This window comes from Salinivibrio sp. MA351, assembly GCF_001996065.1.
Taxonomy (GTDB): Bacteria; Pseudomonadota; Gammaproteobacteria; order Enterobacterales; family Vibrionaceae; genus Salinivibrio; species Salinivibrio costicola.
The window spans coordinates 1-56,750 of record NZ_MUFG01000021.1 but is presented as its reverse complement, the minus strand read 5'-3'; the positions used below and the strand labels follow the sequence as shown (position 1 = coordinate 56,750).

Sequence of the window (56,750 nt, the reverse complement as noted above, 5' to 3'; positions counted from 1 at the left end):
TAACATAAATTATAAAATACTATCTTAGGCTTAAGTTTTTCAATTTCATCAACCCATAATAAAAAGTCGGATTCAAAAAATTTGTATGCAACTCCTCTTATAGATTCATTCATTTCATACGATATATTTTTCTCTTTTAAAAATGCATACGGTGAGGCTATTTCTGTAACTCTTTCAAAAGCCCTGAGCCAACTGTAAGGACTAGCAGAATCTAGCCATCTAGCAGCATAATTAGCATGGTCGTGAATTCCAACCCAAACATCTCTTGACATCGAAGTATTCCTTTAAACCTATTTTGTATTGCTTACTAATTTTTTCATTAAGGCTAGCGTAAAAACGGCAGCGATAACTCGTATGTTAACTATGTTCGACCATATTTTTGAAAATTGCATTTTTTTCATAGAGTTCAGCATACGTACCACGATCAATGACTTTGCCTTGTTCGAGCATATAGATGCAATCACATTGCTGAACAGTACTCAACCGATGAGCAATCATGATAATGGTTTTATTTCCCGCAAAGTCATGGATGGCATCCATCACCAGCTTTTCGGTAATACCGTCTAGCGCGCTGGTTGCTTCATCAAGCACTAACACATCTGCATCATCATAAAGCGCGCGCGCAATGCCAATCCGTTGCCGTTGACCGCCTGACAGCTGCACACCTCGCTCGCCAACTCGGGTATCTAAACCGTTTGGCAACTGTTCGAGTAATTCCTCTAGGTGTGCCATTTTGGCGGCTTTACGCACTTTCTGCTCGTCAATTTGATTCAGCGGCAAACCAAAAGCGATATTCTCTCGGATAGTCGCATCAGAAAGGAAAATACTCTGAGGAACAAAGCCAATATTGTTCTGCCATGCACGCACGTTCTCGGCTGTAATTGGCTTTCCATCGACCTTTAAGCTACCTTGGCTGGGCTCAATAAGGCCGAGTAAAATGTCAATCGCCGTTGATTTACCTGATCCTGACGCCCCCACTAAACCAATAACCTGGTTAACGGGTAGGTCGAGAGACAAGCTGCGTAGAGCGGGCTCTTCTTTACCTGGGTATTGAAATGTCACATTGCCAAGCCGAACCTGATGTGTGGGTTTAAGTTTGTCACGCGTTGGGCTAGTTTCAGCCACGTGCTGGCTGGCGATGAGATCAGCTTCGATATTATCAAACGCCGATAAGTTACCGCGAATTTGTGCCACCCCAGTGTAAATTTGCTGAAATGCGGGGAGCAGTTTGAAACCGGCTAAGGCATACACTGATAAAATAGGCAAGATTTGACCTAAGTCACCGTCGTGTGTTTTTACTAAATACAGCACCAAAAAAATCACCAAACCAAATGCGACAAGCTCCATGGCATAACGTGGTGCCTGAGATAGGCCTATAGTAACCCCCTGAGCATAGCCAAAGCGTTCACTGGCATACTGGTAACGCCGGTTAAAGTCAGTTTGTCGACCTAGTAGTAACGTATCTTTTATCCCGCCAAACCCTTCATTCATCAGTGTGAAACGCTGGCGATTCGCATTGGTAATATTAATGCCGTTTTGCGACAGTTTTTTGCGCACAGTTCGATAAAGAATGATATACGCTAAAGCAAAAACAGCTAGGCCAGCCAAAGCAACTAGTGGATTATAAATGAAGATTGCGGTTGCCATCACTACCGCAAGTACAGACTTAGCGACCAACTGCATAGTTGGTTGAATGATTCCCTGGGTGATCCGATTAATCTCTTGCGCAACTTTATTGGTTAACTGACTACTGCTGCCTCCTGCATGAAATAACCAAGACTGATTCATGTAATAGCGATAAAGACGCGCTGATAACTCCGCCCCTACTTGCTGTGCATACAAGGACAGACGCCAAGTGGTATACATTGAAATCATAGCCGCAATGGCAAGGGCAAATAATACCACGACGCCCGACCAGAAGATAAAGTCACTTGGATTGGTTAGTCCACTGTACTGATAAATCTGCGCGAACTTTCCATCACCTTGTGTTTGGCTGATATCACCGACTAAAGCCATAAATGGACCAATAGCGACAACGCTCGTTAACTCAGCGAAAGCCATGCACACGACTAATAGTTGTAGCCGAATGAGCCTTTTACGTTGTTCTGCCGTTAATAAATTAAACAGCGTTTTTAAACGGTTATACATCTTCTTTCCTAAACGCAAATCTTACCAGCACAATCGCGACCCCAAGCATGCCCCCAAGAAGCGTTGCCAGCACACAAATCAATGCTCGTTTAGGGCCGGCTTTTTCTTCGGGGACAATGGCCGGGTCGACGGTTTTAAACACAAATTCGTCTTGCACTTCGGCCAGCATCAAGCTTTTGGTTTGCTCTTCAATTAGCTGGTAAAACACATTCTGCATTTGGGTGAGGTTGGTGTTTTCTAGCTGTTGGCGCAAGTAGCCGATGTTGGTTTTGGTTTCGGCCAGTTTCTCTTTTTTTACATGGGCGTTGATGTCATTCACCAACAACTCTACTACTTGTTGCGCGAACACCGGTGACTGTGACTCAAAGCTAATGGTGATTAAACCGTTGTCTTTCTGGGTAGCGGTTTCTAGCTTGGATGAAAACGCTTTATACAACTGCCAATCTGTAGGCATGGCAGGTTGGTCTGCTGGCGCATCGTCAGACTTTAACCAGGTTTGCGTCTCTGGGTTATAACGCTCTAGGTTAATCAGCCATTGGTTGGTCTCGGCATCCCAGCCTTCCGTTGCTGCCAACGGCACCGCTAACTGATGTTTATGCACAAACTCGCTAATAAACTGGCGTGATTTTAGGGTGGCAAGCGCAATTTGGGTTTCACTGCCGCCACCGCTGCCAAGGTTGACCCCAGCTAGTGATGCTAATCCACCCAGTTGCCCCGCCATACCGGCCAAACTCCCACCGCCAGATTCATTCGCAGGCGCCAGTAAAGCCTCGGACTTGTAGGTATTGGGAAGCGATAATGAATACCCCACCCCACCGACTGCAAACACAAAGGTGATCGCAATGATCAACCATTTGCCTTGCCATAAAGCGGCAAAGAGCTCGCGGAGGTCGATTTCATCGTCATTCACCGGCTGCGAAAGCGGCGGGTAAGGGTAGTGTTCGATATTTTGCTTAGTCATAAACCATGAGGCAACAGAGACTAGAGACTAGAGACTAGAGACTAGAAACTAGAGACTAGAGACTAGAGACTATGAGTCAGATGCCATACCTTCCTTTGATTATTCAAGTTGCTACTTTGAGTGCGCGTTTGTGTCGTGTTATCAAGCTAGCAAGGATTTTTGCAATTTCTCTTGCTTCACGGACCATTACCAAACCAGCTTCTCGTTCTATTTGTCCGGTTTTAATCGCGATTTGAAGCTGAGTCACCAATTCACCACATGAGCCTTTGGCGTAGTAGTAAAAGCGAACTTTTTCTTTTGATGTTTCACGTTCTTCCCCTTCTGCAATATTTGAGGGTATTGATAGGGATGACCGAAAAACTTGATCTTTAAGTGCAAAATTCTTGTTGTGCTCAAATGTACTAAATACCGAACACGCTAATTTTGATGAGCGTTGCCAAACACTCAGTTTTTCAAACAGCATAACTTGAGCCCTCTCGCTTTTGGGGCAAAGAGTACAACTCATCTACTGTTTGTGTTTTTTGTCTTTACATTTCTGCGAGACACCGCTAGAGACTAGAGACTAGAGACTAGAGACTAGAGACTAGAGACTAGAGACTAGAGACTAGAGACTAGAGACTAGAGACTAGAGACTAGAGACTATTTTATGAGCCGCTTTAAGCTTTTCCTAGTCTCTAGTTTCTAGAAGCGAAGCGTCTAGTCTCTCCCTCGTTTCTAGTTTCTAGAAGCGAAGCGTCTAAGCTCCGCTTTAGACTGCTCTTACCCGCTTTAATCCTTAACCGCTTGCCAAGCAACACCGATTTGATAAAGGATTTGGGTGGCGGTGGAGGCGGTGCTTAGGCCGTCTAGGTAGTCGGTGTCGATTGGGACGATGATGGTGTCGCCGGGTTCGAGTTGTTTTTGACTACGGCTGAACCAGAAGCTGTTGTTGGGCATCATTACTGAGCCGTCAGCGCGGACGACGTAGATGCGGTCGGTGTCGGCTTGTTGTTTGGTGCCGCCGGCGGATTCGATGTAGTCGCTGACGGTCATGCCCGGTTCAAACAGTTGGTTTGAGGTAAATTGCACTTCGCCCATAATGCTGACCACCGGGTTTTTCGGTGGTACGTAGAGCTTATCGCCGTTTTCGATCATGATGTTGGCAACGTCGTCACCTTCAAGTGCGCGAGGCAGTGAAATCACCATGCGGCCCACGGCTTCGGCGTTTTGTAGCTCTTCCGCCAATGATAGGGCTTCTGACGGGCTGGTTGTATATTGGGCGCTGCTGGTTTGACGGCGTAGTGCCAGGCTGCTGATTTCTTGTTGCAGCTGACGGTTGAGCATTTTTAAGCGCTCTTCTTCTTGGCGTTTGAGTCGTTCGCGACTAAACACCGACCCTTTGGGGTAAGCGAATTTGGTTAAGCCGCCGGCGCGTTCAATCACGTCTTGAATGGTTTCGCCACGCTCAAAGGCATACACCCCAGGGAAGCGCACTTCGCCTTGTAGTTCAATGGTGTTGTTCTTATGCCAGTTGGGCTTGGTTTTGATGTTAATCCGGTCTTGGCGATGAATGGCAAACTGCGGGCCCTCGCCTTTGATGGCTTTATTTAAATCCACCGGATAATGACGCACGGTTAAACGGCCCTCCACCACTTGGCGGCGGGTGATTTCGGCTTGGCGCAAGTACGCGGCTTCGGTCAATCCGCCTGCGGCATCCAGCAGTTGCTCAAACGAGGCATTGGTCGGTAATGGGTACACGCCCGGGTATTTTACCGCGCCACCCAGCTCCACAATCGCGGCATTGTACTGGTTGTTGGCTTGGTCTTTTAAGCGCTCGATAATTGGTTCAAGCTCTTGCTCGCGCAGTGAACGCTCGCCTTCGTCATCACGCTCTGCCAGTTTTTTCGCTAACTTTGATTCGTTTTGCTTGGTTTGGCTTTGTACCTCTGCGCCGGTTTCTGCATCAATGTAACTACCGCCATTGCCCTTTCGGTTAAGGCGTGATTTATCCACTTTTGCCGATTGACGTTGATCCCAGTATTGGCTGTCGATGCCGTTATTAAACACAAACACCTGGTCGCCTTGTTGCAAGCGCAAGTTATCTGACGAGCTGGGGTGGTCAATGGCTTGGCCCAGTTTAAATTGCAACACTTCAATATTGCGCTCAGCGTCGATTTCGCGTACCACCAGCGCATAATTAAGATCGGCGGTGGGTTTTAGATCACGTTGGGCATTGCTGACCAGATCGGCAATGGTCATCCCCGGCTCAAAGTTGTAGGCCCCTTGGCGAACGACCTCGCCACGAAGCACCACGGCGTTGTCGAGCGCGTCGTTGCTTTGGGCGATTTTAATGTCATCACCGTTTTTTACCGTAAAGGCTTGGCCTTTGCTGGTGCTCATATCGAGGCTAAATTGCTGAATACCCGACTCGGTCACGCGTTTAACGCTAACGCTCGACAAATATCCTTCTGGTAGTGCACCGCCTGCCATATTGATGGCGCTTGCAAGGGTGGTTGGGCCATTTAGCTCATATAATGCTGGGCGTAATACTTCTCCCTCAATGGCGACTTGGGCGCCACGCGCAGGCACAAACAAGGTGTCGCCTTTGAGTAAGCGCACATCGTTGCTGCTATCGCCGGCGAGGAGCAAGTCGTATAAATCTAAGGTTTCAATCACCTTGCCATTGCGCTTTAACTGAATATCACGCAATGAACCACTGGTTTTGATCCCGCCACTGGCCAACAAGGCTTGGGTTACCGTGGTTAAGCCATTAACAGTGTAAGCGCCGGGCTGTTTCACATCGCCCGCAAGATATACCTGCATGGTACGCATGGCGCCAATATCAACGGTAACATCCACGCCAATTACGCGCTGCTCGAACATGGCTTTGATTTGTTCGCGCACTTTACCGAAGGTCTCGCCAGCGACTTGCATCGGGCCATATTTAGGGAAATGGATGTTGCCATCACGCTTGACGGTGAGATCGTATTGCTGGTTTTCTTTACCAAACACTTGTATATCGAGGGTATCACCTGGACCGATTTGATAATCGCTTGGCAGTGGTAAATCATCAACCGACGCCATAGAGGCGGGTTTGCCATCAAAAAAGGCATAACCGAAGGGTTTGAGTGTGTCGTCGTCTTGGCTTGAGGCCTTGCCGGGGTGGCGTATGTTATCCGATTGGCTTTGCTCACCGCCGATGCGCTCGGGTGTTTCGGGGGTGGTATTCGCATTTTGCTGTTCGTTATCACTGCTGCTTGTCGATAAGCTATCAAGATCCACACCGTACTGGCGTGCAAGCTGCTCTTGTTGTGCGCGCGGTAATTGCTTTAACTGTTGCAGCTGGCTGGCAGTTGGTGTGGCCGCCTCGGCGTGCGGCGCTGTTGTGAGCATCGCCGCGCCCAGTAACAGAGCAGGTGCACAGGACAATAGCGCGGGGGCACAACGGGTCAGGCCGCGCATAATAGTGGCGCCTAATGGCCGACCGGTTGAAGATGAAAGCGTTAACATAGTGAGCGTGTTCCGTACTTATTATTCGCAGTGATAGTTGATATCAGCCGTCGTTGTTATCAGTCATTGCAGGTTAAGCGGCGATTAAAACCGCATCTGATATTTGAGCCAAACTCGTGTATTGGCGTCTGCCACATTGGGCGCGTCGTCATCGGTTTGGCTGGCGCCTAGGGTGACCATGACCGTTGCCACCGGCAGACGATAGCTGGCTTCAATTTCGTGCCAGTTGTGAGTGGCTTGTTCCCGATCTGCCAGCATTAATTTAATCGCATGATCGTTATTGAACTGGGTATACACTGCCACCGAACGACTGTTATCTAATCCATATGTGGTGCTGTTGCCACCGAGTTGATCGGAGGATAGCTGTTGGTCCACCGCTGGGGTATTCGCCAACGACGACTCAAAGCCATCGTGGGTGGTTTGCTGCTCAAGCACTAGACGCACGCTTTGTCGCGCGATCTCGGTTTGACCACTCCAGCCAATTAAGCTGGTTGCCAACTCTTGGCCTTGGTAGTTGCTGGCCAGTTCGGTATAGAGTGCGTGAGCAACCGGCCAATCAAAGGCGGGCAAGGCGAGTTTGGCATCCCATGCCCATTGTTCGCTGATTTGGCGCTCGCCGTTTGGATCTTGCCATTTTTGATAGCTGACCCCGTGTTGAAACTGGCGAATCGGCTGGCTAACCAAACGTGCTGCCCAGTGGGTGTCGTAACCGGTTTTGTCTGGTAATTGGTAGACGGTGTCGAGCGACCAGTATCCTAATACGGGAAGGTAATCACCTAGATAGCTGAGTGAGGCGCTGGGCGCGGGGGACGACTGATTGCCCCATATGAGATTGTGTTGCCAGCCTTGTCCCCACCAGCGGTCGATTTGGCCAAGCGTAAATAACCAACGGCCGTCGTTTAATGCTAAATAAGACCCCTGCCAGGTGTATTCTTTATCGCCATTTGCGTCTCGGCGGTATTGGTTAGCGACTTTAAAGGCAAAGCGGTTGCTCATGTATTGATACGCCGAGCCGATTAGCCATTCATGCCGCGGGGTATCACCGTAGTCCAGAGCGGTGGCGGGGTCATTGGCCCAATACAGGTCAAACTCAATCGGCGCACGATTAAATTTCGCGGCATGCGCGCGGTAGCGAACGTGATTGCGGGCGGTATCAAGCATATCATCACGCGCCGTCATCCGTGCCGATTGGCCCGTGTTGGCGTGTTGACGTGGCGCGGTGTCATCGTAAAAGCTTGACCAGCGTAACGGGTAGTGGTTAATCGGCCCGTTGAGCTCACCGGCATCGGACAAGGCGGTAAGATCAGCGCGCAGAAAAGGGTCGTTGGCCTCAAGCCATGGCGACGCCGCCACCGGGGTGCTCATCAGCAGCACCAGCATCGCCAGGGTTTGACCGTAGCCAAACTGAAGCGATGTAAAGTTCATCCGTTTTGAACATGTCATAAGTGATTTAACAACGCTGCAAATGTGAGAAGAAATGACTGTACGCTCACGGGCTAGCCGTGCCATTTGGATACGCTACCGCCCGGAGGTGTCGCTCCCCTGTGCGCGGTGATTGGTTTGTTTTGTCCTATTTTTGACAATTTGAGTGACGCCTTTATGACACAAAACCGCTATCCGTCTCGTGTACTTACACTCTGTGCAACGCGCTGCTATTGGCATCCAGTGTCGATTGGATACGCTACCGCCATGAGGTGTCGTTCCCCCTGTACGCATTTGCGGTTTGTGGCTGTCACTTTATTTATTCAGCACTGCCCGACACGGTGACACGCGTTTGCTTACTCGCTGCCCAGTACAGTGCGTCAAATGTCTGACGTATTCTACATAGCTCAGCGGTCATTTAAAGTGAAAACCGATGAGAAATCACTTGATAAGATCAGTTTGACTGTTTTGTCGTCAACTCTGTTGGAAAAAGAAGGGATAGATCACGGAATGGGGGAAACTAGGGACTAGAGGCTAGGGAAAGCAGCCTCGTGCTCGCATCCGGGTTTTTGCTCTTTCTGTACTCTGTATTCCATCATCGGTATTCGGGATCTTGAATACGGAGCGCTGCGCTTACGGACTACGGAATACGGACTACGGAATACGGACTACGGAATACGGAATACGGAATACGGAATACGGAATACGGAATACGGAATACGGAATACGGAAAGAGCGTATCGTGCCAGCTCTGGTAGATAAAGTTCCTAGGGCCTAGGATCCTAGGTCCTAGGAACTGCTTTACGCTCTTTTCGGTATTCTGTAAGCGAAGCGTTCTGTATTCAAAAATCTTGAATATCGCGTAGGTCGGTATAAGCGCCAACTCGATCGCGCAAGCTTGGTGTGATTTGCGCCGCGCGCCCGTTGCACGGCGCCATCCGACATCAAAGCCAAAGATTAACCTCGATGTTAAATTTGGCGCCAAACGTGACAGGCGCCCAGGCGGCATAGTGCATTATTGTTGACATGGTGCCGGGGCTTGTGTCACCTACGCCAATGGGATCATTTGACGGAATACGGAGAGGGCTGGTCTTGTGCTCGCATCCGGGCCTTTGCTCTTTCTGTACTCTGTATTCCGTCATCGGTATTCGGGAATGGGAATACGGAGCGCTTCGCTTACGGACTACGGATTACGGATAAGAGTGCCTAGCGCTTGCTGACTATCCGGTTCGCCATGAATCAGGTGGATTTGTTTTGGCGGCGGTTGGATGCCTTGCACGAATTTGACCAAGTCGTTTTGGTCGGCGTGGGCGGAGTAACCGGAGATTGTGTGGATTTGGGCGTTGACCGTGACTGGAGTGTTGTCTATCCACACTTGTTGGTTGCCTTGCTGGATATCGCGGCCAAGGGTGTGTTGGGCTTGGTAGCCGGCAAAAATCACATCGGTGCGTTTGTCTTCCAGCAAGGCGGCAAGATAATTCATAATCCGTCCACCTTGGCACATGCCGGAGGCGGCGACCACAATGGCCGGCTCGCCGCTTTGTTTTAGGCGATTCACCAGCGCCATGTGTTGGCTGTGTTCATCAATGGTGATGTATTGCTCAAAGGCTAGCGGGTGGCGATGCTGGTCTAGCTTGGTTTTGGCCTCTTTGCTCCATAGCTTTTTAAACTGGCGATAGTGACGCGTCACCTTTTGCGCCATGGGCGAGTCGAGAATGACAGGAAGCGCCTTATCAAGCTGCTTTTGGTAGATAAGCTGCTCGATATCAAACAACAGCTCTTGGGTGCGGCCGACACTGAATGCGGGGATCAAAATCGCGCCGCCGTCATCTAGTGAGCGTTGAATAATCGCCTCGAGCCGTTGGGCGCGGGTGGCGACGGACTCATGGGTTTTGTCGCCGTAAGTGGATTCTAAAAACAAAATATCGGCACGGGTTGGCGGTGTTGGGTCCGGCAGCAGTGGCGTGTTGCTGGGCCCTAAATCGCCGGAGAACACTACGCGCTGCTCGTCGGGCAGTTTTAATTCAACATAAGCTGACCCCAAAATATGCCCGGCCGGTTGCAAGCGCAAATAGGTTGCTGGCTGCCCTTTTTGCTTGGGCTTTAGCCGATGCCAGCTGTTGTAAGGCAAGGTCACGGTTAACTGGCGGATACGTTCGAGCACCTGCTGGCGATTGCCGTCGTTCATATTCAGTTGCAGCTTTAAGGTGTCGTCAATCAATAGCGGCACCAAGGCAGCGGTGGCCTCGGTGCAATAAATAGGGCCGCTAAAGCCCGCCGCCAATAGCCAGGGCAGTAAGCCTCAGTGATCGATATGGGCGTGAGTAAGAATCAGCGCATCAATGCGTTTGCCATTTAAGCTCACCCTCGCCTCCCGCGCTTCATCGCCTTGGTATTGACCGCAGTCAACCAGCATGCGTAAACCACTCGGTTTTATATCGACTTGGTGGCAAGAGCCCGTCACGGTTTGATAGCCACCGTGGTGAGTGACGGTGAGAGTTTCATTGTTTAGTGAGGTGTTGGGCATAGTTACGTCCTTGTTGGGAAAAGAGCAGACCGTGCGCGCATCAGGTTTTTGCTCTTTCTGTACTCTGTATTCCGTCATCGGTATTCGGGAATTGGAATCTAGAGCGCTTCGCTTACGGAATACGGAGAAGAGCGAACCGTCTCGTATCGGGCTGCTCTTCCCGCCTTCAATCTTTTATCATCTTATCCATCATCTGTTCTATCAATGGGCTTGGGTGGCCGTTGTCGTCGGTGAGGAAATAGGTATGGCCCCAGTGGGGGTCGAATTGGTCGTTAAAGGCGTCGCAGTCGGTTACCGTCACTTTGTTGGCGGGGAGTGCGTCGAGGTTTTCGGGGCCGGTCATGCCGAGGCGGCGGGTGACGGTGCGGTGGCGTACGTTGACCACTTTTGAGGCGGCCATGGCTAAATCGTCGGCGGCATAGTAAATATGCACTTGTTTGGCGGCATCCAGCACTGCCCTCCCTGGCTGGTGAAGCTCTAGGGCTTGGTTATCGACATCGGCGGCCATCATAAAGATATGCCGAAACCACTGCGGCATGGTGTCGAGCCCGGCGTGTTGGTGCCAATGCCAGAAGGTGCTGATTAAGGTGCGATTGCCCATGGAGTGGGCAAGCACGTTCATGCGTCGTTTGCACGGGGTGGTTTGTTGCTCGGGGGCGCGGCGCCAGTCATCAAACATCGCCAGTAAGCGGCTAAAGGCCAACCCTGATGCGGTGGCGGCGAGTTGGTCGTCCCAATAGTCATCGATAGCATCGAGCCGGCCATCGTCGTCACAGGGCCAGATAATCGGCACCACCAGCATGGCGTTGGGGGCGAGGCGATCAAACTGGTGTTGTAAGGTCTGCGCCATCGGGAAGATGTTGCGCTCCATTTGGTTGTTATAACCATGGAGCAAAAAGAGGATTTGAGTATGCGCGGGTAAGGCTTTCAGTTTGGCCATAAACGGCGCCGCGGTGATCTCTTGGTATTCGCCCTGCCCGGCGCGCTGGCAAAAATACACCCACTTTGAGATATCGGTATTTTGGTTATCAAAGCTTAGCCAACGGCCGGCCTCACTGGTCGGCCCTTGTTCAGGAATACGGCTGGTAATAAATAACATGGCATCATCCACCGGTTATAAATGTGCGGGGAAGGATAAGCGAGGTAGGTAATTGAGTTGTATGGTGTTTGGGGAGTTTTGCGAGGGAGTGGGCGGAAAGAGAGGAAGATCCTAGGTTCTAGGTCCTAGGTCCTAGGTCCTAGGTCCTAGGTCCTAGGAAAAGATTACAGAACACGGAATACGGAATACGGAATACGGAATACGGAATACGGAATACGGAAAAAGCATATCGTGCCAGCTCTGGTAGATAAAGTTCCTAGGGCCTAGGAACTGCTTTACGCTCTTTTCGGTATTCTGTAAGCGAAGCGTTCTGTATTCAAAAATCTTGAATATCGCGTAGGTCGGTATAAGCGCCAGTGCGATGCCAATCATGAATACCTAAGCCGGCCGCGCGCCATCCGACATTAAGGTCAAAGTTGGCGCCGGTGTTAAAATTGGCGCTGATCGTGACAGGCGCCCAGGTGGCATAGTGCATCAAAGTTGACATCTTACAGGGGCTTGTGTCACCTACGCCAATGGGATCATTTGACGGAATACGGAATACGGAGAAGACCGGACCGCGCGCGCATTGGGGCTCTTGCTCTTTCCGTACTCTGTATTCCGTCATCGGTATTCGGGAATTGGAATACAGAGCGCTTCGCTTACGGAATACGGAAAAGAGCAGACCGAGCCCGTATTGTGGTTTTCCCTCAATCCGCCCCAAACAAATCGCGGGTGTAGACTTTGCTTTCTACATCGCGGATCTCGTCGACCATACGGTTGGCGACAATCACGTCGGCGCGTTGTTTGAAGGTGTCCAAGTCTTTGATAACTTCAGAGTTAAAGAAAGTGTCTTCTTCAAGCACGGGCTCGTATACCACCACGTCAATGCCTTTGGCTTTAATCCGTTTCATGATCCCTTGGATGGCCGAAGCCCGGAAGTTGTCTGAGCCGGATTTCATCACCAGGCGATAGACGCCGACGACTTTAGGTTCACGCTTTATGATCGCATTAGCAATAAAGTCTTTGCGGGTAGTGTTGGCGTCAACGATGGCTTGAATGATGTTATTGGGCACGTCTTGGTAATTGGCCAATAGTTGACGGGTGTCTTTTGGCAGGCAGTAACCGCCGTAGCCAAACGAGGGGTTGTTGTAGTGATCGCCAATGCGTGGGTCTAGCCCTACCCCTTCGATGATCTGGCGCGCGTCTAAACCGTGGGATTCGGCGTAGCTGTCCAGCTCGTTAAAATACGCGACCCGCATCGCCAAGTAGGTGTTGGAGAAGAGTTTCACCGCTTCGGCTTCGGTGGAGTGGGTAAACAAGACCGAGATACCCGATTTGACTGCGCCTTGTTGCAACAGCGTGGCGAACTGACGGGCGCGCTCGGATTGCTCACCAACAATGATTCGTGATGGATATAAATTATCGTAAAGTGCTTTGCCTTCACGTAAGAACTCAGGGGAGAAGAGGATCTTTTCGCACCCCATTTGTTGCTTAATATGCTCGGTATAGCCCACTGGTACCGTTGATTTGATCACCATCACCGCATCGGGGTTAATCGCCATCACATCTTTAATCACCGCCTCGACCGAGCTGGTATTAAAGTAGTTGGTTTCGGGATCGTAGTCGGTGGGGGTGGCAATCACCACAAAGTCCGCGCCTTGGTAGGCCTGCTCTTTATCGAGGGTAGCGATAAAGCTCAGTGGTTTTTCGGCGAGAAATTGCTCTATTTCGGCATCGACAATCGGTGATTGTTGGTTGTTAAGCAGGTTGACCTTTTCTTCCACTATGTCGAGTGCGACCACTTCGTTATGTTGAGCCAATAACATGGCGTTCGACAGGCCGACGTAACCTGTTCCAGCAACTGCAATTTTCATTGGTTTTCCTTAAGTAATGTCTGGAAAAATGGTATCACGTGGGGGCTCTAGTGGAAAGATTACGGAATACGGAATACGGAATACGGAATACGGAATACGGAATACGGAAAAAGCATATCGTGCCAACTCCGGTAGATAAAGGTCCTAGGTCCTAGGGAATAGATTATGGATGACGGGAAAGAGACGAGACGCTTCGCTTACGGATGACGGAAAAGAGCAGACCGTGCGCGCATTGGGGTTCTTGCTCTTTCTGTATTCCGTATTCAGTACTCCGTATTCGGGAAATTGAATACGGAGCGCTTCGCTTACAGATGACGGGAAAGAGCAAGAAAGGCTCTAGGCCCTAAGGATTACTCGTCGATATTTGATAATGATCGATGATTTTCTTTTGTCGTGCCAGTTGCTCTCGCTCGTAAGTGGTGAAGAGAACAGGTAGGTTATCAAGGCTGAGATCGGTGATGTCGCTTTGGCCTGGATCCGTATGTTCTGCCATGAGCGCCGCGAGAGCTTGGCGTTGATCGGTGTTATCGCTGGTGTACATCACGCTGATGTCATAGTTAGATAATGTATCTGCACCACTTATTACAGCATTAATACCGTTGTCATCAAACATCGGAATAGTTTGCTCTGCATTTGCTTCGGCATAGATAACATGTGTGACTGTTGTCGAGCTCTCTGTGGCTTGATAGGCAATACGTTGAATTCCCGCTTGGCCGTCAGCACCATTGCCATAGGCTGTTAACGTTCCACTTCCATCGATATTCGCGTTTTCCTGTTGTGGAACTGTGACACTATCTGCCAAATCCGTACGACCTAATCCCGCGCTTAGTTGTGTATCAGACAATTGTTGCGCGGTCGATAGTTGCCATTGATCACCTGAAGCGTCCACGCTTCCTTCTGCGGTTAAAAAGTAATCCAGATTGTTAATGTCTGGATCATAGCGGTAGGTGATGGTATCGCTCGCGCTGTGAGGCAAGTTTTGCCAAATATAGGGCGTTTGCTGGTAGTCAGCATAGAGGGCGGCGGAGGTTAGGTTGTAGGTGTTTGCGGGAGCTGTCCAGCTGTTGCTTTCGATTAACTTGTCTAGTTCCTCTGTGGCATTATCGGACAGATTAAAGAATTTATAATCGGTTATTTCACGGGGGTTGTCCAAATCACTATCAGGAATTTCAACCTCACCGTCACCACTAGCAGCTTGATGTGCAACACCCAAACCGACAGAAAAAGAGGATTCAATATCGATTGATTGTGTTGGGTTAGCTGTTAATTTCCGACTATCAGGCGTTGCCACGCCTATAATACCCGGGGCTGTATCCGTACTTATACTTATCGCATTATATGATGTAGTTGCAGGCGCATTATTCCCCGTTACACAACGAGGGTTATTTGGCGCATCCACTTTCTCATACCCTAACCAATTTATATCATTCGATTTTAAGTATTTTTTTTGGATGGATGTYGCAAAATATTTATCCAACAATTCAATATAAAAAGTAACGTAACCACCTTCTGGCACATCTGTTTGGTTTATTTGTTGGCGACTACCATCTAATGGTACTTCTTCTTTTACTACTCCATCAGCATATTGAATAAGCAGTTTGTCACGATCTAAACTCAAGCTAACATCCGTGTTCGCCAGTACACTTAACTCTTTTCCTCCTGCTATTCTTTTCCCAAAAATTGAGCAATTACCAGCACTTAACTGGGTATAAAATTGTGCGAAATCAAAGGTATACTTAGGGGTTGGCTTGGGTTGGCTTGGGTTGGCTGCCGCCGCTGTCGTCACTGCCGCCGCCGCAACCGGATAAGGTTAGAGGGATAAGGATCGCTAAAAGTTGCTTGTTAAACATAGTTGATACTCTTTGAGTCTTGGTGCCAATCTGACGGCAAGTGTTTGCCTTTGAATGCATGATGGCGTGGGTGATGCAAAAAGTGAGCCGGATTGGCTACAAGTGACTGACGTGCATGAATAAGATACGGCTGTCATTGGCATGATTTACAATATTATGTTGGTGTCGCCTCAGCAACCATTTCTGGCACTAACGTGGCTAAGTGAGTCTGACACTCGTGTTTGAGTTGGCCAGAGTAATATAGGGACGTTTCTATATTGCTATATCTGCCTTGTCTGGCAGCACTGAGCCAGTTATATGAGCCCACTGCCATATGTGTATCATCAGCCATCACTATTTTGCTGTGCACGCCATCAACGACATAAACATCAATACCACTGGCACTCAATTCTGCAATGCAGTTTTCGAGCTGTTGCTGCTTTTGAGGGTTGTAACGGTTGTTTTGTGTCGTATTAAAATGTCTATCAGTATAAATGCGAACCTTTACACCGCGTTTCACCGCTTTTTTCATCGCTTGGTCGAGAGTGGTCTTTTTTAACGTGTGTGCTTGTATCCACGGTGAGACGATGTCGATATTTAATTTAGAGTATTCTAATATATAATGTAGAAATTGATCATGCTCGAGCGCATTCACCAAGGACTGAGGCTTTTTGTTGTTGCTTAATAAGTCAGACCTTTCTACTGGATCCACTCTTAGCGCATTGTTGTCACGCCACAGCAGCATATCGGCCAATATTTTCCGTGGTGATCCCTCCCGCGCATGAGCGAGTGTTTGCATATCGGCGAAAATTATAAAACTATCTTTCGCACGGGATACGGCAACATTAAGCATGGTTGTGTCTATATCGATAAACTGTCCATCTTGATGGCGACTGTACACATGAGAGAATATCACCAGTTTCCTTGCTGCGCCTTGCAACGAATGCACCGTACCAACTGTCATGCTTTTTTTATTGTCATTGTTTTTGTCATTGTCACAGTGGATGTCATTATCTTGGCAGGCTTCTTTTATCGCGTTCACTTGCGCTCTAAAAGGCGTGACAACACCAACCGCCTGTTCCAATGGCTCGCCAAATTGCGCTTCTATTCGCTTGCGATTGTCTCGCAACCAGTTGGCAATGGCGATTGCTTCGACGCGGTTCGAGGTACTTCCCGCTTGCCTAATCGCCGCCCCATCGACATGGGCATAACCCAATGCTGGGAAACATTCGCTGTCTATTTCAGTCTTATGTTCAGCTGCACCACGTTTTGGGATCAGCAGCCCGTTGTAACAGAGTCGATTACAGTATTCGATAATATCGTCGTAACAGCGTCGGTGCTCTCGCAGTAGTATACCTGGTTCAGCATCGGGGTGATGATGTACGCGGCTTGCCTGTTGCGCGATCTGCATGACACTCCCTCGCGTGACCAGGCGTGCCATATCTTTGGTTTTTTCATAATCAGACGCAACTTCGGTGAGCCCAGCTTTTGTTAGATTACCTTGGTCAACCATTGAGGTTAAGGATCTTATCGGTTGAATTTGCTGGGTATCACCAATCACGATCGCCCGTTTAGCAAAACTCATACTCGCGCCTGCCACCTCTGGAGACACCTGACCCGCTTCATCGACAATGAGCCAATCAATATGATTAAACAGATAATCTGTATGAAATTTACTCTCATGGTATCTAGTGATCGACATGTGATCCGGCAATGCGTGGCAAGTTGATACAATACAAGGAGTAATCATCATTCTTCGATGCCAGCGAGCAAGGCTAGCCTTCTCTCCTGTTTTCTTTGCTTGCGTATCAATGTCTTTTCCGAGGGAGAAACACGCTAACAACCAGCGGGCTTCCCAATAATGGACTGAAAGCCGAAAAACCAAAAAACGAACATGCGTATCTAGCCACTTATCTATTTTATCAAGCTCTGGCGTAGGTTTATCGTTTGGATCAGAACCATATTTATCAAACACAGCCTCACAGCTATTCTTCCAGCTCCGCTGGCAATCAAAAAATTCCTCTTGGCATTGATATAGATTTCTTAGCCGTCGATTTTGCGCTGCAAGTGTATGTTTTTGTTCGATCAACGCTTGCTCAAGCTCTTTTTCAAATGATTGTTCTCTATCATTTTGATAGACGAGTTGCGCCGTTTTACACAGTTGAGTGTGAACAAAATGCTTAATTCTAGCTTGACGCTTTTTTTTGACTATGGGTAAGAACAAAAAAAACGATTCAATTATTGACTGTTTAGATAAGAGATATCGCCACTGGTTTAGGCTTTTATCTAGTGTTTTGCATTTAATTTTCGCTCGCGCGAGTGCTCTTTCGTTATCTTCGAGTGTTTTTTTAGGATCATTGCCAAGGTTTTCATAATAAAGCTTGCGCTTTTTTTCGTAGCACTGCCAATTGTGTTGGATCTTCTCTAATTCTTTTGTCGCATTTTTTAAATATGTATGTAGCTGTATCTTTATCGCTTCGATAGCAAGTTTTGGGTCTGAATTTAGATCCAAATGAGGCATAGCTAACGCTGCTTTTTCGATAAAGGAATGCGCCGCTTTGTCGAGATAATCACGGTTCTCAAGGCCATTATAAAATCCATTCGTTTGATATTTTTTGGCAGCATCTTTCTCTCGGGATCTCGCAGGTAAATAGCCACCATAACTTGTTACATCCGGTAGCCAACGACCTGCAAACTCTTCTTTTCCTTCACCGAAGTCATTACCAAATGCCTCGATAATATTAGTGACCGCTTGGTTGTTGGTGGAGGCTGCCACGATGATCGGCGGCTCACCCTCTTTGAGTGCGGCTCTCGCCCATAGCGACGCAACCGCTGAAAGTACAAACGTTGTTTTCCCCGTTCCTGGTGGACCATTGATGGCTATCATCTTTCCTGGTTCGATATCCAAAGTGCTGGTCAATGCATCACGCTGAGCATCTGCTGAGGGAAACGCCTCACCGGAATGCGCAATTCTCTTGCTTATCGACGTGATGTAGTCTTCGCATGGCTGCCTGTTCTGGCATGTGCAGGTCGCGTAGGTATTGAGTAACGGCAATGTCGGCTTATTTTCACGAATCAAATCATACGCATTGATGATATGAAATGCGCTACCTGACGCTTCAATTTTTTCTAGATAAGCACCGTCGGGGGACACTTCATACAAGTCTTTAAAGCCCCTTTCGTCTAGGTAGGTTTGGCAGGCTGAGGCGTATAGATCCCGCGCTGTGTTATACGCTTGATCCCATATCAACGAGTGCTGTTCTGGGTTATCACGTTCCAGTTCCTCGACAGCGGACTCTGTTAAGCTCTGTACCGACGCGTTAGATAAAAAGCGATCGACCTGTTCAACGGTTGATACGGTAATCACGTCTTGATGTTGAGGCGCAAGGGTGTCACGGGAGACGAAAGGCGCAGAGGCGGGATAAAGCCGGCCTGATCGCGTTATCCACACGGGGCAAATAATCGGGGCGATAGAGTCCGGTAAAGCGCTATTTTTCTGTTTCCCGTGCTCGATGATATTCCGTTTAACAAACGAGAACGTCCATATATGCGCTTTAACCGCAATGGCGTCCGCCTGCTCATCGTTGAATAATTCGCCGTCATTTTCTTCTGCATTAAGGCAGCCTGACCGTAATGAGAAGGAGGATATGTTACGCTTTTGTGCCAACTCCTTTCGGTTAAAAACACCCTTGGTGCTGTCAGCATCCGCTAAACAGTTACGCCAATACGCGGCCCACTTCATCCATTCCATGCTTTATTGCTTATATCTCAAATTTAACTGCGACTAGGTTAGCGTTTTTGGATAAGGGATAAAAGCAACTTGGGCAATTGCTGTGAGGATGGGAATGATTTTTTGAAGGTAATCGTTTGGTGAGCGACATCTTCACACACCGCACACTTTATGAGTAAATTAGTACTCATAAAATACTCTAACTTCTTTTTAATGAGTAATATTTTACTCTCAAGTTGCAAAAAATGTTCTTTACGAGTAGTATTTTACACATGAGTAAGTGGAGGGATGGACGATGGAAGCGCTCAACGTGCAAGCGTTTATCAAAGGGGAGTGGGTAGATGTGGGTACAATATCTTTCCCTAAAAGTCATCAACATAACTTCAGAGTGACGGAGCTCCATTACCTCAGTGACTATGCATTGGCGCATCATGATCAAGATGATTATCATGCCGTTTCAATCAATCACCCTGTTTCATTCTTTTTTGATGACTTGGGCAAGCCCGGATGGTTACGATTTCTCGACGATATTATGCCAAGCGGTGCTAGCCGACGGTATTGGGTTAAGCACTTGGATATTGAAGACCTTAGCGTCGATGAACAAAATTATATTTTGCTCAAATTTGGTACCATGTCGCCAATTGGCAATCTAAGGATCAAAGACTCGCTGCCTGAGCGCTACGACGTGGCAGACAACCTCTACTTCTCTGTTGATGATGTCAAAAATAGAGCGGGTGATTTCCTCGACTATGCGCAGCAAAGAGGCGCAGCCGCAGGTGGGGCAACGGGCGCTGGCGGTGAAGCCCCCAAACTTGTCCTACGTTGTGGTTTCGATCATCACGCGGGACGCGAAAAAATATGGATCGATCCATACCAAGATGACAACCATAACCACGACGCCCATTATTTGGTCAAGTACCCTAGAGGTTCGCGAAGCCCTATCGACTGCAACATTCTAAGGGCGGAGTTCCACTATTATCATGAGCTAACTGAAATGGGTGTCGAAACGATCTCCATCGACGGTATGCGCTTGGAAGAAGGTTTAAGTTACCCCTCGTTATGGCTCCCTCGATTTGATGTTCAAGTCAGTCACCAACAAATAGAAAGGTTGGGTATGGAATCTGTGTATTCTATGTTGAACAAAGGTGCTGGCGTTACCCTTGATCACGAAACCACTATCCGAACGCTCATCGAGAAAATCACTAACAGCCATACGGTTCAAGGCCAAGGGTATATATTTAACTCTCAAGAATTTGTGATTGAGTGGGTGAAAAGAGACCTTCTCAACATTTTATTTGGCAATAGTGACAACCACGGCAGAAACACGTCATTCTTAAAAGCTGATGGCGTCATCAAGCTCGCGCCTGTTTATGACTTCGCACCAATGAAAGCGGATCCTGAAGGCATTCCAAGAACCACAAAATGGAAAGCGCCGCTCGAAGTTGGCGGAACGTATGATTTTGTCGCTATCGCGGACACTCTCTCTGATCTGGTGCCGAAGGACGTCTTATTAAAAGAGTTAAAGGTGACGGCAAGTAAATGCATGGATCTTAAACAGCGGCTAGCGTTGCGAGGCGTTCCCGAACAAATCTTGGAGATGCCAGCGATTGGATTTAATCATCTGTCACAAAAGCTCGCCAACTGGGGGCTTTTATGAATAAGCCGAGCAGCAAAGAGTCTGTACAAGATGTGGTCGCTCGCCTGAGGGCAAACCGCAGCCAAAAAGAGAGCACAAAAGAGGGAGAGACCGCTCATTCGATCAACGACCAACCGCAATGTAACCCGCCGACGCGATCGAAAGCCTCAAAAAACACCATGGCTGTCAGTGCCGCAGAGCGTAAAACCGAAGCGAACAAAATCATCAAACGCCTATTGTTTGGTGAGTTAACCCAAGGCAAAGCGTTGAAAGGCTTGCGTGTTAACATACTGGGACTTAAGCAGGATGTGTTCGCAAAACTTGTCGGTGTTTCAAGAAAAACACTCTCCGATATCGAGAATGATCGAGGCAGCTACAATACGGAGGTTCTCAATAAGGTATTCAAACCATTTGGCTTACAGGTCGGGCTGCTCCCCTCTTCTCCTGATACGTTAAGAGCGCTACTTACGGAGCGTGATAGGGATTGAAAGGTGCCGTACCAAAACGCATTAGATGCTGCGCAAAAAAACAAATAGCAAAAAACCAAATAGCAAAAAACCGCCACGAGGGCGGTTTTTTTAATGATGGCGGTGAGAGAGGGATTCGAACCCTCGATACGTTGCCGTATACACGCTTTCCAGGCGTGCTCCTTCAGCCACTCGGACACCTCACCATATTGTGTGTTAAACGACATTTACGCTGGGTGGCTTATAACCCCGCTGTCGCGTTAACGGGGCGTACTATAGAGAGTTGCTGCTTTGCGGTCAAGTTGTTGGTGATAGGTTTGCGTTTAAATGGCTATTCCATCACCAGTCGCATCCATATGGATAACATCAGCTGGAAGCAAGTGAGCATGAAAGCTGTTAAACTCAGCACACAAATCGAATACGAATGAGAGCCTGATGACTTTATCCGAATTCCTTATCCAACATGCTGATAGCGCGCAACTGCTTAACGAAATGCAAACCCGTGGTGTGGTGACTGCCATGGCTGCCGCGCCCCATGTCATTAGCCCCAGTGAGTGGCTCCCGGTAATGTGGGGAGGTGACGAGCAAGCGCCATTTGAAAGCCATGAGCAGTTTGAGCAGTACGCGAACCTGATTGTCGATATTTGGAATGCGCAGCGCCAACAGCTGTTGGAAAAAAATTGGCAGTGGCCGGAAGGGTGTTTGTTGGATGACGCCGAAATTGTCAACCAAGCCACGCGCGATTTTGCCGAAGGCTTGTTGCAAGGCTGGAGCCTCACCCGTGATGATTGGGAAACATTGATGCCGGAAAACACCGATGGCAATGCCCTACTCGGCGGCGTGGTGCTTTCCATCAGCTTGCTTTACGATCCAGAAACCGCCCTTTCTACCATGGAAGCACAAGGCGCAGAAGAGTTGGCACAGTTTGAGGAAATCTTCAACGCCATGCCAACTATGTTGTGTGGCCTCACCCACCACGGCGCAGCATTGGCGGAAGATGCGGAGTAAACAGCCAGAAGTATCATTGGCGACGATGATACAAGCCCCAGCACTGTGTTAGATACGAGCACATTGTAAACGGGCGCTTGTCACGTTCGGCGCCAAATTTAACCGCCGATGTCGGATGGCGCGCGGCCCACATTGTGATACTTATTGGCACTGTGCTGGCGCTTATGCCGACCTACGCCTGATTTATATATCGATGATTCCATTGGCGTAGATGACACAAGACTCGGCACGGTGTTGGGTATGTGCACATTGCCAACGGGCGCCTGTCACGATCAATGCCAATATTTGACCGCCAATGTCGGAGGCGCCGTGCAACGGGCGCGCTGCGGAAATCACACCAAGCTTGCGCGATCGAGAAGGCGCTTATGCCGACCTACGCCTGGTTTATATATCGGTGGTTCCATTGGCGTAGGTGACACAAGCCCCGGCACATTGTTGGATATGTGCACATTGCCAACTGGGCGCCTGTCACGATCGGTGCCAATTTTAACCACGATGTCGGATGGCGCGCGACCCACATTGTGATACTTATTGGCACTGTGCTGGCGCTTATGCCGACCTACGCCTGATTTATATATCGATGGTTCCATTGGCGTAGGTGACACAAGCCCCGGCAAGTTGTTGGGTATGTGCACATTGTCAACGGGCGCCTGTCACGATCAATGCCAATATTTGACCGCCAATGTCGGAGGCGCCGTGTAACGGGCGCGCGGCAGAAATCACACCAAGCTTGTGCGATCGAGAAGGCGCTTATGCCGACCTACGCCTGGTTTATATATCGGTGGTTCCATCCGACCTTGTATTTTTTTAGGTAATATAAACAACTTACTGCCACTAATGAGCTTCTAATGCTTTATAAAACTCAGGGTTATCTTTAATAGTGTGAAGCACCTTCGCCGCTAAGCCTGAGGGGTTACGACGCTTATTTTCCCAGCTTTTTACTGTCTCTACGCTCACGCTCATTGCTTTGGCAAACTCAGAGCGAGATACATTCAGAATATCTTCACGAATAGCCTTAACGTCTTCAATGGCATAAGAAGTAACACGAGAGGGCTCCATGTTTTCTTTCTTGATTTCGACCGCCTCTTCAAGGGACGTCTTTAGATCTGCAAAAATACTCATTCCCCATTACCTCGAAGTTGTTTAACTAGTTCTTTCAATTCATCATCAGATGCGAGTACAGTAATTAATCTGGTAAATGTTGGGGTCTCAATAAAATGGAGTGCGTGGCTCACGTTTGGAGCTCCTTATACCTTATAGTATGTGTACTAAGTACCCAATGTCAATATAGCCTAACGAAACAATGGGTACACAGTACACTAAGAATGTGTTCGTTGATGCACTGCGCCTGTTACGTTCGGCGCCAAATTTGACCACGATGTCGGATGGCGCGCGGCCCACATTGTGATACTTATTGGCACTGTGCTGGCGCTTATGCCGACCTACGCCTGATTTATATATCGGTGGTTCCATTGGCGTAGGTGACACAAGCCCCGGCAAGATGTCAACTATGATGCACTATGCCAACGGGCGCCTGTCACGATCGGTGCCAATTTTAACCACGATGTCGATGGCGCCGTGCAACGGGCGCGCGGCGGAAATCACACCAAGCTTGTGCGATCGAGAAGGCGCTTATGCCGACCTACGCCTAGTTTATATATCGATGATTCCATTGGCGACGATGACACAAGCTACGGCACAACAAACACCTTCGATCTTGTTTCGCGGCTGAATTCTAATTTATTGTAATGAAACTTGATTCCTGCCTTGGGTTCGCGTCACTTGATCGTATGTGAAGGTGGCAAAAGAGAGCCTGGAATGCGGTATCGGAGAAATTATGCACATGGTGGCACGTATTTTTTTACGGTAAATCTACACGACAGAGAGATGCAATTGCTCACGGAGCATATAAGGTTACTGCGTTCAGCGGTGGCAACCGTCAAAGCGTCTCGTCCTTTTCAAATCGATGCTTGGGTCGTTTTACCTGATCATTTACATGCTATTTGGACGCTTCCCAACAATGACTCAGATTATTCAACCAGGTGGCGCGAGATAAAGAAGCTATTTACTAAAAGTGTGTCGCGAATAGACAAGCGATTTATCATGGGAAAAGGGATGGTATGGCAAGATCGGTTTTGGGAGCATACAATCAGGGATGAGCGAGATTTTAAGCATCATTTTGATTATGTGCATTTCAATCCGGTTAAACATGGTTGGGTTGAGCGCGTCGTTGATTGGCCGTATTCCTCATTTCATCGTGAAGTTAAAAGAGGGATTTATCATCCCTCGTGGAATTTGTGTTGAGCAATTATCGATGCAGAACGATAATTTAAACGTCGATGATACCATTGGCGTCGGTGACACAAGCCCCAGCAAGATGTTGGATAAGTGCACCTTGTCAACGGGCGCTTGTCACGATCGGTGCTAAATTTACCACCAATGTCGGATGGCGCGCGGCCCTCATTGTGATACTTATTGGCACTGTGCTGGCGCTTATGCCGACCTACGCGTACTTTAACGGCAATGATACCATTCAAGATTGGCGCTAAACTTGGCTTTAATGTCGGATGGCGCCGTGCAACGGGCGCGCGGCGGAAATCACGCCAAGCTTGTGCGATCGAGAAGGCGCTTATGCCGACCTACGCCTGGTTTATATATCGGTAGCTGTATAGGCGTATGGCACAATTCGGGGATCGACTCCCTAACCCTGCAACGAGGTGAAAATGACGGATACACACCTAGAGCGCTGGCAACTTCGACTTCAAAACCTGATTAAAGCACAACGTCGGCTTGAAAACGCTTGCGGGCAAGAAAGCTATAATGAACTTGAGCTGGCAGGCCTCGTACAAACGTTTGAGTTTACTTTTGAGCTCATGTGGAAAACCTTAAAAGACTTATTAAGCTATGAAGGGTTTGATGTTGCATCGCCGCGCAGTGTTATTCGCACAGCGTTAGAAGCCAACCATCTGTCGTCAGATCAGTGTGAAACCTTGCTTGACGCGCTAGTAAAGCGAAACTTGCTTTCGCATACCTACGATGAAAAAAATGCCCTTGAGGCACAAAGACTGATCGTCAAACATTACGCACCTGTTATTGCCGAGATAATGCGTTATTTGGAGAATAAAAGTGGGCAATAATGCCACGTTGATGATGGATATGGGGTTAAAACCGCATCAATTTCAACTGCTCCAGGATATGGTATTCAGCCACCCTGGCGTCCAACACGCCTGGATCTTTGGCTCTCGCGCAACCGGCACATTTAGAGATAATTCCGATATCGACATCATGCTTGAGGGCAACGCATTAACATTCGATGATCTTGCAATAATACAAGATAAACTCGAGCAATCGACGCTTCCTTTCACCGTTGATATCGTACTCAAACATCAAACCCAATCGTCCGAGATCATCACACGTATTCGAGAAGAATCCAAGCAAGTAAAGTAATCCAAAGGCGCCAATTTTACCACCAATGTCCGATGGCGCCGTGCAACGGGCGCGCGGCGGAAATCACGCCAAGCTTGCGCGATCGAGAAGGCGCTTATGCCGACCTACGCCTGGTTTGTATATCGGTGATTCCATTGGCGACGATGATACAAGGCGTTAATATTTAACGTCGGTGATTCCATTGGCGTAGGTGACACAAGCCCCGGCCAGGTATTGGGTATGTGCACATTGCCAACGGGCGCTTGTTGCACTGCGCCATGCAATGGGCGCCTGTCACGATCGTTGCCAAATTTAACCATGATGTCGGAGGCGCGCGGCACACATCGTGATAATGGTTGGCATTGTGCTGGCGCTTGTCCGACCTACGCCTCGTTTATATATCGGTGGTGCCATTGGCGCTTATGCCGACCTACGCCTCGTTTATATATCGGTGGTGCCATTGGCGCTTGTCCTAGGAACGATGTTACCCCTTCATCTCCGCGGCGAAGTTGAGCATGCGGTTGAGTGGGATTAACGCTTTTTCGCGCACGTTATCATCAACATGAATTTCATGCTCTTCGCCACCGTTTTCTAGTGCGTTTTCAATCGCTTTAAGGCCGTTCATTGCCATCCATGGGCAGTGGGCGCAGCTGCGACAGGTGGCACCTGCGCCGGCGGTGGGGGCTTCGACTAATTCTTTGTCTGGCACCATTTGTTGCATTTTGTAGAAAATACCTTTATCGGTGGCGACAATCAGCTTTTTATTCGGCAAGGTTTGCGCCGCTTTGATCAGCTGACTGGTCGAGCCAACGGCATCGGCCATTTTTACCACGCTCGCTGGGGATTCAGGGTGAACAAGAATCGCGGCGTCGGGGTAAAGGTGTTTCATTTTTTCTAGCGCTTGGGCTGAGAATTCGTCGTGGACTACGCATTCGCCTTGCCATAACACCATGTCAGCGCCAGTTTCTTTTTCGATATAGGCGCCTAGGTGGCGATCTGGGGCCCAGATAATTGGCTTGTCTTGGCTGTCTAGGTGCTCGACAATCTCTAACGCGATGCTTGAGGTGACCACCCAATCGGCACGTGCTTTGACGGCGGCCGAGGTATTGGCATACACCACGACGGTGTGGTCTGGGTGTGCGTCACAAAACGCGGTGAATTCATCGGCAGGACAACCTAAGTCTAACGAGCACTCGGCATTAAGCGTTGGCATTAAGACGGTTTTCTCTGGGGTGAGGATTTTAGCGGTCTCACCCATAAAGCGTACACCGGCCACGATCAGGGTTTTGGCTGGGTGTTGATTGCCAAAACGGGCCATTTCTAACGAGTCGGCCACGCACCCGCCGGTTTCTTCGGCGAGGGCTTGGATCTCTGGGTCCGTGTAATAGTGAGCAACAAGTACCGCGTCTTTTTGTTTTAATAGTTGTTTGATGCGTGCAACGTGTTGTTTTTTCTCTTCGTCACTCAATGCCATCGGTTTCGGCGGAAAGGGATAGACCCTTTGCGACGTTTCAATCACTTGGCTCATGGGATTACTCATGCTTACTTCCAGTCCGGGGCTTCCAGTCCGGGTAGTATAACGCGAGTAGAGCTAGAGTCCTAGAGCGTAGGTCCTAGGTGACGGAGGACGGAATACGGAATACGGAATACGGAATAAGCATATCGTGCCAGCTTTTGCTTTTCCCGTATTCTGTAAGCGAAGCGCTCTGTATTCCCACTCCCGAATACAGATAACTGAATACAGAGTACAGAAAGAGCAAAAGGACAATGCGCGCACGAGTTGCCTTTTCCCGTATTCCGTAAGCGAAGCGCTCTGTATTCCCATTCCCGAATACAGATGACTGGATACAGAGTACAGAAAGAGCAAGAGCGCAGAGGCGGCAACGATCTTGCTTTATCTTAACCTACATCGCATTTTTGGCTTGTTTGGCGCTGGTTGAGTCTGGGTAGGTATCAATCACTTGCTGGAAGTATTGATCGGCTTGGTCGCCGTTACCTTGTTTTTGCGCAATTAGGCCGAGTTTGAGCAATGCGTCGGCGCGTTTGTTGGAGTCTTTAAACTTGCTAACTGCCGTAAACTCTTGGTTTGCCTGCTCAAATTCACTTTTAGAAAAATAGAGCTGGCCGAGCCAATAGTGGGCGTTTGCTGTGTATACCGATTCTGGGTATTTAGAAAGAAACGCTTTAAATGCTTTGGTTGCGCCTTGGTAGTCTTTCTCTTTTAAGATCAGGTTGACGGCAGCTTCATACGCGGCGTTTTCGCTTTTATCATCCGTAAAGCTAACAGATGATGCGTCTTGCGTCTCTTCTTGGGGGGCTGGGACCGCTTGTTTCGCGGTTCTTAGCGTATCAACCTCGCGATAGAGATCGCGCTGGCGTTCTACCATTTGTTTGATGTCGTAGCTGTTACGCTCAACACTGCCACGTAACGTGCTTAGCTCTTGCGCCATTTGATCAAGTTGGCGTTGCATATCCAGCTGCATTTGGTTGCGCGCTTGTAGCATGCGTTCTAGACGATCAACGGCAGAGCCACCCGCCCCTACTTCTGTCACCGGAGCAGATGTGGCAGCCGCGGGGGCTGCCACACTCACCAGTAACGCCAGCGCGAGGGTTCGCACAGAGTTACTGTTTATTTTCATACTCGTTTCCACTACCTATCGGCTGGATTAGTACACTAATACCGAACGACGGTTTTTGGCGTAAGCTTCTTCGCTTTGGCCAAGGACCAGCGGTTTTTCTTCGCCGTAGCTCACGATAGAGATTTGGCTAGCTGGCACACCCAACGCTTGTAGGTATTTAGACACAGCTTCAGCACGGCGCTCGCCCAGTGCGATGTTGTACTCTGGGGTACCGCGCTCGTCAGCATGGCCTTCAACGACTACTTCCATCGCTGGGTTGTCACGCAGGTAAGTCGCGTGCGCATCCAGCATGTCTTCGTATTGTGGTAGTACTGATGAGTCGTCAAAGTTGAAGTAAACGGTTTGCGACTGACGCAGCTCTTGGTTACGGATTTGTTGCTCAGTCATTGAGCCTTGGCCGTCAACCGGTGATACCACGGTAGTGCCGTTTTGGTTGGTTGATTGACCAGCATCACTGCCCGTCGCGCTGTCGCTTGAGCTACACGCAGCCAGAGTTAACATTGGCAGTGCCACCGCCAGACCTTTCAGTACTTTATTGATTTGCATTCTATTTTCCTTTTCTAGAAAGTTAGCGCACGTTGTTTAAAATTAAAAAACTACAGGTAAGGTGACCAGGCTGGTGCACGCACGCGCCCGTTGGTTGCCGGTAACCGCGCTTTAAAGCGGCCGTCGATTGAGACGAGTGACAACACATTCTTACGTCCATATACCGAGCTGTAAATCACCATGCTGCCATTTGGCGCAATACTTGGCGACTCATCCAACAAGGTTTTGGTTAGGATTTGCACCGCCCCGCTGTTTAAGTCTTGTTTTGCAATGTTATAGCCAGACGCGGATTGATTTACCATGATCAAGTGGCGGCCATCAGGAGTCAGTTGCCCTCCCATATTTTGATTGCCTTCCCACGTGATCCGTCGGCTGGTTCCATCATCTAAATTTACGCGATAAATCTGTGGTTTGCCACCCCGGTCCGAGGTGTAGATGAGCGAGTTACCATCGGGATCCCAAAATGGCTCGGTGCTATTGGCACGACCATGGGTAATTTGGGTCAGTTTTTTGCTCTTTAAATCGAAGATATAAAGCTGCAGGCTACCGGTTTTGGACAGCACCATGGCCAGCTTGCTGCCATCGGGCGAGAACTGAGGCGAACCATTGTGACGCGGATAAGACGAAATTTTCTCGCGCTCACCGGTGTAAATATCCATGACAAAGATTTCGGCTTGGCCATTTTCAAAGCTGACATATGCCAGTTGGCGACCATCCGGTGACCACGACGGTGACATCAGTGGCTGTTTAGAGCGTAAGATCAAGCGTTCGTTATAGCCATCGTAATCCGACAAACGCAGTTGGTAGGGGTAGTCGTTCTCTTTATCGATCACCACATAGGCGATACGGGTCAAGAAGGCTCCTTTTTCGCCGGTGAGCTGTTCATACACAATATTGGCAATGCGATGCGAATAACGGCGCAGATCGCTTTCTTTGACCGTGGCGCGGTTGTTCACCAGTAAGTGGTCATCGGTTTGTACCAGCTGGCCATCGGCGCCTAGGCCTTTACTGTCGCCGCCCGTGAGCTGGCCACGCACAATATCAATCAGTTGGTAATCAATTTGGTAACGGCCGTCTGACGTGGGCGTCACGGTGCCAGTGACCACGGCATCCACCCCGAGAGAGGTCCAAGCGTTGTAATCGACATCGGCATCTTTGTAAGGCGTTTGCGGCATGTCACTGACAGATAATGGGTTAAATTTACCGCTGCGACGTAAATCGGATCCCACTACACCGGCAATATCTTCAGGCATCTCGCCTTGCCCTTTCCATTGGAAGGGGATCACGCCAATGGGCCTGGCTGTGTTCACCCCTTCGGTGATCACCAACTTAAGCGCAGCGTGTGCCGGTTGCGTGAGTAACGACAAACAGGCCAACAGCATTACAACGGCGGCAACTTGCCACGTCCGTAAACGATCCTGACGCGTGTTTGTGACATGGTTTGTGCCACCACAGGGGCTCACTTCCATCATGTTTTTTATCCTGTCGGTTAGTTAGGTCGAACGGTTAACTCGATATCACGTAACTTAGCAATAATATCGCCATCGTCTGGCATTGGAAATTGTGATACGGACGCGACCGCGGTTTTTGTTGCACGACACAATCGCGAGTTGCCCGCTTTTTGTTCCACATTAAGCAATAGGCCGGTAGGTGACAAGCGCATATTGACCACACACTCTTGGCCACTTAAACCATCATCAACAATCAGTCTTTGTTGGATCATTTGCGTAAAAATGGCGCCGTATCGCGCCACTTCGTCGTCTACAAACTGTCCGCGCGCGCTTTGCCGTTGGCTGGCTTCCGATTCCAGCCCCGAAAACAAATCATTAAGCGCCGCTTCTTGCTCTTGCTGTTGCCGTTTGGCTTCTTCTGCCCGGCGCTCGGCCTCTTTTCTCGCTTGTTCGGCTTCTTTGCGCGCCTGCTCTGCCTCTTTTAACGCTTGCTCTTCGGCTTTGCGCTTTGCCTCAAGCTTGCGTTGGCGTTCAGCTTCGGCTTTGCGTTCAGCCGCCAGTTTTTCTTGCCGCGCTTTCTCCGCTTTTTCCGCCGCCAATTCCGCTTTCCGTTGTTGTTCTAACTTGCGCTGACGCTCGCGTTCGGCTTGTTCCGCCTGTTGTTTAGCAAGGCGTGCTTGTTCTTTGGCCTTGGCTTGCTCTTCGGCAATCCGCTTTTGTTCTTCTCGTGCTTGACGTTCCGCTTCGAGCTTTTTCCGCTTCACTTCGCGAAGGCGCTGTTCTTCTTGCTCGCGTTGTTGCTCAAGGCGTTTCGCTTGCTGCTCTAATCGCTTTAACCGCTCGGCTTCTTCGCGTTTTGCCTGATCGCGCTGCGCACGAATTTTTTGTGCCTGTGCATTCACCACGGCCGGATCAATCACGGTAGCTTCAATGGAGCGCCCAGCTTTCGGGGTTGGCTTGGCGTCTGAGGTGAAATCTGCCCCCCATAACAGCACAATCACCAACAACACGTGTAGCCCGCCGGAAATGGCAAGCGCTGGCACCAGTGAGTCTTTTTTCTTGCTTTTGGTCGCCTGATCGCGATGGTTTGGCTCGTTCATCATCCTCACCTACGACTCATATGGCTCTGTCATTAAGCCCACCGACGACACGCCGGCTTGGTTTAATGCATCAAGCGTTAGGATGATTTCGGAATAGGGGACGCGGCCATCACCGCCGACTAAGACGGGGGATTTAGGATTAAGCTGAAGTTCGGCTTTCACCCGCACCAAGATTTCTTCTAGGCTGAGTCCCCGGGTCATATCACCATTGTTGACACTGAGCCCGAGCTGGCCGTCTTGGTCTACTTCCACAATGATGAACGCGCCGCTATCTTCTTCTTCCGCCAACTCTGCCGCTGTTTTGGCCTGCGTGGTCTGTGGTAAATCGACATCGACGCCTTGGGTCACAAACGGCGCGGTGACCATAAAGATAATCAGCAATACCAGCATCACGTCAATGTAGGGCACCACATTGATTTCCGCCGTCATTTTGCGTCGTTTTGGTTGATACGCCATGGATTACTCCTGGGTTGCCGCAAACGCTTGACGGTGAAGAATGCTAGAAAATTCTTCCATAAAGTTCATGTAGTTGTGTTCAAGCTTGCTCACTTTGGCTGTCAAACGGTTGTAAGCCATGACGGCAGGGATCGCTGCAAATAGGCCCATGGCTGTCGCGACCAAGGCTTCAGCAATCCCGGGCGCAACCATCGCCAATGTGGCTTGTTTCACCGCACCCAGGGCGATAAAGGCATGCATAATGCCCCACACGGTGCCAAATAGGCCGATGTAGGGGCTAATTGAGCCCACGGTGGCCAAAAACGGTAAGTGGGTTTCAAGCTCTTCAACTTGTTTAGACAGGGAAACACGCATCGCCCGTGACGTGCCTTCCATCACGGCATCAGGCACTTTGTCGTTACTGCGATGCAGGCGGGCAAATTCTTTGAAACCCGCGTAGAAAATTTTCTCGCTACCGGTGAGGTGATCCTTGCGGGCCTGCACTTCTTGAAACAGCTGTGAGAGATCGATCCCCGACCAGAATCGGTCTTCAAATCGCTCCGCTCGGCTAAAGGCTTGCTGCATCACTTTTGAGCGCTTGATGATCATGGCCCAAGACATCACTGACATACCCAGTAATATCAGCATCACTCCCTTAACAAGCAGGCTTGCTTGTAAAAACAGGTCGAGAATGGAAAGTTCAGCGGTCACGTCATCATCTCCGATTTAATCTGTGTTGGAATCGATTTGGGTTTCATGGTGGCTGGGTCGACACAGGCTATCTTAACCGTTGCCACACACAATGCTTTTTGATCAGAATTCACCAAGCTTTGACAAAACGTCATGCTGGCGCGCCCCATGGCTGACACTGTGGTGACAACATCAAGGGCATCATCCAGCCGTGCACCGCGGTGAAAGTCGATATCCATGTGGCGCACCACAAACGCATAGTGCTCGGCAAACAAGGCCTGTTGATTGACACCGATTTGGCGTAACAGTTCAGTGCGCGCACGCTCAAAGTACTTGAGGTAGTTGGCGTGATAAACCACCCCGCCGGCGTCTGTGTCTTCATAATAAACACGCACGGGCCAACGAAACGGCGTTGATTCAGTCATGACTGTATCCATATAGGTTCAGCGATAGGCAATTACTATACCTAAGTTGTCGATGTATAGAAATGCTGAAGCCGCGCGGTCGCTGCATTGGTGGCCCATGAAGGGCGCAAGAAGTGATATGCCGCAAAAAACACACAATGACTCCGCGGCCAGTGATGAAAAAAGCACCACCTGGGTGCTTTTGTCATTCGTTTGTCACTTTGCGCTTGCTCACCGAGCGTTTGGCTCAACTAGCGTAACCACATCAAGGCGAGCAAAAGAAGAGACACGCCCCACCCTAATGGCGGCCAAGTAAGCCAGCGGCTCCATTTTCCTTGCGCTGTAAAGCCGACAGCGTGAATCACGCCCAAGCAGGTGGCGTAAAGTAGGCCCACGCCCATGAGGAACGTGACGCCGCCCATGCGCTGCGCGAAGGCTTCAGGCGCCCACATTACTTGGCCCCCCCAGCATAATGCACTGGCCAATGAGAGCAGCCGCCAAAGGCCAGAAAAATCCTGGCCTAAAGGGGCGGGTTGGCGATCACTCATTATCGTGATCCATGGCTTCGGTATGCTCCAACCATAACGCATTGATGATCCCGAAGGCGCATGCCAGCAGCACACCGAGAATCCACGTGAAATACCACATATGCAGGCTCCTTACTTAGTACAGTGAATGTTTGTTGTCTTCAATATATTGCGCATCTAAGCGGCCGAACATCTTAATGTAGCACCACAAGGTGTAAGCCAAGATAATCGGCACAAAAATCGCAGCGACGATAGTCATAATCGATAAAGTCAGTTCGCTCGAGGTAGCATCCCACATGGTCAAACTATGACTTGGGAAGGTGCTCGATGGCATCACAAAGGGGAACATCGCGATACCCGCGGTCAAAATTACCCCAGCAATAGCCAAGCTCGAGAACAAGAAGGCCCAGCCACCACGTTCAACTCGAGACGCCAGCAGTGCCAATAGTGGCATCACCGCACCGACAATGGGAGCTAACCAAAGGATTGGCATCGCTTGGTAGTTGTGCATCCACGCGCCGCTTTGCACCGCCACCTCTTTCGCCAGTGGGTTAGACGCCGCTTGGTTCGCCGCTTCACTGACCACCACAAAGCCTTCCAGGTTTTGTACCCAAAAGCCCGCTGCCACGAACAAGACGGTGGTCAGTAGCGCACACAGTTGCGCCACATTGCGTGCCCGTACATGCAGCGCATCGGTGGTTTTCATTTGCAGCCAGGTTGCCCCTTGCAGCACCACCATAAACAGACTCACAAGGCCACACACCAGTGCGAATGGATTAAGCAGTGCGAAAAAGCCACCGGTGTAGGTTGGGATCAACAGCTCGCTTAACTGAAATGGTACGCCTTGCAGCAAGTTGCCAAAGGCGACACCGAAAATCACAGGCGGTATAAAACCACCGGCAACCAGGCCCCAGTCCCAGGCAGTGCGCCAGCGCTTATCATCAATTTTTGAGCGGTAGTCAAAGCCCATAGGACGGAAAAATAACGCTGCCAGTGTAAGCACCATCGCGATATAAAACCCAGAGAATGACACTGCATAAACCAGCGGCCAGGCAGCAAATAGTGCCCCACCCGCGGTCACTAGCCAAACTTGGTTGCCTTCCCAGTGCGGGGCGACTGAGTTAATCATCACCCGCCGTTCACTATCCGTTTTGCCGATTAGGGTGAGCAAGGCGCCCACCCCCATGTCAAAGCCATCGGTGACGGTAAAGCCAATCAGTAGCACCCCAATAAGCGCCCACCAGATCAGCCGTAACATTTCATAATCAAACATGCTATCTCTCCTTATGCTTCAATCTGGCGGCTGAAATCCGCTTCTGGATTGCCTTTTTGTTCAAAGTGGTAGCGGCCGGTTTTGAGGCTACTTGGCCCCAAGCGCGCAAACTTGAACATCAGATAGAGCTCGGCGACGAGAAAGACGGTGTAGAGCGAACAAATCGCCACCATCGAGAAGATGATATCGCCTGCAGCGAGGTTAGAGGCGGCCATATGCACTGGTAAAATCTCACCCACAGCCCAAGGCTGACGACCATATTCGGCAACAAACCAGCCCGCTTCACAGGCAATCCAAGGCAGCGGAATACTGAACAATGCCAGTTTGAGTAGCCAAGGTTTTTGATCAATACGTTGACGGCAGGTTTGCCAGAAGCTCATGCCAAAGATAAACAGCATCGCAAAGCCACAGGCCACCATGATCCTAAAGCTCCAGAACAACGGTGCCACGTGTGGAATAGAGTCTTGTGCCGCTTGCTGAATTTGCCCTTCGGTGGCATCAACCACTTTATCGGTATAAGGCTTGAGCAGCAGACCATAACCGAGGTCATTTTTCACTTCATTAAAGGCGGCTTTAGTTTCAGACGATGTCTCGCCGGCACGCAATTTTTCTAGCAATGCGTACGCCTGCATCCCGTTGCGGATACGGGTTTCGTGCTCAGCAATCAAATCGGTTAAGCCTGTCACTTCTTTATCCAGTGAGCGCGTGGCAATGATCCCCATCGCATACGGGATTTTGATCGCATAATCGGTTTGCATGGTGTCTTGATTAGGAAGACCCACCACGGTGAAGGCTGCTGGCGCTTCCTCGGTGTGCCATTCGGCCTCAATCGCCGCCAATTTGACCTTTTGTACATCGCCCAGCTCGTAACCGGATTCATCACCCAGAATAATGACCGAGACGATCGCGGCCATACCAAAGGAGGCAGCAATTGCAAACGAGCGACGTGCGAAGGCGAGATCACGCCCTTTCAGTAGGTAGTAGGCACTGATACCGAGCACGAACATTGCCCCAGTGGTGTAGCCTGCCGCGACGGTGTGAACAAATTTAACTTGTGCTACCGGGTTGAAGACCACATCGGCAAAGCTCACCATTTCCATACGCATGGTTTCGAAGTTGAACTCCGAGCCCACTGGGTTTTGCATCCAGCCGTTTGCGACCAGGATCCAAAGCGCGGAAAAGTTAGAGCCTAACGCCACCAGCCAAGTGGTGACCAAATGCTGACGTTTACTGAGACGATCCCAACCAAAGAAGAATAAGCCCACAAAGGTGGATTCAAGGAAGAAGGCCATCAACCCTTCAATGGCAAGCGGGGCACCAAAAATATCCCCGACATAGTGGGAATAGTAGGCCCAGTTGGTCCCGAATTGAAACTCCATGGTGAGGCCGGTTGCCACACCGAGCGCAAAGTTAATCCCAAAGAGTTTACCCCAAAACTTGGTCATGTCTTTGTAGATTTGCTTGTCGGTCATCACGTATAACGATTCCATGATGGCCAGCAAAAATGCCAAACCTAGCGTTAGGGGAACAAACAGGAAGTGATACATCGCGGTCAGCGCAAACTGCAGCCGCGATAAATCGACGATATCGGTAATCATGGTCACTCCTTTACACCGCTTTCGGTGCCGATACAGTTGTATCGCTCGTTTTACTTTCTCACCCTGCATGGCCGCCAAACCGCTGGCCGGTGCGGGGAAAGCGCTACACTTTCTCAAGTCACTGCTTGCATGTTACACGCTTGAAACACTCAAGTTACTTAATAGTTAAATATATTCTAATTAAGTTATAACTAATATTACAGACGTAACTTATGTGCGTTAATCGCCTTTTCCCGGGTTTGTCGAGTCAGTTGCAAAAACAACAAAGCATCGACATCGAGGTGTAAAATTGTGATTAACCACAAAGAAACCAGGTGATTATTGGCTGTAATTCAAAGCCACATCTCACTCTGGTTGGCTGTAACTGTCAGCAGATGAGAGTAACGATAAGGGGTCACGTGCTACATAACCTTAATCTAGATCAAAAAACCCCATTGATTGGCGGTCAATGGGGCGGTTTTGGTAAAAAATGTCTTGATCTCAGTTAAGCTTTCGGCCGGTTTTTGTCACACCTTGGGCACATCAAAGCCAAAATGCAGATAGGCGCGCTGGCTGGCAATTCGGCCACGCGGGGTGCGTTGTAAATAGCCTTGCTGGATCAGATAAGGCTCAATCACATCTTCAATGGTGTCTTTTTCTTCACCAATCGCCGCGGCCAGGTTATCTAAGCCGACCGGCCCCCCATCGAATTTTTCAATAATGGCGTTGAGTAGTTTGCGGTCCATGTAGTCAAACCCTTGGCTGTCAACGTCCAGCATATCCAAGGCGCGCTGGGCGATATCGGGACAGATGTGGCCACTGCCTTTTACTTCGGCAAAGTCGCGCACACGGCGGAGTAAACGGTTGGCAATCCGTGGTGTACCACGTGAACGACGCGCCACTTCCTCGGCCCCTTCGTCTTCCATCGACAACGCCAAGCAATGCGCACTGCGTTTTACAATCCCGGTTAAATCACGCACGTTGTAGTATTCCAAACGCTGGGTAATACCAAAACGGTCACGCAGGGGGGATGTCAGTGAGCCCGCACGGGTGGTGGCGCCAATCAGGGTAAACGGTGGCAAATCGATTTTAATCGAGCGGGCGGCTGGCCCTTCACCAATCATAATATCCAGTTGGTAATCTTCCATGGCGGGATACAAGACTTCTTCCACCACCGGGCTTAGGCGATGAATTTCATCGATAAACAGCACATCATGAGGCTCTAGATTGGTGAGCAAGGCGGCAAGATCACCAGCTTTTTCTAGCACGGGGCCTGAGGTGGTGCGAATACTCACGTCCATTTCGTTGGCAACAATATTGGCCAAAGTGGTTTTACCGAGGCCGGGCGGGCCAAAAATCAGCAGGTGATCCAGGGCTTCTTGCCGTTTGCGTGCGGCATGGATAAAAATTTCCATTTGCCCACGTACGTGGTCTTGGCCTTGGTAGTCATCTAGTAACTTGGGACGTATCGCGCGGTCAATCACTTCATCTTCGCGATCGGGCGTGGTTTGCGCCGAAATTAAACGATCAGCTTCTATCATGGGTTACACCATCGAGCGCAGCGCGTGACGAATGACGTCTTCACTGCTCATGTCATCGGTTGCAATTTGTTTTACCACTTTCTCTGCTTGTGCCGCTTTATAGCCCAAGGCGACCAGGGCACTCACCGCTTCGTCTGCCGCGGTTGAGACCGTGGTCGGAGCTGGACGAGTGGTCGCCCCCTCGCCAGTAGCTGCATCCGTATGCGGGGTAAAGAGATCGAATGCTTCCCAGTTTTTAAGCCGGTCGCGCATTTCAATCACCAAGCGTTCCGCGGTTTTCTTCCCTACCCCGGGAATTTTCACCAAGGTCGATACATCGTTATGCTCAACACTGTCGACAAAATGATTGGCCGTCATACCCGATAGAATCGCTAATCCGAGCTTAGGCCCCACGCCATTGGCTTTGATCACTTCACGAAACAACGCACGCTCGCGTTTACCACTAAAGCCATAGAGTAATTGCGCGTCTTCACGCACCACAAAGTGGGTATACACAGTGGCCGTCTCACCCACGTCCGGCAGTTGATATAGACAGTTCATTGGCATGCTCACTTCGTAACCGACGCCGTTCACGTCAATTAAAATCTCCGGCGGCTGCTTTTCTATCAGGGTTCCGTGTAATCGGCCTATCACAATCGATTCTCTGTTTGTTACTTTCCCTCAAGGATAAAGAATAACTGGATGTATATCCAGTCGAATTGACGGAATACGGAATACGGAATACGGAATACGGAATACGGAATACGGAAAGAGCATATCGTGCCAGCTCTGGTAGATAAAGTTCCTAGGTCCTAGGTCCTAGGAACTGCTTTCTGCTCTCTTCTGTACTCCGTAAGCGAAGCGCTCTGTATTCAAAAATCCCGAATATCGCGTAGGTCGGCATAAGCGCCTTCTCGATCGCGCAAGCTTGCTGTGATTTCCGCCGCGCGCCATCCGACATCGTGGTCAAAATTGGCACCGATCGTGACAGGCGCCCGTTGACAATGTGCTCTTATCCAACATTTTGCTGGGGCTTGTGTCACCTACGCCAATGGGATCATCGAAATTAAATATGACCACCGATATAGAAACCAGGCGTAGGTCGGCATAAGCGCCTTCTCGATCGCGCAAGCTTGGTGTGGTTCCCGCCGCGCGCCATCCGACATTGGCGGTCAAATACTGGCATTGATCGTGACAGGCGCCCGTTGGCATAGCGCATCATTGTTGACATCTTACCGGGGCTTGTGTCACCTACGCCAATGGCACCATTGATGTATAAATTTTGTCATTGTATGCATTCCCACGCAGGAGCGTGGGAACGAGTAAATGGCACCATCGAAATTAAATATGACCACCGATATAGAAACCAGGCGTAGGTCGGCATAAGCGCCTTCTCGATCGCGCAAGCTTGGTGTGATTTCCGCTGCGCGCCATCCGACATTGGTGGTAAATTTGGCACCGATCGTGACAGGCGCAGTGCAACTGGCGCCCGTTGGCATAGCGCATCATCGTTGACATCTTACCGGGGCTTGTGTCACCTACGCCAATGGCACCATCGATGTATAACTTTTGTCATTGTATGCATTCCCACGCAGGAGCGTGGGAACGAGTAATCGTAGCCAATGGCACCACCGATATATAAACCAGGCGTAGGTCGGCATAAGCGCCAGCACAATATCAATCATGAATACCCACGCCGGCCGCGCGCCATCCGACATTGGTGGTAAATTTGGCACCGATCGTGACAGGCGCCCAGGAAGCACAGTGCATCATCGTTGACATCTTACCGGGGCTTGTGTCACCTACGCCAATGGCACCATTGATGTATAAATTTTGTCATTGTATGCATTCCCACGCAGGAGCGTGGGAACGAGCAATCGTAGCCAATGGCACCACCGATGTATAAATCGGGCGTAGGTCGGTATAAGCGCCTTCTCGATCGCGCAAGCTTGGTGTGATTTCCGCCGCGCGCCCGTTGCACGGCGCCATCGAACATTGGTGGTAAATTTGGCACCGATCGTGACAGGCGCAGTGCAACTGGCGCCCAGGAAGCACAGTGCATCATTGTTGACATCTTACCGGGGCTTGTGTCATCGACGCCAATGGCACCATCGATGTATAAATTTTGTCATTGTATGCATTCCCACGCAGGAGCGTGGGAACGAGTAAAGAGTAAAAAGCGCTTTTACCGATATCGGCCGCGGCGGGCGGCGTTGGCTTTGCCGGCCATGGCGATCAGGGTGTGGTTGGTGTGGGCATGGCAAATCGCCACGGCCAGGGCATCGGCGGCATCGGCTTGGGGGGTGGCGCTGAGTTTCAACATGTGGGTGACCATATGCTGCACTTGCTTTTTATCCGCGCTACCTTTGCCGACGACTGCTTGCTTGATAAGCCTTGCTGCGTATTCAGATACCGGTAGATCGGCATTCACCGCCGCAACGATGGCACTGCCCCGTGCTTGGCCCAATTTAAGCGCCGAATCGGCATTACGGGCCATAAAGACTTGTTCGATGGCAAAGTTGTCCGGCTGAAATTGGGTGATCACTTCACTCACCCCTGCGTAGATATGCTTCAAGCGACCGGGTAAGTCGTCGGTTTCTGTCCGAATACACCCGCTACCGAGGTATTCAAGATGCCGCCCCTGTTGGCGGATCACCCCATAACCGGTGATCCGCGAACCTGGGTCAATCCCCAGTATAATGGTCATTTAGCTTAAACTCGCTGCCACTTCATCCGAGATATCCCCGTTATGATAGACCTCTTGCACATCGTCAAGGTCTTCTAACGTATCGATAAGACGCAGTAACTTCGGTGCGGTATCTGCATCTAACTCGGCTTTGGTCGATGGCACCTGGGTCACTTCGGCGCGTTCCGCTTCAAACCCGGCTTTATCGAGGGCATCTTTGACGGTACCAAAATCATTGGGGGTGGTGTAGACATCGATTGAGCCGTCGTCATAGGTGACCACGTCTTCTGCCCCGCCTTCGAGTGCCGCTTCCATGACGTCATCTTCTTCCAGGCCAGACGCATAGGTCACAACGCCTTTTTTATCAAATAGGAAACTGACCGAGCCGTCAGTGCCTAGGTTACCGCCAGATTTGGAAAATGCGTGACGAACACCTGACACGGTACGATTGCGGTTGTCGGTCATGCATTCCACCATCACCGCGGTGCCCGCTGGGCCATACCCTTCGTAAATCACGGTTTCCATGTTGTCGTCGCCATCACCGCCAGCTCCGCGTGTGATCGCTCGGTTGATGGTGTCGCGTGTCATATTATTAGATAGCGCTTTATCGACCGCCGCACGCAAGCGTGGATTGGTTTCTGCTTCGGGACCACCTTCTTTGGTGGCAACCACTAATTCTCGAATCAGTTTGGTGAAAATCTTACCGCGCTTCGCGTCTTGAGCGGCTTTACGGTGTTTAATATTCGACCACTTACTGTGACCTGCCATATCGATTCTCCGTTTTTTGCGCTCCCCTCACGTGAAAGGAGTAATCAGAAAAAACGCGCCTTGGCTTTTCAGTCTGAGGCGCGTTGATGAAATGACGTTAAGGTAACGTTATTCGCTTTGTTCGTTTTGCTCGGCTGCCACGGTAATGCTGAGCGCTAGCTCTTCAAGCGCGGCGTCATTGGCAATACTTGGCGCATCCGTCATCAAGCACGCTGCGGCGGTGGTTTTCGGGAACGCAATGACGTCACGAATGTTCTCAGTGCCAGACAGCAGCATCACCAAACGGTCCATACCAAATGCCAAACCTGCGTGTGGAGGGGTGCCGTATTTTAGCGCGTCGAGCAAGAAACCGAACTTCTTGCGCTGCTCTTGTTCGTCAATGCCCAGGGTCTCAAAGACGGCTGCTTGCATTTCTGGGTTATGAATACGCACCGAGCCACCGCCGACTTCATAGCCATTAATCACCATGTCGTAGGCATTGGAGTTCGCCGCGGCCGGATTGGCTTTTAGCTGCTCTGGCGTGACGTCAGTTGGTGCAGTAAATGGGTGGTGCATGGCGTGCAGGTTGCCTTCGTCGTCTTCCTCAAACATCGAGAAGTCCACTACCCACAGCGGGGTCCAAGCTTGGGTGTCGGTCAGTTCAAGATCCAAGCCTACTTTTACACGCAATGCGCCCAGCGCTTCGGTGACTACCGATTTTTTGTCGGCGCCGAACAAGATAATGTCCCCGCTTTGCGCGTCAGTGCGTGACAGAATACTCTCCACGACATCCGCGTTAAGGAACTTGGCGACGGGCGATTTAATACCGTCAAAGCCGGCGTCGCGATCGTTGACCTTCATCCATGCCAAGCCTTTGGCGCCGTAAATGCTAACAAAATGGGTGTACTCATCAATTTGTTTGCGAGATAAGCTAGCGCCACCTGGCACGCGGATGACTGCCACACGGCCTTTTTCATCGTTCGCTGGACCAGAGAAGACTTTAAATTCAACGTCTTTGACAATGTCGGCCACATCGACGATTTCAAGCGGGTTACGCAAGTCTGGCTTATCAGAGCCAAACCGACGCATCGCTTCTTCATATTTCATGATGGGGAAGGTACCCAAATCAACGTTGAGTAGCGACTGCCACATTTCGCGGATCATTTGCTCGGTCACGTCACGTACTTGTTCAGCGCTCATGAACGAGGTTTCGATATCGATTTGGGTAAATTCTGGTTGGCGATCCGCGCGCAAGTCTTCATCTCGGAAGCACTTCACGATTTGGTAATAGCGATCGAAGCCGGACATCATCAGTAGCTGTTTAAACAGCTGTGGCGATTGTGGCAAGGCATAAAAGCTGCCTTTGTGAACGCGGCTTGGCACCAAGTAATCGCGCGCACCTTCCGGGGTTGCTTTGGTCAGTACCGGGGTTTCGATATCTAAAAAGTCGTTCTCATCCAGGAAGCGACGGACAAAGCTGGTAGCCTTGGCACGCAGTTTAATGCGATCGCTCATCTCTGGACGACGCAAGTCGAGGTAGCGGTACTTAAGACGCTGCTCTTCAGAGATAAACTGGTTAAAGTCAATCGGCATCGGTGCGCTGCGGTTGATAATCTCCAACCCTTTCGCCACCACCTCGACTTCGCCGGTGGCCATATCACGGTTGATTTGGCTGTCTGGACGTGCACGGACTTCACCACGAATGGCAACACAGAATTCGTTACGCAGTTTATTGGCGTGTTCGTAAACGTCACCCATATCAGGATCAATCACAACTTGCACCAGACCTTCACGGTCGCGCATGTCGATAAAAATCAAGCCGCCCAAATCACGACGACGATTAACCCAACCACAAAGACTTACTTCTTGCCCGACATGGGCTTTATTCAGGTGACCACAATATTGGGTGCGCATAGACTATTCCTGATCTGTTCTGATAATTCCGCTTGCCCCCTTGGGCACAAGCCTGTCAATTCTGAGGGAAATTAGACAACAGTCTTTGTCGTACCTGACGGTACGCCCCCGCGACTGCCGTTACTGTCAAAGACCTGCCATTATAAAGGAAAAGCCCCGCTCTTGGTAAAGCGATCGCGTGTTTTTATTCTGTTTCTCCTTCATATGGTTTTTTTCCCCGGTTGCGATTAGGCTACCGCAACGTGTATTGACCAATCATAACGACGCCATGTCTCTGATGCTACATCAACTGTCCGATCCGCCATTGCGCCTTGGTTTGACCCAGTGGTCTCATCCCAGTTGGCAGAACCATTTTTATCCTCCAGGTACCCGTTCGGGTGAGCGTTTAGCCCGCTACGCAGAGGTATTCAATACGGTTGAGGGCAATACCACCTTTTATGCGTCGCCGTCGCCAAAGACGGTGGCGAATTGGGCGGCCGCGACGTCAGACACTTTCCAATTTACTTTTAAGTTTCCCAAAACCATTACCCATCAATGCCAGTTGCGCCATGCGCAAGATTTAACGCGGGATTTTATTCATTTGATGGCGCCTCTCCATGATAAAATTGGTCAGTGGACGATTCAGCTGCCGGCCCGCTTTGGTCCTGAAGGCTTGCCGGATCTGGCCGCCTTTTTGCAAAGCTTACCGGCGGATATCTTTATCGGCGTGGAAGTACGGCACCCGGCTTTTTTTGCCAAAGGAGAGGCAGAGAAAGCGTTGAATCGACTCTTGATCGCCCATCATGCCAACCGAGTGATCATGGACAGTCGTCCTGTGTTCGCGGCGAAACCGGACACGCCAGCGGTGATTGATGCACAAAAGAAAAAGCCGCGTGTCCCCGTGCATGCGATTGCCACCAGCGATGCGCCTATGGTGCGGTTTATTGGTCATCCTGAGCTGGCAAACAATAGCGCATTTTTTGAACCATGGATCCCACGTTTATCTCAATGGATAGCCGCGGGCAAAACGCCCTATTTAATGATTCATACTTCGGATAATGACCAAGCCCCGGCGCTCGCGGCACACTTGTATCAACATCTTGATTTATCAACGCCACTGGCTTCAGTCACCCGCGCCGCGCAAAGTCAGCAAGGGGCACTGTTTTAGTGTATCCACGCAAGGTGCGCGCTCACCGTGCAGACAGGCGCTGAAAAATTCACTACAATACGCCGCTTTTGCGATAGGGTTTGCTGGCGTCAGGTGCTCACACTGGCCAGCTGGGCTGATTTGTAGGGGCTTATATGGCTAATCAGGATAAAATTTTCGCGGCGCCGATTGAGAAGATGGGCGACTTTACCTTCGATGAGAATGTCGCCGAAGTGTTCCCGGATATGATCCAGCGCTCGGTGCCTGGGTACAGCAACATTATCTCGGCGATTGGTATGCTGGCGAAACGCTTTGCCACGCCAGATAGCCATATTTACGATCTCGGTTGCTCGTTGGGCGCCGCCACCCTGTCGATGCGCCGCCATATTCCTCATGACAGCTGTACCATCATCGCGGTTGATAATTCACAAGCGATGGTGGAGCGTTGCCGTTTGCATGTGAATGCCTATCGCGGCGCTGCCGATGTTGAGGTGCGTGAGGCTGATATTCGCGATGTGACGATTACTAATGCCTCCATGGTGGTGCTTAATTTTACCCTACAATTTTTAAGCCCGGACGATCGCCAAGCGCTACTCACCCGCATCTATCAAGGATTAAAACCGGGCGGGATCCTGATTTTGTCGGAGAAGTATTGCTTTGAAGACGAAACCGCCAATGAACTGCTGATTGACTTGCACCATGACTTTAAACGCGCCAATGGCTACAGCGAGCTTGAGATCAGTCAAAAACGCAGTGCGCTAGAAAACGTGATGCGTCCAGATAGCATTGATACCCWTAAAACGCGATTGAGCGAGATTGGTTTTAGCAGTGTCGCCATGTGGTTTCAATGTTTTAACTTTGGGTCGATGTTCGCGATTAAATAAGATAAGCGATGACATAAAGCGATGCGTCCCGTCATCCCGGTACGCTATTGATCTATTTAGATCATTGATCCAGTTACACCATTAATCTATTTATATCATTGATCGAGTTGCACCCTTGATCCAGTCAACCCTTTGATTCAGCGAAACACGCCATTAAGTACGAGTAATCTGATGTTTGATTTTTCCGATTTTTATCAACTGATCGCCAAAAACCGTCTCTCTCACTGGTTAGAAGTTCTGCCGGCGCAATTGGCGGAGTGGCAAACCCAGCCCCATGGCGATATGCCAAAGTGGATAAAAGTGCTGAATAAAATCCCGACCGATGCGCCCGAGCAGGTGGAGCTAAAAGATAGGGTCCAGATTGGCGATGCCACCAGCTTGCCTGCCGGTGAGCGTAAAAAGTTAGAAAATCTGCTCCGTAGCTTTCACCCATGGCGCAAAGGGCCTTATCAGGTTCACGGTATGGATATCGACACCGAGTGGCGTTCGGATTGGAAGTGGGATCGGGTGCTTCCCCATATCTCTCCGCTCAAAGGGCGCTATGTGCTCGATGTCGGTTGCGGCAATGGCTACCACATGTGGCGGATGTTGGGTGAAGGGGCGGCTCTGACCGTGGGTATTGATCCCTCTGAGCTCTTCTTAATGCAGTTCGACGCCATTCGTCGCTTAATGGGCAATGACCAACGCGCGCATCTGCTGCCCTTAGGAATCGAAAAACTCCCTGCTCTGCGTGCCTTTGATACCGTGTTTAGCATGGGCGTGCTTTACCACCGTCGCTCGCCGCTCGATCATCTAATGCAACTCAAAGATCAGTTGGGGAAAGACGGTGAGCTGATACTGGAAACCTTGGTGATTGATGGCGATGAAAACGCTGTATTGGTGCCATCAGGCCGCTATGCACAAATGCGCAATGTCTACTTTTTCCCTTCGGCGCGTGCGCTCAAAGTGTGGTTGGAAAAAGTCGGATTTGTCGATGTCCGTATTGTCGATGAATGTGTCACCACCACCGATGAGCAGCGCAGCACAGCGTGGATGACCCATAACTCGTTGCCAGAGTACCTAAACCCAGATGACCCGACGCAAACCATCGAAGGGTATCCGGCGCCTAAACGCGCAATTTTAGTGGCGCGCAATCCTGATTAAATCGCGCCAGGCGGCGTGTGCTGTGGTTAATGTTACCTAGTGTAGTTAATTTGACCTAGAGCACACGCAACGCTGACGCTGATGTCGCGATCTGCGCCCTTTTATTGTTGTTCACTTTATGCACAAGGGCGCGACTGCCTGTTTTCGGGCAATTTTTCACCGATAGCGTTGATATAATCAACGTTTAGTCAATTCTGACTAACATTTGACAGAATCCCTCTATCCATCTTGGTCGCATCCTTTAGAATCTGCGCTCAGCCTCACTTTTGATCCATTGTTTGAGGCGATACGGCCAGTAGCCATCCTTCTATGCAGTGGAGACTTAGATGCTTTTTCGTTGCTCACTAATCAGTGTGTTGTTATTAACGATATCCGGTTGCATGCTCACCTCTCAGCAGCAACACCAAGAAACACTGGATAAACTCAATACCGTTGCCACCCAGAGCCACCAACAGCGGCAAAGCCTGACTGATGCTTTTACCCAACACGATGCGTCATTAACTCAGCTGACGGATAAAGTCACGGCGCTCGAGAGCCAACTGACTGTTATTCAGCGTACTCAAGCCAAACTATATGCCAATTTCGCTAACCCAAAACCGGAAGTTAAAATCCAAGAAAAAGTGGTCCGGGTGCCCGTGAATAACGACAAAGTGGTCCTCGGCGGACGTGAGTGGGTTTGGTTTGATGAAGTCAAAAGCACCTTCCAGTCGCGCGTAGATACCGGCGCGGCAACCTCGTCGCTCAATGCGGTAGATATTCAAGAATTTGAGCGCGATGGTGACACCTGGGTCAAGTTTAATGTCAATCATAGTGAAAACAATGACCAGCCAGTATTTATGGAAATGCCCGTAAAGCGCTGGGTTCTCATACGGCAATCATCGACCGATAAAACTGACCGCCGCCCCGTGGTTGAAGCGTGGATCCGGGTGGGTAACATTCACGAAAAAACCGAATTTACCCTCGCGGATCGCACCAATATGGAATACCCCGTATTGTTGGGCCGCTCGTTTTTTAAAGATTTAGCCGTGGTAGATGTCAGCCAAGTACACATTCATCCGCAATATCAGCCGGACACTCCCCCGGAGCCTAGTGATGATGATCGTCAGCCGCCATCAGCGTCTAAAGAATCGGCTCTACAAGAATAGGCTTTACGAAAAGCTAGGCTCTACGAAAATAGGTAATCGACATGGTTTCACGGGTTCCTTTTTACTTTTTGATCGGCTTTTTAATTTTGGCCGGTATCGCACTCAGTGCCTATCGTCACCTAGGCTATGGGGTGCCTTGGCAAGCGGATGACACCCGCCAAGTCTGGCAAATTGAGGCCAGAATTAACTTTGATGCCGGCGATGGCCCAGTAAAAGTTAGCCTTGCTGCACCAGATAGCCAACCTGGGCTTACGCTTATCGATGAGAGCACCTCCTCGGCAGGCTATGGCTTTTCATTGCTTAACACTGAACATGGCCGCCAAGCACAGTGGTCGACGCGCCAAGCCAACGGTGAGCAAACCCTTTATTTTAAAAACCAAATGTTAGTCGACGACAGTGCGCGCTATACCATGGCTCCACCTGATGAAGAGCAGGTGGCGCTTCCTGTGATGGATAATGCTGCCAAAAATGCGGCCTTAGCACTGTTGGATCGTGCACGGGCGCGCTCGGCGGACAACATTACGTTGACCCGTGAGCTCATCAAACAATTTAATAGCCCAGATAGTCAAAACGCGGCTTTGTTACTCAATACCCTCGACAAACCCGACGCCCTACGAAAAACCTTGGCACTGGAAGGTGTGCATGCGCGCGTGGTCGGTGGCTTGGAGCTTGAAGATGGGCGACGTCGCCAAACCATTTCTCCCATGCTACAAGTGTGGCAAGACACACGCTGGCACTTGTTTGATTTAACCACTGGGCAAAATGGCCATCACAATAATGTCCTGCTCTGGAACCAGCACGGCGGACCATTGTTAGAAGTGATGGGCGGTGAACATAGCCAGGTACATTTTTCAATTATCTCCCAAGATATCAGCCCACAACAGGCCACTTCGGCGAAGGTTTCCGCCGATAACCTACTTAACTTTTCTATTCATAGCTTGCCCATTGAAGAGCAGGCGATGTTTAAAACCATTATGCTGATCCCGATTGGCGCGCTAATTGTGGTGTTCTTGCGCGTGATCGTGGGGTTAAAGACTTCAGGGACCTTTATGCCAGTGCTGATTGCGGTTGCCTTTGTGCAAACCCAATTACTCACTGGGATTGTTGGCTTTGTGTTGATCGTCGGCACTGGGCTGGTGATAAGAAGCTATCTTTCGCGGCTTAATTTGCTGCTGGTGGCGCGAATTTCCGCGGTGATTATCACGGTCATTTTAATTATTTCGGTATTTAGCGTGATCGCGTTCCGTATCGGCTTAATGGAAGGGCTAACCATCACCTTCTTCCCAATGATTATTCTGTCATGGACCATCGAGCGAATGTCGATTTTATGGGAAGAGGAAGGCGCAAAAGAAGTGGTCATTCAAGGCGGTGGCTCGCTCATCACTGCGGTGTTGGTGTATTTGGCGATGACCAATGAGTTGGTCCGGCATCTGACCTTTAACTTTATTGGTTTGCAGCTGGTGATCTTGGCATTGATATTAATGCTGGGTAATTACACCGGCTACCGCTTGTCGGAGTTGAAGCGGTTTCGCCCGTTAGCACATCAGGATGGGAGCGGTCGTGATGATTAAATTCTTTTCACGGTTCGCCTCCCCCTTTCGCCTGAATCACGCCGGCATCATGGGGATGAACCAGCGTAATATCCGTTACATTGGTCGTTACAACGACAGGCGTCTTTATCCATTAGTAGATGACAAACTTAAAACCAAGTTGATCGCCCAACAAGCCGGCGCTACCGTCCCTGAGTTGATCGGCGTGATTGATAGCCAAGCGCACGTCAAACGTATTCATCACATGGTGGAAAATTGGCCCGGTTTTGTGATTAAACCGGCGCAAGGCTCAGGCGGTAAGGGCATTTTGGTGGTGACGAAAAATCATCAAGGGGTCTATACCAAGGCCTCTGGCAAGACCGTGAGCCACAACGATGTTGAACGTCATATCACCAATACGCTCGCGGGCCTGTTCTCGCTCGGTGGCAAAGCGGATGTCGCCGTGGTCGAGAACTTGATCGCGTTCGACGATAGCTTCAGCGGTTTTAGCTATGAAGGGGTCCCTGATATTCGCGTGATTGTGTTTCAAGGGTATCCGGTGATGGCGATGATGCGGCTGTCGACCTCAGCATCTGATGGCAAGGCCAATTTGCACCAAGGGGCAGTAGGCGTCGGGCTAGATATGGCCACCGGTAAGGCGCTAAAGGCGGTGCAATTTAACCGCCCCATCACCCATCACCCGGATACGGAACATGACCTTTATACCCTGAAAGTGCCTCATTGGCAGCAGCTGCTCACGCTGGCAGCCAGCGCCTGGGAGATGACCGACTTAGGTTATATGGGGACAGATATGGTATTAGATAAAGAGAAGGGCCCGATGGTACTCGAGCTTAATGCACGGCCTGGTCTTGCGATCCAAATTGCCAATGGCTGCGGATTGCTGCCAAGGTTACGGCTGATTGAGTCACTTCCACCTCGGCGCTACCCGCTGATGCCAGACGATCGCGTGGCGTTTTCGATGCAGCATTTTGCTGGACAAAGTACGCAGCCATTGTCGCCCCAACTGGCACAAACCGGATAAAAAACCACTAAAGTTTACCGTACGCGGCCGATACCCTATTACACATCCGCACAATCACGATATGAATTAGGGTAACCGCAGTGACTATCCATACCATCGACAAAGCGCAGCTTATTAGCGACGTCCAGTTTGGGGGCAACCTCAATCAGGCGGTGGTGCAAGGGCGTCGTTCCGACTTTGCGTTGATGATGGCGCTGCTTTCCGGGGATGCGAATGAGTCAACGCCACTCACCCTCACCGATAACCCTATCAGTAATGATGCGGTATTGCGCCAGCAGTTCCAGCTGGCAGAGCCGCAACCCTTGGCGGCCAGCAATGAAGAAGATTATCAGCGCGCCAGTGCCCAAGCCGATGCCTTTCACCGTGGCGGTTTAGCCAGCGCTAATTTGCGCTTTCAACTTGCTCCGGCCGCTATGCATTATCCGCCCCAGGGGACGCACGGCTTTGATGAAGCGGTCTACCATAATCTTTCCGGTCATGAGCGTCGTCATTTAGCTGATGCAACCCCAAGCCGCCCCGCTTTTAACCCTGCCACCTTGTATGAAAAACTCACCACATCGCATTGCTTCGATAAAATGCGTGTAAGCGCATAACAACGAAGTTCGCAAGTTGATCCTGAGAGGGTTTCATGATCCTTATCGAAATTGTGATCGTCTCTCAATTCCCAACAATATTTCTGCCAGACGACCAGACGTTTTGAGCCTTTTTTTCGCAGTCGGCGTAATTATGGTCCAGTATTACCTTCCCACGCTTGAATAAGGTGTGAGTAAGCTGTCATTTTCACGTGATTAGCTTGAGTATGAAAGGTAAGGCGTGACGCTCTATCTTGTTGATAATATTGAGGAATTGACCATGAAGATCGATAACGCAGTGGTCGTTATTACCGCCGGCGGCTCATCATCGGGACGCGCAATGGCAGAGCATTTTTGCTCGCTTGGTGCTGACGTCGCATTGCTCGATACTGAATGGCCAGCACTGCGCTTAAGTGCCGATCAATGCCGTCCCTATGCTGGGCGCGTCCAGCCGATTTGTTTGGCCAATGATCAACCGGCTTCTATCCATGATGCGTTCGCACAAGTGACGCAACTTTTTGGCGGCATTGATGTGCTCATCAATCAATGGCAAGGCGATATATTGCCCAGTTTATTTAACAATGGTGCTTGGTGTGATATGTCGAGAACGCTGACCAATACAACCTCGCCGTGTTATCTGGTGGTTCAGCACGCGGCAGAGTGTATGCAACAACGTGGTCGCCCCGGTGTGATCATTAATGTCGCTGGCGCTCATCTTACCCCTGACACCGTTGCCAATGCCATGATTGGCGGCTTAACCCAGCGCTGGGCCAAAGAGCTTTCCGGGCTAAAGATCCGCGTGGGAGGCATTGTGCCACGCCACCGACATCGCGCAACCTTTGAGATGGATGACGAATTAATTCGAAACGCGGAGTATATTGTCTCGAATGATTCTTTTAACGGCCGGTTGTTAGAAGCAAGTGGTTAGAAAGAGCAAAACCCCCAATGCAAGCACGAGGCTGCTTTCTCTAGTCTCTAGAAGCGAAGCGTCTCGTCTCTTTCCGTATTCCGTAAGCGAAGCGCTCTGTATTCTCGTGTCATCGTCGCCACGGGTAAAATCAAAAAGACCCGCCGGTGGCGGGTCTTTTTCGTTAAGCGGTTGCCTAGGTTACATTAGGCATCTGCTTTTTGGTCCTTTTGCTCAGCTTTCGCTTTTGCGTCAGCTTTAGCCGCTTTGGTCGGCGCTGCAGCGGGTTGGTCATCTCTTTTTTTGATAACCGTGGTGCCTTCAAAGGTTTCACCTTCAACGTAAGGCTTGCCATAGTAAGACGCAACCAACACTTCTTTCAGCTCTTTGATGAGTGGGTAGCGTGGGTTTGCACCGGTACATTGGTCATCAAACGCTTCTTCCGCTAGCTCGTCTAATTTAGCCATGAAGTCTGCTTCTGGTACACCCGCCGCTTGGATAGAGGTTGGGATGTCTAGTTTCAGTTTCATGTCTTCAAGCCAGGTTAACAAACGCTCAATTTTCTGTGCGGTACGGTCACCGGTTTGAGCCAGACCCAAGTGGTCAGCGATTTCTGCATAGCGACGACGTGCTTGTGGGCGGTCGTACTGCGAGAATGCCGTTTGCTTGGTTGGGTTGTCATTGGCGTTAAAACGTACCACGTTTGAAATCAATAATGCGTTCGCCAGGCCATGCGGCAGGTGGAACTCAGCACCGAGTTTATGCGCCATGGAGTGACACACACCCAAGAAGGCGTTGGCAAACGCGACACCGGCAATGGTGGCACCATTGTGCACTTTCTCACGTGCGATGGGGTCGTTAGCACCGTGTGCATAGCTTGCTGGTAGATAGTCTTTCAGCAGTTTCAGTGCTTGCAACGCTTGCCCTTCCGAGTACTCATTTGACAGGATAGACACGTAAGCTTCCATCGCGTGAGTAATCGCATCGTAACCACCAAAGGCTGTCAGCGACTTCGGCATGTTCATCACCAGGTTGGCATCAACAATCGCCATTTGTGGTGTCAGCTCGTAGTCAGCCAATGGGTATTTAGCACCAGTTTCGTCGTCAGTCACAACCGCAAACGGCGTGACTTCTGAACCAGTACCTGAAGTGGTTGTGACACAAACCAATTCGGCTTTTTTACCCATTTTCGGGAATTTGTAGATACGTTTACGGATATCCATAAAGCGCATTGCGAGTTCTTCGAACGCGGTTTCTGGATGCTCGTACATCACCCACATAATTTTCGCTGCGTCCATCGGTGAACCACCACCAAGAGCGATAATCACGTCAGGCTGGAAGCTTTGCATCGCTTCAGCACCTTTGCGTACCACGCTTAGCGTTGGATCCGCTTCCACTTCGAAGAAAGTGTTTACATCCATGCCTTGCGCTTTAAGCAGTGACTCAATTTGCTCTGAATAACCGTTGTTAAACAGGAAGCGGTCAGTCACGATCATCGCACGTTTCTTGTCTTCCAAATCACCCAGTGCGATTGGCAAGCTGCCGCGACGGAAGTAGATAGATTTTGGTAGTTTGTGCCACAGCATATTCTCAGCTCGCTTCGCAACAGTTTTCTTGTTCATCAGGTGTTTAGGCCCAACGTTCTCAGAAATTGAGTTACCACCCCATGAGCCACAACCCAGTGTGAGTGACGGTGCAACGTTAAAGTTGTACAAATCACCGATACCACCGTGCGTCGTTGGAATGTTCACCAGAATACGTGCTGTTTTCAGGCGGTCACCGAAATACTTAATGCGGTCTTGGTTGACGTCTTGGTTGGTATACAGGCCTGATGTGTGACCGATACCGCCCATTTCTACCATTTTGCAAGCCATGTCGACGGCGTGCTCGAAGTTTTTGGCACGGAACATACCCAGGGTTGGTGAGAGTTTCTCGTGTGCAAATTCTTCTTCAATGCTGATTTCCAGGCCTTCACCAATCAGGATTTTTGTGTCTGATGGGACGCTTACGCCTGCCATATCGGCAATTTTTGTTGCTGATTGACCGACGATATCTGCGTTCAGGTTGCCGTTAATAAGCAACACTTTACGCACTTTGTCGGCGTCGGTTTTACTCAATACATGGCCTTTGTGAGAGGCGAAACGTTCTTTGACTTCGTCATACACTTCGTCCATCACGATAACCGCTTGCTCTGACGCACATACCACGCCGTTATCGAAGGTTTTAGACATGAGTACAGAAGCTACAGCACGCTTAATGTCTGCAGTCTCGTCAATCACGACAGGTACGTTACCCGCACCCACGCCGATAGCTGGTTTACCAGATGAGTATGCCGCTTTCACCATGCCTGGGCCACCCGTGGCCAGAATCAGGTTGATGTCATCGTGCTTCATCAGTGCGTTAGAAAGCTCAACAGACGGTTGATCAATCCAGCCAATAATGTCTTTAGGCGCACCGGCGGCAACCGCGGCGTCGAGAACCAGTTTTGCGGCATCATTGGTGGAGTTTTTCGCACGTGGGTGTGGCGAGAAGATGATGCCGTTACGGGTTTTCAGTGAGATCAGAGATTTGAAGATCGCTGTCGACGTTGGGTTCGTGGTTGGAACGATACCGCAGATAAGACCCACTGGTTCGGCAATGGTCATGGTGCCGAATTCGTCATTCTCTTCAAGAATGCCGCAGGTTTTATCGTCTTTGTATTTGTTGTAGATGAACTCAGACGCGAAGTGGTTTTTGATAACCTTGTCTTCGAGGATACCCATGCCTGACTCTTCGACGGCTTGTTTAGCCAGCGGGATACGCGCGTTGTTTGCCGCCAGTGATGCAGCACGGAAGATCTTGTCTACTTGCTCCTGTGAATAGGTAGCAAATTCTTGTTGTGCCTTTTTGACACGCTCAACCATCGCGTTGAGTTCGGCAATATTAGTAACAGGCATAGTTGTCTCCTGGTTCATATTTGAAAATCATTTAGTAACTGCTTGCGACCATCAGCGTACCCGCTTGGTTGGGTTTTTGATGGCTGCCTGGCGTTTGACCCCTCTAACCGAGATTTCTTCACCCTAACGGCATCGCATTTAGTAAATAACTTTCAAAACTGAGTATAAGTTTTCACAGCGATAGCAACTTGATCTCGATCATTTGTTATCAAATCAATCACAACGAATTTATTGCTTAACCCCCATGAACATTGGGTTTATTCATCATGTAGCACACAGGCTACGTGTCCAATATTTTCACCAAAGTAACACGACCTTTACATGCGAGGCCAACAAAAGCGGTGATTTTGTATTATTTTTTCAACAAAAAGTGAGTGTCTACCATAAAGCTGTTTCTTTTATTCTTGTAAGCCCACCAATGTGACTCTTTTTTCTCTAGTGAGTAAAAACCGTTTAGTCGCTCAGTATAGTTTGCGCTAACAATCTTGCTCACTCATTTGGGGACTTTTTTGCTCCCTCCCATGACTTCACTAAAACCGCAATCAAGACTTGCAGAAAATGCAAGGTTAAGCGGTTGGTTTTTAAGCTGAGGTCGCTATACTGGCCCCACCTTTTAACCCGAGAGAAACTGGACTTCCTCACAGCATCACGAGATTCGCCATGGCCGTTTTTGACACCATGATTTTTGTACAGTTTTTTGTCGGGCTTTTTGCCGCCGTGAACCCTATCGGTATCATGCCCGTTTTTGTGACCCTTACCGTGCATCTTGATAAGCAAGAGCGAAACCGCACTGCGTATACCGCAGCGATCGCGGTGGCGATTATCTTGATTGTGTCCTTGCTTGCCGGTCAGATGTTGCTCGACTTGTTCAGTATTTCTTTAGACTCTTTCCGTGTCGCCGGTGGCATGCTACTGCTCAGTATCGCTTTTACGATGATGAACGGTAAGTTAGGAGAAGGTAAACAAAACAAGCAGGAGCAGTCAGAAACCATCAGTCGTGAGCAAGTGGGCGTGGTGCCGCTTGCCATGCCGTTGCTTGCGGGCCCCGGCGCGATCAGTTCGACCATTGTTTACGGCTCCCAATACCCTGATACATGGAGTACGGTCACGCTTATTTCAACCCTGGTGATCTTCGCCGCTGGCATTTGGGGCTTATTTAAAGTGGGACCTGCGGTGGTAAAATTCTTGGGACAAACCGGTATTAACGTGATCACTCGAATCATGGGTCTGATTCTCGGCTCTCTCGGGATCGAGTTTATTGCCTCTGGCATGCGGGCTTTATTTCCAGGTTTAGCCACTTAAGGACTCATCGCTGACTTGATCCAGACAAAATCGATACCCGACTCCTGGTTCGGTAATAACGTAAGTCGGTTGTAGTGGATCATCACCCAGCTTTTGGCGGATATGGCTAATGATAATGCGCAGATAATGAGTGTCGTCTTCATGTCCCGGGCCCCATACCTGTTGAAGAATCTGGGATTGTGTTACCACTCGATTAGGACTTTTAGATAGCAAAGCCAAAACGTTATACTCTTTGGGAGTGAACTCGATCGTGTTTTCTCCCAAGCAGACTCTTCTCGCAGATAAATCAATAGAAAGTTTACCGTCTGTTTTAATCGGAGACTCCGGGCTCGAAGAAAGATCTCTTAAGCACGCCCGAACACGCGCCAATAATTCAATAATACTGAATGGTTTTGTCACATAGTCCTGAGCTCCCTCGTCCAACGCAAGTACTTTCATCGATTCATGATCTCTTACCGATAAGACAATAACAGGTACACGACTCCATTCCCGAATTGCCTTGAGGACGTCTTGACCATCCAAATCAGGCAGACCTAAATCAAGGATAACAAGATCGGGCTGCTGCCTAGCAACTGCCGTGATTCCCTCTTGTCCTGTACCGCATCCTGTTACTACGTAACCATCACTACTGAGTGCCACCTTAAGCATTCGTCGTATTTGAGCTTCATCATCGATTACTACAATTTTATTATTCATTGGTATTGTCTCTCAACTGATCTATCAGTACGAATATAAAATCCATTCTCCTGTTGGAGCTTACTATACTGATAAAGCTTAAGTTTTACACATCATTTTCAACCACAGTATGTTTTAGTGCCATTAATTGCTCTTCACTCTCAGTCTCGTTTATTGGTAACATAATATCAAAACGCATTCCGGTTGTTGTTACTTTGTTTGCTGCGACAATTCTTCCACCATGAGCTTCAATCATTGATTTACAAATCGCTAGTCCCATTCCAGTACTTTGCGACTTTTTATCTGAATCAGCGATAACATAAAACATATCAAATATATATTTTAAATGCTGTTCAGGTATCCCTGGACCGTTATCCTCAAT

At 49.7% G+C, this 56,750-nt stretch carries 46 protein-coding genes, 1 tRNA gene and 1 pseudogene; 14 read left to right on the top strand and 34 right to left on the bottom strand.

Annotated elements, in window-relative coordinates; translation table 11 throughout:
* The 12 genes and pseudogenes from BZG78_RS11665 to BZG78_RS11615 all read right to left on the bottom strand — a co-directional run.
* The coding region (locus BZG78_RS11665; protein ID WP_131826082.1) for a hypothetical protein at positions 1-272 on the bottom strand (272 nt) is incomplete at its 3' end.
* 85 nt (positions 273-357) lie between these two features.
* Positions 358-2,148 (bottom strand): ABC transporter ATP-binding protein, encoded by a 1,791-nt coding sequence (locus tag BZG78_RS11660; RefSeq protein WP_077661289.1) that lies wholly within the window; start codon positions 2,146-2,148, stop codon positions 358-360.
* A complete protein-coding gene (locus tag BZG78_RS11655; RefSeq protein ID WP_077661288.1) occupies positions 2,141-3,109 on the bottom strand; it encodes a Wzz/FepE/Etk N-terminal domain-containing protein in 969 nt (322 codons plus the stop codon). Before BZG78_RS11655 ends, BZG78_RS11660 begins: the two co-directional genes overlap by 8 nt.
* 103 nt (positions 3,110-3,212) lie before the next feature.
* A complete protein-coding gene (locus tag BZG78_RS11650; protein WP_069362642.1) occupies positions 3,213-3,572 on the bottom strand; it encodes a four helix bundle protein in 360 nt (119 codons plus the stop codon).
* Between the two features lie 305 nt (positions 3,573-3,877).
* The gene (locus tag BZG78_RS11645) at positions 3,878-6,598 is read right to left on the bottom strand and encodes an SLBB domain-containing protein (RefSeq protein ID WP_242413016.1); all 2,721 of its coding nucleotides are present in this window, start codon (positions 6,596-6,598) and stop codon (positions 3,878-3,880) included.
* Positions 6,599-6,682: 84 nt separating this feature from the next.
* On the bottom strand, positions 6,683-8,023 hold the full coding sequence (locus tag BZG78_RS11640) for a capsule assembly Wzi family protein (protein ID WP_158011799.1): 1,341 nt from the start codon (positions 8,021-8,023) through the stop codon (positions 6,683-6,685).
* 1,180 nt (positions 8,024-9,203) lie between these two features.
* Positions 9,204-10,547, bottom strand: a pseudogene (locus BZG78_RS11635) (MBL fold metallo-hydrolase).
* A 166-nt stretch (positions 10,548-10,713) separates the two neighbouring features.
* Complete coding sequence (locus BZG78_RS11630) at positions 10,714-11,646, bottom strand: alpha/beta hydrolase (RefSeq protein WP_077661286.1); 933 nt, start codon at positions 11,644-11,646, stop codon at positions 10,714-10,716.
* 316 nt (positions 11,647-11,962) lie between these two features.
* On the bottom strand, positions 11,963-12,253 hold the full coding sequence (locus BZG78_RS15370) for a hypothetical protein (RefSeq protein WP_131826081.1): 291 nt from the start codon (positions 12,251-12,253) through the stop codon (positions 11,963-11,965).
* An 82-nt stretch (positions 12,254-12,335) separates the two neighbouring features.
* Complete coding sequence (locus BZG78_RS11625) at positions 12,336-13,502, bottom strand: nucleotide sugar dehydrogenase (RefSeq protein WP_077661285.1); 1,167 nt, start codon at positions 13,500-13,502, stop codon at positions 12,336-12,338.
* Between the two features lie 343 nt (positions 13,503-13,845).
* A complete protein-coding gene (locus tag BZG78_RS11620) occupies positions 13,846-15,288 on the bottom strand; it encodes a hypothetical protein (RefSeq protein WP_131826080.1) in 1,443 nt (480 codons plus the stop codon).
* A gap of 218 nt (positions 15,289-15,506) precedes the next feature.
* The gene (locus BZG78_RS11615) at positions 15,507-18,410 is read right to left on the bottom strand and encodes an AAA domain-containing protein (RefSeq protein ID WP_199877193.1); all 2,904 of its coding nucleotides are present in this window, start codon (positions 18,408-18,410) and stop codon (positions 15,507-15,509) included.
* Between the two features lie 946 nt (positions 18,411-19,356).
* On the opposite strand from BZG78_RS11615, the gene BZG78_RS11610 reads away from it, so the two are divergent.
* Positions 19,357-20,718 carry a HipA domain-containing protein gene (locus BZG78_RS11610; RefSeq protein ID WP_077661282.1) on the top strand — a complete coding sequence of 454 codons (1,362 nt, stop codon included), beginning with the start codon at positions 19,357-19,359 and terminating at the stop codon, positions 20,716-20,718.
* The gene (locus BZG78_RS11605) at positions 20,715-21,185 is read left to right on the top strand and encodes a helix-turn-helix transcriptional regulator (protein ID WP_077661281.1); all 471 of its coding nucleotides are present in this window, start codon (positions 20,715-20,717) and stop codon (positions 21,183-21,185) included. The genes BZG78_RS11610 and BZG78_RS11605 overlap by 4 nt, the downstream gene beginning before the upstream one ends.
* Before the next feature lie 97 nt (positions 21,186-21,282).
* On the opposite strand, the gene BZG78_RS11600 is transcribed toward BZG78_RS11605, so the two are convergent.
* Positions 21,283-21,370 (bottom strand) — tRNA-Ser (locus tag BZG78_RS11600).
* Between the two features lie 229 nt (positions 21,371-21,599).
* Between BZG78_RS11600 and BZG78_RS11595 the strand changes: the two genes are divergently transcribed.
* The gene (locus BZG78_RS11595; RefSeq protein WP_077577274.1) at positions 21,600-22,172 is read left to right on the top strand and encodes a UPF0149 family protein; all 573 of its coding nucleotides are present in this window, start codon (positions 21,600-21,602) and stop codon (positions 22,170-22,172) included.
* A gap of 834 nt (positions 22,173-23,006) precedes the next feature.
* Here BZG78_RS11595 and nadS read toward each other — a convergent pair.
* Positions 23,007-23,294 carry a NadS family protein gene (gene nadS / locus BZG78_RS11590; RefSeq protein ID WP_021024377.1) on the bottom strand — a complete coding sequence of 96 codons (288 nt, stop codon included), beginning with the start codon at positions 23,292-23,294 and terminating at the stop codon, positions 23,007-23,009.
* 1,601 nt (positions 23,295-24,895) lie between these two features.
* On the opposite strand from nadS, the gene BZG78_RS11570 reads away from it, so the two are divergent.
* Positions 24,896-25,309, top strand: a complete 414-nt coding sequence (locus BZG78_RS11570; RefSeq protein ID WP_077486948.1) for an HI0074 family nucleotidyltransferase substrate-binding subunit — start codon at positions 24,896-24,898, stop codon at positions 25,307-25,309.
* A 19-nt stretch (positions 25,310-25,328) separates the two neighbouring features.
* Complete coding sequence (locus BZG78_RS11565) at positions 25,329-25,619, top strand: nucleotidyltransferase domain-containing protein (RefSeq protein ID WP_242413017.1); 291 nt, start codon at positions 25,329-25,331, stop codon at positions 25,617-25,619.
* Between the two features lie 463 nt (positions 25,620-26,082).
* Here the strand turns inward: BZG78_RS11565 and nadA are convergent, their stop codons facing one another.
* The 17 genes from nadA to aspS all read right to left on the bottom strand — a co-directional run bounded on the left by nadA (position 26,083) and on the right by aspS (position 43,107).
* A complete protein-coding gene (nadA, locus tag BZG78_RS11560) occupies positions 26,083-27,126 on the bottom strand; it encodes a quinolinate synthase NadA (RefSeq protein ID WP_077460434.1) in 1,044 nt (347 codons plus the stop codon).
* Positions 27,127-27,502: 376 nt separating this feature from the next.
* Positions 27,503-28,231: a tol-pal system protein YbgF gene (ybgF, locus tag BZG78_RS11555; RefSeq protein ID WP_077661291.1), complete on the bottom strand. Its 729-nt coding sequence runs from the start codon at positions 28,229-28,231 to the stop codon at positions 27,503-27,505.
* A gap of 33 nt (positions 28,232-28,264) precedes the next feature.
* Positions 28,265-28,783 (bottom strand): peptidoglycan-associated lipoprotein Pal, encoded by a 519-nt coding sequence (pal, locus tag BZG78_RS11550; protein WP_077460433.1) that lies wholly within the window; start codon positions 28,781-28,783, stop codon positions 28,265-28,267.
* A gap of 50 nt (positions 28,784-28,833) precedes the next feature.
* Entirely contained in the window at positions 28,834-30,165 is a 1,332-nt protein-coding gene (gene tolB / locus BZG78_RS11545) for a Tol-Pal system beta propeller repeat protein TolB (RefSeq protein ID WP_077460491.1), read from the bottom strand.
* Positions 30,166-30,272: 107 nt separating this feature from the next.
* The gene (tolA, locus tag BZG78_RS11540; RefSeq protein ID WP_077661277.1) at positions 30,273-31,334 is read right to left on the bottom strand and encodes a cell envelope integrity protein TolA; all 1,062 of its coding nucleotides are present in this window, start codon (positions 31,332-31,334) and stop codon (positions 30,273-30,275) included.
* Positions 31,335-31,343: 9 nt separating this feature from the next.
* Positions 31,344-31,790, bottom strand: coding sequence for a protein TolR (tolR, locus tag BZG78_RS11535; protein WP_021024366.1), 447 nt, complete (start codon positions 31,788-31,790; stop codon positions 31,344-31,346).
* A gap of 3 nt (positions 31,791-31,793) precedes the next feature.
* Complete coding sequence (gene tolQ, locus BZG78_RS11530; protein ID WP_021024365.1) at positions 31,794-32,480, bottom strand: protein TolQ; 687 nt, start codon at positions 32,478-32,480, stop codon at positions 31,794-31,796.
* On the bottom strand, positions 32,477-32,884 hold the full coding sequence (gene ybgC, locus BZG78_RS11525) for a tol-pal system-associated acyl-CoA thioesterase (RefSeq protein ID WP_021024364.1): 408 nt from the start codon (positions 32,882-32,884) through the stop codon (positions 32,477-32,479). The genes tolQ and ybgC overlap by 4 nt, the downstream gene beginning before the upstream one ends.
* Positions 32,885-33,114: 230 nt before the next feature.
* Positions 33,115-33,411 (bottom strand): cyd operon YbgE family protein, encoded by a 297-nt coding sequence (locus BZG78_RS11520; RefSeq protein WP_158011321.1) that lies wholly within the window; start codon positions 33,409-33,411, stop codon positions 33,115-33,117.
* Entirely contained in the window at positions 33,404-33,511 is a 108-nt protein-coding gene (gene cydX, locus BZG78_RS11515; RefSeq protein WP_021024361.1) for a cytochrome bd-I oxidase subunit CydX, read from the bottom strand. Before cydX ends, BZG78_RS11520 begins: the two co-directional genes overlap by 8 nt.
* A gap of 15 nt (positions 33,512-33,526) precedes the next feature.
* Positions 33,527-34,663: a cytochrome d ubiquinol oxidase subunit II gene (cydB, locus tag BZG78_RS11510; protein ID WP_077460429.1), complete on the bottom strand. Its 1,137-nt coding sequence runs from the start codon at positions 34,661-34,663 to the stop codon at positions 33,527-33,529.
* Between the two features lie 11 nt (positions 34,664-34,674).
* Positions 34,675-36,258, bottom strand: coding sequence for a cytochrome ubiquinol oxidase subunit I (cydA, locus tag BZG78_RS11505; protein ID WP_199877195.1), 1,584 nt, complete (start codon positions 36,256-36,258; stop codon positions 34,675-34,677).
* A 509-nt stretch (positions 36,259-36,767) separates the two neighbouring features.
* Positions 36,768-37,781, bottom strand: coding sequence for a Holliday junction branch migration DNA helicase RuvB (gene ruvB / locus BZG78_RS11500; RefSeq protein WP_077661274.1), 1,014 nt, complete (start codon positions 37,779-37,781; stop codon positions 36,768-36,770).
* Positions 37,782-37,784: 3 nt separating this feature from the next.
* Positions 37,785-38,414, bottom strand: a complete 630-nt coding sequence (gene ruvA / locus BZG78_RS11495) for a Holliday junction branch migration protein RuvA (RefSeq protein ID WP_077661273.1) — start codon at positions 38,412-38,414, stop codon at positions 37,785-37,787.
* Between the two features lie 1,531 nt (positions 38,415-39,945).
* A complete protein-coding gene (gene ruvC, locus BZG78_RS11485) occupies positions 39,946-40,467 on the bottom strand; it encodes a crossover junction endodeoxyribonuclease RuvC (protein WP_021022886.1) in 522 nt (173 codons plus the stop codon).
* Positions 40,468-41,214, bottom strand: coding sequence for a YebC/PmpR family DNA-binding transcriptional regulator (locus tag BZG78_RS11480; RefSeq protein WP_077460427.1), 747 nt, complete (start codon positions 41,212-41,214; stop codon positions 40,468-40,470). It lies immediately after the preceding gene.
* Between the two features lie 108 nt (positions 41,215-41,322).
* Complete coding sequence (gene aspS, locus BZG78_RS11475; protein WP_077661271.1) at positions 41,323-43,107, bottom strand: aspartate--tRNA ligase; 1,785 nt, start codon at positions 43,105-43,107, stop codon at positions 41,323-41,325.
* Positions 43,108-43,384: 277 nt separating this feature from the next.
* On the opposite strand from aspS, the gene BZG78_RS11470 reads away from it, so the two are divergent.
* The 8 genes from BZG78_RS11470 to BZG78_RS11435 all read left to right on the top strand — a co-directional run bounded on the left by BZG78_RS11470 (position 43,385) and on the right by BZG78_RS11435 (position 51,476).
* On the top strand, positions 43,385-44,254 hold the full coding sequence (locus BZG78_RS11470) for a DUF72 domain-containing protein (RefSeq protein ID WP_077661290.1): 870 nt from the start codon (positions 43,385-43,387) through the stop codon (positions 44,252-44,254).
* Between the two features lie 134 nt (positions 44,255-44,388).
* Positions 44,389-45,117 carry a carboxy-S-adenosyl-L-methionine synthase CmoA gene (cmoA, locus tag BZG78_RS11465; protein WP_077661270.1) on the top strand — a complete coding sequence of 243 codons (729 nt, stop codon included), beginning with the start codon at positions 44,389-44,391 and terminating at the stop codon, positions 45,115-45,117.
* A 171-nt stretch (positions 45,118-45,288) separates the two neighbouring features.
* Positions 45,289-46,260 (top strand): tRNA 5-methoxyuridine(34)/uridine 5-oxyacetic acid(34) synthase CmoB, encoded by a 972-nt coding sequence (gene cmoB / locus BZG78_RS11460; RefSeq protein ID WP_077661269.1) that lies wholly within the window; start codon positions 45,289-45,291, stop codon positions 46,258-46,260.
* Positions 46,261-46,586: 326 nt separating this feature from the next.
* Complete coding sequence (locus tag BZG78_RS11455) at positions 46,587-47,405, top strand: ATP-dependent zinc protease (RefSeq protein ID WP_077661268.1); 819 nt, start codon at positions 46,587-46,589, stop codon at positions 47,403-47,405.
* Positions 47,406-47,446: 41 nt separating this feature from the next.
* Complete coding sequence (locus BZG78_RS11450; RefSeq protein ID WP_077661267.1) at positions 47,447-48,976, top strand: inactive transglutaminase family protein; 1,530 nt, start codon at positions 47,447-47,449, stop codon at positions 48,974-48,976.
* Positions 48,969-49,976: an alpha-L-glutamate ligase-like protein gene (locus BZG78_RS11445; protein ID WP_077661266.1), complete on the top strand. Its 1,008-nt coding sequence runs from the start codon at positions 48,969-48,971 to the stop codon at positions 49,974-49,976. Before BZG78_RS11450 ends, BZG78_RS11445 begins: the two co-directional genes overlap by 8 nt.
* Before the next feature lie 80 nt (positions 49,977-50,056).
* Positions 50,057-50,569 carry a VC2046/SO_2500 family protein gene (locus BZG78_RS11440; RefSeq protein ID WP_021022358.1) on the top strand — a complete coding sequence of 171 codons (513 nt, stop codon included), beginning with the start codon at positions 50,057-50,059 and terminating at the stop codon, positions 50,567-50,569.
* Between the two features lie 259 nt (positions 50,570-50,828).
* Positions 50,829-51,476 carry an SDR family NAD(P)-dependent oxidoreductase gene (locus BZG78_RS11435; RefSeq protein WP_077679503.1) on the top strand — a complete coding sequence of 216 codons (648 nt, stop codon included), beginning with the start codon at positions 50,829-50,831 and terminating at the stop codon, positions 51,474-51,476.
* Between the two features lie 185 nt (positions 51,477-51,661).
* Here BZG78_RS11435 and adhE read toward each other — a convergent pair whose 3' ends face one another.
* Positions 51,662-54,409: a bifunctional acetaldehyde-CoA/alcohol dehydrogenase gene (gene adhE, locus BZG78_RS11430; RefSeq protein ID WP_277921246.1), complete on the bottom strand. Its 2,748-nt coding sequence runs from the start codon at positions 54,407-54,409 to the stop codon at positions 51,662-51,664.
* A 642-nt stretch (positions 54,410-55,051) separates the two neighbouring features.
* On the opposite strand from adhE, the gene BZG78_RS11425 reads away from it, so the two are divergent.
* Complete coding sequence (locus BZG78_RS11425) at positions 55,052-55,693, top strand: YchE family NAAT transporter (protein ID WP_021022354.1); 642 nt, start codon at positions 55,052-55,054, stop codon at positions 55,691-55,693.
* Here BZG78_RS11425 and BZG78_RS11420 read toward each other — a convergent pair.
* Together BZG78_RS11420 and BZG78_RS11415 are read right to left on the bottom strand one after the other, a co-directional pair.
* Positions 55,682-56,389, bottom strand: coding sequence for a response regulator (locus tag BZG78_RS11420; RefSeq protein WP_077661263.1), 708 nt, complete (start codon positions 56,387-56,389; stop codon positions 55,682-55,684). The genes BZG78_RS11425 and BZG78_RS11420 overlap by 12 nt on opposite strands.
* Before the next feature lie 85 nt (positions 56,390-56,474).
* Positions 56,475-56,750 (bottom strand): ATP-binding protein (locus BZG78_RS11415; protein ID WP_242413015.1); only part of this gene is annotated, 276 nt, incomplete at its 5' end.

Bases quoted from the DNA above. Each gene is read 5' to 3' on its own strand.
- BZG78_RS11660 (WP_077661289.1), bottom strand. From the start codon at position 2,148: ATGTATAACCGTTTAAAAACGCTGTTTAATTTATTAACGGCAGAACAA.
- BZG78_RS11655 (WP_077661288.1), bottom strand. From the start codon at position 3,109: ATGACTAAGCAAAATATCGAACACTACCCTTACCCGCCGCTTTCGCAG.
- BZG78_RS11650 (WP_069362642.1), bottom strand. From the start codon at position 3,572: ATGCTGTTTGAAAAACTGAGTGTTTGGCAACGCTCATCAAAATTAGCG.
- BZG78_RS11645 (WP_242413016.1), bottom strand. From the start codon at position 6,598: ATGTTAACGCTTTCATCTTCAACCGGTCGGCCATTAGGCGCCACTATT.
- BZG78_RS11640 (WP_158011799.1), bottom strand. From the start codon at position 8,023: ATGAACTTTACATCGCTTCAGTTTGGCTACGGTCAAACCCTGGCGATG.
- BZG78_RS11630 (WP_077661286.1), bottom strand. From the start codon at position 11,646: ATGTTATTTATTACCAGCCGTATTCCTGAACAAGGGCCGACCAGTGAG.
- BZG78_RS15370 (WP_131826081.1), bottom strand. From the start codon at position 12,253: ATGACGGAATACAGAGTACGGAAAGAGCAAGAGCCCCAATGCGCGCGC.
- BZG78_RS11625 (WP_077661285.1), bottom strand. From the start codon at position 13,502: ATGAAAATTGCAGTTGCTGGAACAGGTTACGTCGGCCTGTCGAACGCC.
- BZG78_RS11610 (WP_077661282.1), top strand. From the start codon at position 19,357: ATGGAAGCGCTCAACGTGCAAGCGTTTATCAAAGGGGAGTGGGTAGAT.
- BZG78_RS11605 (WP_077661281.1), top strand. From the start codon at position 20,715: ATGAATAAGCCGAGCAGCAAAGAGTCTGTACAAGATGTGGTCGCTCGC.
- BZG78_RS11595 (WP_077577274.1), top strand. From the start codon at position 21,600: ATGACTTTATCCGAATTCCTTATCCAACATGCTGATAGCGCGCAACTG.
- nadS (WP_021024377.1), bottom strand. From the start codon at position 23,294: ATGAGTATTTTTGCAGATCTAAAGACGTCCCTTGAAGAGGCGGTCGAA.
- BZG78_RS11570 (WP_077486948.1), top strand. From the start codon at position 24,896: ATGACGGATACACACCTAGAGCGCTGGCAACTTCGACTTCAAAACCTG.
- BZG78_RS11565 (WP_242413017.1), top strand. From the start codon at position 25,329: ATGGGGTTAAAACCGCATCAATTTCAACTGCTCCAGGATATGGTATTC.
- nadA (WP_077460434.1), bottom strand. From the start codon at position 27,126: ATGAGCCAAGTGATTGAAACGTCGCAAAGGGTCTATCCCTTTCCGCCG.
- pal (WP_077460433.1), bottom strand. From the start codon at position 28,783: ATGCAAATCAATAAAGTACTGAAAGGTCTGGCGGTGGCACTGCCAATG.
- tolB (WP_077460491.1), bottom strand. From the start codon at position 30,165: ATGCTGTTGGCCTGTTTGTCGTTACTCACGCAACCGGCACACGCTGCG.
- tolA (WP_077661277.1), bottom strand. From the start codon at position 31,334: ATGAACGAGCCAAACCATCGCGATCAGGCGACCAAAAGCAAGAAAAAA.
- tolR (WP_021024366.1), bottom strand. From the start codon at position 31,790: ATGGCGTATCAACCAAAACGACGCAAAATGACGGCGGAAATCAATGTG.
- ybgC (WP_021024364.1), bottom strand. From the start codon at position 32,884: ATGACTGAATCAACGCCGTTTCGTTGGCCCGTGCGTGTTTATTATGAA.
- BZG78_RS11520 (WP_158011321.1), bottom strand. From the start codon at position 33,411: ATGAGTGATCGCCAACCCGCCCCTTTAGGCCAGGATTTTTCTGGCCTT.
- cydX (WP_021024361.1), bottom strand. From the start codon at position 33,511: ATGTGGTATTTCACGTGGATTCTCGGTGTGCTGCTGGCATGCGCCTTC.
- cydB (WP_077460429.1), bottom strand. From the start codon at position 34,663: ATGTTTGATTATGAAATGTTACGGCTGATCTGGTGGGCGCTTATTGGG.
- ruvB (WP_077661274.1), bottom strand. From the start codon at position 37,781: ATGATAGAAGCTGATCGTTTAATTTCGGCGCAAACCACGCCCGATCGC.
- ruvC (WP_021022886.1), bottom strand. From the start codon at position 40,467: ATGACCATTATACTGGGGATTGACCCAGGTTCGCGGATCACCGGTTAT.
- BZG78_RS11480 (WP_077460427.1), bottom strand. From the start codon at position 41,214: ATGGCAGGTCACAGTAAGTGGTCGAATATTAAACACCGTAAAGCCGCT.
- aspS (WP_077661271.1), bottom strand. From the start codon at position 43,107: ATGCGCACCCAATATTGTGGTCACCTGAATAAAGCCCATGTCGGGCAA.
- BZG78_RS11470 (WP_077661290.1), top strand. From the start codon at position 43,385: ATGCTACATCAACTGTCCGATCCGCCATTGCGCCTTGGTTTGACCCAG.
- cmoB (WP_077661269.1), top strand. From the start codon at position 45,289: ATGTTTGATTTTTCCGATTTTTATCAACTGATCGCCAAAAACCGTCTC.
- BZG78_RS11455 (WP_077661268.1), top strand. From the start codon at position 46,587: ATGCTTTTTCGTTGCTCACTAATCAGTGTGTTGTTATTAACGATATCC.
- BZG78_RS11450 (WP_077661267.1), top strand. From the start codon at position 47,447: ATGGTTTCACGGGTTCCTTTTTACTTTTTGATCGGCTTTTTAATTTTG.
- BZG78_RS11445 (WP_077661266.1), top strand. From the start codon at position 48,969: ATGATTAAATTCTTTTCACGGTTCGCCTCCCCCTTTCGCCTGAATCAC.
- BZG78_RS11435 (WP_077679503.1), top strand. From the start codon at position 50,829: ATGAAGATCGATAACGCAGTGGTCGTTATTACCGCCGGCGGCTCATCA.
- adhE (WP_277921246.1), bottom strand. From the start codon at position 54,409: ATGAACCAGGAGACAACTATGCCTGTTACTAATATTGCCGAACTCAAC.
- BZG78_RS11425 (WP_021022354.1), top strand. From the start codon at position 55,052: ATGGCCGTTTTTGACACCATGATTTTTGTACAGTTTTTTGTCGGGCTT.
- BZG78_RS11420 (WP_077661263.1), bottom strand. From the start codon at position 56,389: ATGAATAATAAAATTGTAGTAATCGATGATGAAGCTCAAATACGACGA.